The 52469-nt window shown below is 72.8% G+C and carries 55 protein-coding genes (1 of these 55 running past the window's edge); 22 read left to right on the forward strand and 33 right to left on the reverse strand.

Features of this window, described 5'->3' with window-relative positions:
* The 3 genes in view from ACWEJ6_RS25880 to ACWEJ6_RS25890 are tightly spaced (at most 52 nt apart) and all read right to left on the reverse strand, a layout consistent with a single transcriptional unit that may run on beyond the window.
* A protein-coding gene (locus tag ACWEJ6_RS25880) for an N-acetylglutaminylglutamine amidotransferase (protein ID WP_452426785.1) crosses the window boundary here: on the reverse strand, window positions 1-89 show its start. Its footprint begins 1699 nt before the window's first position; the window shows 89 of its 1788 coding nt (coding positions 1-89); the start codon lies at window positions 87-89; its stop codon lies off the left edge, out of view.
* 31 nt (window positions 90-120) lie between these two features.
* Entirely contained in the window at window positions 121-1338 is a 1218-nt protein-coding gene (locus tag ACWEJ6_RS25885; protein WP_452426787.1) for a carboxylate-amine ligase, read from the reverse strand.
* A 52-nt stretch (window positions 1339-1390) separates the two neighbouring features.
* On the reverse strand, window positions 1391-1990 hold the full coding sequence (locus ACWEJ6_RS25890; protein ID WP_452426789.1) for a helix-turn-helix domain-containing protein: 600 nt from the start codon (window positions 1988-1990) through the stop codon (window positions 1391-1393).
* 117 nt (window positions 1991-2107) lie between these two features.
* Here ACWEJ6_RS25890 and ACWEJ6_RS25895 point away from each other — a divergent pair, with 117 nt between their 5' ends.
* Window positions 2108-3142 carry an alpha/beta fold hydrolase gene (locus ACWEJ6_RS25895; RefSeq protein WP_452426791.1) on the forward strand — a complete coding sequence of 345 codons (1035 nt, stop codon included), beginning with the start codon at window positions 2108-2110 and terminating at the stop codon, window positions 3140-3142.
* On the opposite strand, the gene ACWEJ6_RS25900 is transcribed toward ACWEJ6_RS25895, so the two are convergent.
* The gene (locus tag ACWEJ6_RS25900; RefSeq protein ID WP_452426793.1) at window positions 3026-3931 is read right to left on the reverse strand and encodes a MerR family transcriptional regulator; all 906 of its coding nucleotides are present in this window, start codon (window positions 3929-3931) and stop codon (window positions 3026-3028) included. The genes ACWEJ6_RS25895 and ACWEJ6_RS25900 overlap by 117 nt on opposite strands.
* Window positions 3932-3953: 22 nt before the next feature.
* Window positions 3954-4763, reverse strand: a complete 810-nt coding sequence (locus ACWEJ6_RS25905; protein ID WP_452426795.1) for an alpha/beta fold hydrolase — start codon at window positions 4761-4763, stop codon at window positions 3954-3956.
* A gap of 172 nt (window positions 4764-4935) precedes the next feature.
* On the opposite strand from ACWEJ6_RS25905, the gene ACWEJ6_RS25910 reads away from it, so the two are divergent.
* Window positions 4936-5253, forward strand: a complete 318-nt coding sequence (locus tag ACWEJ6_RS25910) for a hypothetical protein (protein ID WP_397162916.1) — start codon at window positions 4936-4938, stop codon at window positions 5251-5253.
* A 13-nt stretch (window positions 5254-5266) separates the two neighbouring features.
* Here ACWEJ6_RS25910 and ACWEJ6_RS25915 read toward each other — a convergent pair whose 3' ends face one another.
* From ACWEJ6_RS25915 to ACWEJ6_RS25925, 3 genes are read right to left on the reverse strand one after another with little or no spacing between them, the layout of a single operon-like run.
* On the reverse strand, window positions 5267-6592 hold the full coding sequence (locus tag ACWEJ6_RS25915) for a serine/threonine-protein kinase (RefSeq protein ID WP_452426797.1): 1326 nt from the start codon (window positions 6590-6592) through the stop codon (window positions 5267-5269).
* On the reverse strand, window positions 6589-7086 hold the full coding sequence (locus ACWEJ6_RS25920) for a helix-turn-helix domain-containing protein (protein ID WP_452426799.1): 498 nt from the start codon (window positions 7084-7086) through the stop codon (window positions 6589-6591). Before ACWEJ6_RS25920 ends, ACWEJ6_RS25915 begins: the two co-directional genes overlap by 4 nt.
* Window positions 7083-8165, reverse strand: coding sequence for a DUF2867 domain-containing protein (locus tag ACWEJ6_RS25925; RefSeq protein WP_452426801.1), 1083 nt, complete (start codon window positions 8163-8165; stop codon window positions 7083-7085). The genes ACWEJ6_RS25920 and ACWEJ6_RS25925 overlap by 4 nt, the downstream gene beginning before the upstream one ends.
* 82 nt (window positions 8166-8247) lie before the next feature.
* On the opposite strand from ACWEJ6_RS25925, the gene ACWEJ6_RS25930 reads away from it, so the two are divergent.
* Window positions 8248-8886, forward strand: coding sequence for a TetR/AcrR family transcriptional regulator (locus ACWEJ6_RS25930; protein WP_452426803.1), 639 nt, complete (start codon window positions 8248-8250; stop codon window positions 8884-8886).
* Window positions 8874-9632 carry a class I SAM-dependent methyltransferase gene (locus ACWEJ6_RS25935; protein ID WP_452426805.1) on the forward strand — a complete coding sequence of 253 codons (759 nt, stop codon included), beginning with the start codon at window positions 8874-8876 and terminating at the stop codon, window positions 9630-9632. Before ACWEJ6_RS25930 ends, ACWEJ6_RS25935 begins: the two co-directional genes overlap by 13 nt.
* 31 nt (window positions 9633-9663) lie before the next feature.
* Here the strand turns inward: ACWEJ6_RS25935 and ACWEJ6_RS25940 are convergent, their stop codons facing one another.
* Window positions 9664-11343 carry a YncE family protein gene (locus ACWEJ6_RS25940; RefSeq protein ID WP_452426807.1) on the reverse strand — a complete coding sequence of 560 codons (1680 nt, stop codon included), beginning with the start codon at window positions 11341-11343 and terminating at the stop codon, window positions 9664-9666.
* Between the two features lie 253 nt (window positions 11344-11596).
* Here ACWEJ6_RS25940 and ACWEJ6_RS25945 point away from each other — a divergent pair, with 253 nt between their 5' ends.
* Window positions 11597-12823 (forward strand): cytochrome P450, encoded by a 1227-nt coding sequence (locus ACWEJ6_RS25945; protein ID WP_452426809.1) that lies wholly within the window; start codon window positions 11597-11599, stop codon window positions 12821-12823.
* Window positions 12824-12874: 51 nt separating this feature from the next.
* Here ACWEJ6_RS25945 and ACWEJ6_RS25950 read toward each other — a convergent pair whose 3' ends face one another.
* The 10 genes from ACWEJ6_RS25950 to ACWEJ6_RS25995 all read right to left on the reverse strand — a co-directional run bounded on the left by ACWEJ6_RS25950 (window position 12875) and on the right by ACWEJ6_RS25995 (window position 23815).
* Window positions 12875-14134 carry an MFS transporter gene (locus ACWEJ6_RS25950; RefSeq protein WP_452426811.1) on the reverse strand — a complete coding sequence of 420 codons (1260 nt, stop codon included), beginning with the start codon at window positions 14132-14134 and terminating at the stop codon, window positions 12875-12877.
* 46 nt (window positions 14135-14180) lie between these two features.
* Window positions 14181-15308: a hypothetical protein gene (locus ACWEJ6_RS25955; RefSeq protein WP_452426813.1), complete on the reverse strand. Its 1128-nt coding sequence runs from the start codon at window positions 15306-15308 to the stop codon at window positions 14181-14183.
* A 140-nt stretch (window positions 15309-15448) separates the two neighbouring features.
* The gene (locus ACWEJ6_RS25960) at window positions 15449-15592 is read right to left on the reverse strand and encodes a hypothetical protein (protein WP_452426815.1); all 144 of its coding nucleotides are present in this window, start codon (window positions 15590-15592) and stop codon (window positions 15449-15451) included.
* Window positions 15593-15732: 140 nt separating this feature from the next.
* Window positions 15733-15876 carry a hypothetical protein gene (locus tag ACWEJ6_RS25965; RefSeq protein ID WP_387680711.1) on the reverse strand — a complete coding sequence of 48 codons (144 nt, stop codon included), beginning with the start codon at window positions 15874-15876 and terminating at the stop codon, window positions 15733-15735.
* A 59-nt stretch (window positions 15877-15935) separates the two neighbouring features.
* Window positions 15936-16382 carry a S26 family signal peptidase gene (locus ACWEJ6_RS25970; RefSeq protein ID WP_452426817.1) on the reverse strand — a complete coding sequence of 149 codons (447 nt, stop codon included), beginning with the start codon at window positions 16380-16382 and terminating at the stop codon, window positions 15936-15938.
* A complete protein-coding gene (locus tag ACWEJ6_RS25975) occupies window positions 16379-18193 on the reverse strand; it encodes an ABC transporter ATP-binding protein (RefSeq protein WP_452426819.1) in 1815 nt (604 codons plus the stop codon). The genes ACWEJ6_RS25970 and ACWEJ6_RS25975 overlap by 4 nt, the downstream gene beginning before the upstream one ends.
* A gap of 4 nt (window positions 18194-18197) precedes the next feature.
* Window positions 18198-18692 (reverse strand): thioredoxin family protein, encoded by a 495-nt coding sequence (locus ACWEJ6_RS25980; protein WP_452426821.1) that lies wholly within the window; start codon window positions 18690-18692, stop codon window positions 18198-18200.
* Window positions 18693-19269: 577 nt separating this feature from the next.
* On the reverse strand, window positions 19270-20262 hold the full coding sequence (locus tag ACWEJ6_RS25985; protein WP_452426823.1) for a helix-turn-helix domain-containing protein: 993 nt from the start codon (window positions 20260-20262) through the stop codon (window positions 19270-19272).
* A 299-nt stretch (window positions 20263-20561) separates the two neighbouring features.
* Complete coding sequence (locus ACWEJ6_RS25990) at window positions 20562-22835, reverse strand: alpha/beta fold hydrolase (protein WP_452426825.1); 2274 nt, start codon at window positions 22833-22835, stop codon at window positions 20562-20564.
* Window positions 22832-23815, reverse strand: a complete 984-nt coding sequence (locus ACWEJ6_RS25995; protein WP_452426827.1) for an ABC transporter ATP-binding protein — start codon at window positions 23813-23815, stop codon at window positions 22832-22834. Before ACWEJ6_RS25995 ends, ACWEJ6_RS25990 begins: the two co-directional genes overlap by 4 nt.
* A 155-nt stretch (window positions 23816-23970) precedes the next feature.
* On the opposite strand from ACWEJ6_RS25995, the gene ACWEJ6_RS26000 reads away from it, so the two are divergent.
* The 3 genes from ACWEJ6_RS26000 to ACWEJ6_RS26010 are packed head-to-tail and all read left to right on the forward strand — an operon-like array spanning window position 23971 to window position 26489.
* Complete coding sequence (locus ACWEJ6_RS26000; RefSeq protein ID WP_452426829.1) at window positions 23971-25215, forward strand: sensor histidine kinase; 1245 nt, start codon at window positions 23971-23973, stop codon at window positions 25213-25215.
* Window positions 25200-25907, forward strand: a complete 708-nt coding sequence (locus ACWEJ6_RS26005; RefSeq protein ID WP_452426831.1) for a response regulator — start codon at window positions 25200-25202, stop codon at window positions 25905-25907. Before ACWEJ6_RS26000 ends, ACWEJ6_RS26005 begins: the two co-directional genes overlap by 16 nt.
* A 21-nt stretch (window positions 25908-25928) precedes the next feature.
* On the forward strand, window positions 25929-26489 hold the full coding sequence (locus tag ACWEJ6_RS26010; RefSeq protein ID WP_452426833.1) for a GNAT family N-acetyltransferase: 561 nt from the start codon (window positions 25929-25931) through the stop codon (window positions 26487-26489).
* 13 nt (window positions 26490-26502) lie between these two features.
* Here ACWEJ6_RS26010 and ACWEJ6_RS26015 read toward each other — a convergent pair whose 3' ends face one another.
* From ACWEJ6_RS26015 to ACWEJ6_RS26040, 6 genes are all read right to left on the reverse strand, one after another.
* The gene (locus tag ACWEJ6_RS26015; RefSeq protein ID WP_387680738.1) at window positions 26503-26910 is read right to left on the reverse strand and encodes a nuclear transport factor 2 family protein; all 408 of its coding nucleotides are present in this window, start codon (window positions 26908-26910) and stop codon (window positions 26503-26505) included.
* Between the two features lie 151 nt (window positions 26911-27061).
* Window positions 27062-28066, reverse strand: a complete 1005-nt coding sequence (locus tag ACWEJ6_RS26020) for a C-terminal binding protein (RefSeq protein WP_452426835.1) — start codon at window positions 28064-28066, stop codon at window positions 27062-27064.
* Entirely contained in the window at window positions 28053-29825 is a 1773-nt protein-coding gene (locus tag ACWEJ6_RS26025; protein WP_452426837.1) for an IlvD/Edd family dehydratase, read from the reverse strand. Before ACWEJ6_RS26025 ends, ACWEJ6_RS26020 begins: the two co-directional genes overlap by 14 nt.
* Window positions 29826-29928: 103 nt before the next feature.
* Entirely contained in the window at window positions 29929-30708 is a 780-nt protein-coding gene (locus ACWEJ6_RS26030) for an LLM class flavin-dependent oxidoreductase (RefSeq protein WP_452426839.1), read from the reverse strand.
* Window positions 30708-33038, reverse strand: coding sequence for an ATP-binding cassette domain-containing protein (locus tag ACWEJ6_RS26035; RefSeq protein WP_452426841.1), 2331 nt, complete (start codon window positions 33036-33038; stop codon window positions 30708-30710). The genes ACWEJ6_RS26030 and ACWEJ6_RS26035 overlap by 1 nt, the downstream gene beginning before the upstream one ends.
* A gap of 90 nt (window positions 33039-33128) precedes the next feature.
* A complete protein-coding gene (locus ACWEJ6_RS26040; RefSeq protein ID WP_452426843.1) occupies window positions 33129-33683 on the reverse strand; it encodes an NADPH-dependent FMN reductase in 555 nt (184 codons plus the stop codon).
* Window positions 33684-33799: 116 nt separating this feature from the next.
* Between ACWEJ6_RS26040 and ACWEJ6_RS26045 the strand changes: the two genes are divergently transcribed.
* On the forward strand, window positions 33800-34717 hold the full coding sequence (locus ACWEJ6_RS26045) for an AraC family transcriptional regulator (protein WP_452426845.1): 918 nt from the start codon (window positions 33800-33802) through the stop codon (window positions 34715-34717).
* Here the strand turns inward: ACWEJ6_RS26045 and ACWEJ6_RS26050 are convergent.
* Window positions 34696-35253, reverse strand: coding sequence for a hypothetical protein (locus tag ACWEJ6_RS26050; RefSeq protein WP_452426847.1), 558 nt, complete (start codon window positions 35251-35253; stop codon window positions 34696-34698). The two genes, ACWEJ6_RS26045 and ACWEJ6_RS26050, sit on opposite strands and share 22 nt — an antisense overlap.
* A gap of 199 nt (window positions 35254-35452) precedes the next feature.
* Here ACWEJ6_RS26050 and ACWEJ6_RS26055 point away from each other — a divergent pair, with 199 nt between their 5' ends.
* Both ACWEJ6_RS26055 and ACWEJ6_RS26060 read left to right on the forward strand, forming a co-directional pair.
* A complete protein-coding gene (locus ACWEJ6_RS26055; protein WP_452426849.1) occupies window positions 35453-36037 on the forward strand; it encodes a cysteine hydrolase family protein in 585 nt (194 codons plus the stop codon).
* A 13-nt stretch (window positions 36038-36050) separates the two neighbouring features.
* A complete protein-coding gene (locus ACWEJ6_RS26060; protein ID WP_452426851.1) occupies window positions 36051-36953 on the forward strand; it encodes a GlxA family transcriptional regulator in 903 nt (300 codons plus the stop codon).
* 71 nt (window positions 36954-37024) lie between these two features.
* On the opposite strand, the gene ACWEJ6_RS26065 is transcribed toward ACWEJ6_RS26060, so the two are convergent.
* Window positions 37025-37492 (reverse strand): cupin domain-containing protein, encoded by a 468-nt coding sequence (locus ACWEJ6_RS26065; protein WP_387680762.1) that lies wholly within the window; start codon window positions 37490-37492, stop codon window positions 37025-37027.
* 75 nt (window positions 37493-37567) lie between these two features.
* Here ACWEJ6_RS26065 and ACWEJ6_RS26070 point away from each other — a divergent pair, with 75 nt between their 5' ends.
* The gene (locus ACWEJ6_RS26070; protein ID WP_452426853.1) at window positions 37568-38161 is read left to right on the forward strand and encodes a pyridoxamine 5'-phosphate oxidase family protein; all 594 of its coding nucleotides are present in this window, start codon (window positions 37568-37570) and stop codon (window positions 38159-38161) included.
* A gap of 15 nt (window positions 38162-38176) precedes the next feature.
* Here ACWEJ6_RS26070 and ACWEJ6_RS26075 read toward each other — a convergent pair whose 3' ends face one another.
* Window positions 38177-39154: a phosphotransferase family protein gene (locus tag ACWEJ6_RS26075; protein WP_452426855.1), complete on the reverse strand. Its 978-nt coding sequence runs from the start codon at window positions 39152-39154 to the stop codon at window positions 38177-38179.
* Window positions 39155-39259: 105 nt separating this feature from the next.
* Between ACWEJ6_RS26075 and ACWEJ6_RS26080 the strand changes: the two genes are divergently transcribed.
* From ACWEJ6_RS26080 to ACWEJ6_RS26100, 5 genes are all read left to right on the forward strand, one after another.
* Window positions 39260-39754: a DUF6653 family protein gene (locus tag ACWEJ6_RS26080; protein ID WP_452426857.1), complete on the forward strand. Its 495-nt coding sequence runs from the start codon at window positions 39260-39262 to the stop codon at window positions 39752-39754.
* Between the two features lie 45 nt (window positions 39755-39799).
* On the forward strand, window positions 39800-40414 hold the full coding sequence (locus ACWEJ6_RS26085; RefSeq protein WP_452426859.1) for a TetR/AcrR family transcriptional regulator: 615 nt from the start codon (window positions 39800-39802) through the stop codon (window positions 40412-40414).
* 129 nt (window positions 40415-40543) lie between these two features.
* Window positions 40544-42055 (forward strand): nitrilase-related carbon-nitrogen hydrolase, encoded by a 1512-nt coding sequence (locus tag ACWEJ6_RS26090; RefSeq protein WP_452426861.1) that lies wholly within the window; start codon window positions 40544-40546, stop codon window positions 42053-42055.
* A gap of 77 nt (window positions 42056-42132) precedes the next feature.
* Window positions 42133-43350, forward strand: a complete 1218-nt coding sequence (locus tag ACWEJ6_RS26095; RefSeq protein WP_452426863.1) for a sensor histidine kinase — start codon at window positions 42133-42135, stop codon at window positions 43348-43350.
* A gap of 44 nt (window positions 43351-43394) precedes the next feature.
* On the forward strand, window positions 43395-43985 hold the full coding sequence (locus ACWEJ6_RS26100; protein ID WP_357978136.1) for a response regulator transcription factor: 591 nt from the start codon (window positions 43395-43397) through the stop codon (window positions 43983-43985).
* Here ACWEJ6_RS26100 and ACWEJ6_RS26105 read toward each other — a convergent pair.
* Complete coding sequence (locus ACWEJ6_RS26105) at window positions 43975-44619, reverse strand: TetR/AcrR family transcriptional regulator (RefSeq protein ID WP_397162964.1); 645 nt, start codon at window positions 44617-44619, stop codon at window positions 43975-43977. The genes ACWEJ6_RS26100 and ACWEJ6_RS26105 overlap by 11 nt on opposite strands.
* Window positions 44620-44717: 98 nt before the next feature.
* Here ACWEJ6_RS26105 and ACWEJ6_RS26110 point away from each other — a divergent pair, with 98 nt between their 5' ends.
* Window positions 44718-46154 (forward strand): MDR family MFS transporter, encoded by a 1437-nt coding sequence (locus ACWEJ6_RS26110; protein ID WP_452426866.1) that lies wholly within the window; start codon window positions 44718-44720, stop codon window positions 46152-46154.
* Here ACWEJ6_RS26110 and ACWEJ6_RS26115 read toward each other — a convergent pair.
* A complete protein-coding gene (locus ACWEJ6_RS26115) occupies window positions 46093-46572 on the reverse strand; it encodes a MarR family winged helix-turn-helix transcriptional regulator (RefSeq protein ID WP_452426868.1) in 480 nt (159 codons plus the stop codon). The two genes, ACWEJ6_RS26110 and ACWEJ6_RS26115, sit on opposite strands and share 62 nt — an antisense overlap.
* A gap of 95 nt (window positions 46573-46667) precedes the next feature.
* Here ACWEJ6_RS26115 and ACWEJ6_RS26120 point away from each other — a divergent pair, with 95 nt between their 5' ends.
* A complete protein-coding gene (locus ACWEJ6_RS26120) occupies window positions 46668-48074 on the forward strand; it encodes an FAD-binding oxidoreductase (RefSeq protein WP_452426870.1) in 1407 nt (468 codons plus the stop codon).
* 46 nt (window positions 48075-48120) lie between these two features.
* On the opposite strand, the gene ACWEJ6_RS26125 is transcribed toward ACWEJ6_RS26120, so the two are convergent.
* Window positions 48121-48723 (reverse strand): RICIN domain-containing protein, encoded by a 603-nt coding sequence (locus tag ACWEJ6_RS26125; protein ID WP_452426872.1) that lies wholly within the window; start codon window positions 48721-48723, stop codon window positions 48121-48123.
* A 125-nt stretch (window positions 48724-48848) separates the two neighbouring features.
* On the opposite strand from ACWEJ6_RS26125, the gene ACWEJ6_RS26130 reads away from it, so the two are divergent.
* Window positions 48849-49430, forward strand: coding sequence for a hypothetical protein (locus ACWEJ6_RS26130; RefSeq protein ID WP_452426874.1), 582 nt, complete (start codon window positions 48849-48851; stop codon window positions 49428-49430).
* On the opposite strand, the gene ACWEJ6_RS26135 is transcribed toward ACWEJ6_RS26130, so the two are convergent.
* Window positions 49399-50202, reverse strand: a complete 804-nt coding sequence (locus ACWEJ6_RS26135; RefSeq protein WP_452426876.1) for a class I SAM-dependent methyltransferase — start codon at window positions 50200-50202, stop codon at window positions 49399-49401. The two genes, ACWEJ6_RS26130 and ACWEJ6_RS26135, sit on opposite strands and share 32 nt — an antisense overlap.
* A 202-nt stretch (window positions 50203-50404) precedes the next feature.
* Here ACWEJ6_RS26135 and ACWEJ6_RS26140 point away from each other — a divergent pair, with 202 nt between their 5' ends.
* Entirely contained in the window at window positions 50405-50854 is a 450-nt protein-coding gene (locus ACWEJ6_RS26140; RefSeq protein ID WP_449921691.1) for a hemerythrin domain-containing protein, read from the forward strand.
* Window positions 50855-50931: 77 nt separating this feature from the next.
* Here ACWEJ6_RS26140 and ACWEJ6_RS26145 read toward each other — a convergent pair whose 3' ends face one another.
* Complete coding sequence (locus ACWEJ6_RS26145) at window positions 50932-52173, reverse strand: multicopper oxidase domain-containing protein (RefSeq protein ID WP_452426878.1); 1242 nt, start codon at window positions 52171-52173, stop codon at window positions 50932-50934.
* Here ACWEJ6_RS26145 and ACWEJ6_RS26150 point away from each other — a divergent pair.
* Window positions 52166-52469: hypothetical protein (locus ACWEJ6_RS26150; protein WP_452426880.1), on the forward strand; the 304-nt coding region annotated here is incomplete at its 3' end. The two genes, ACWEJ6_RS26145 and ACWEJ6_RS26150, sit on opposite strands and share 8 nt — an antisense overlap.

Consider the following 52469-nt stretch of genomic DNA (forward strand, 5'->3'; position numbering starts at 1 on the left):
CGGTCGTGCATCGCGTCGGTCATCCGGCCCACCGCGCCGATGTCGGCCTCCGCGCCGTCGAACCTGAACTCGCCGCTCAGCCCGCACATGCCGGCACCCCCGTCCCGCCGAGGCCGGCCATCAGGCCGCCGGCCGGCACGAAGGGAGGTCGTGGTCGCCCGTCGGCCGGTCCCACTCGCAGGTGCGGGTCTCGCTGAGCACCAGGTCGACCACGTCCGCCAGGCTGCCCCGCTCGGCGTACGCCGCCCGCTGGCGGGCCGCCGACGTGCCCGTCTGCAGGACCTGCCGGGTCAGTCCGGTCACCAGCTCCCAGTCCCCGGCCGCCTCCAGTTGCGGGCGCAGGCCCGTCACCAGGTCCTCGACCACCTCCTTGGCCGGGCGCGGCACGCCTTCCACCGGATCGACCAGGTCGCCCTCCAGCCCCCACCGGGCCGCCTGCCAGGTCGCCGCGCGCGCCGCCTCCACCTGCACCTCCGGTCCCGGGCCGCGGCGCGCCGCGGCCACCTCCCTGGCCACCAGCGCCCGGAACAGCCCGGCGATCAGCACGACGTCCTCCACCCGGGGACAGGCGTCACAGATGCGCAGCTCCACCGTCGGCACATGTTGCGAGGGCCGGACGTCGAAATAGAGCATCCCCGCGTCGCTGATCACCCCGGACCGGATCAGACCCCGCACCATCTCCTGGTACTCGGCCGCCGAGCCGAACTTGCCGATCGGCCCCGTCGTCGGCCACCGCTGCCACACCAGCGTGCGGTAGCTGGCGTAGCCGGTGTCGGCGCCGTCCCAGAACGGCGAGCTGGCGCTGAGTGCCAGCAACGGCGCCAGCCAGGGCGTCAGCCGGTGCGCCACCGCGACCGCCAGGTCCGGGTCGGGCACCTCCGCGTGCACGTGCGTGCCGCAGATGAGCTGCTCACGGGTCAGCACCTGGAAGTCGCTGAGCATCTTCTCGTATCGCTGGTCGGGGAAGACCTTCACCTCGTCGAGGTCGGCCAGCTGCGGCGTGCCGACCGCCGCGATCCCCAGCCCCAGCTCGTCGGCGGTGGAGATCAGCTTGCGGCGCAGGCGGCACACGTCGCGGGCCAGGTCGTCCAGGGCCAGGAACGGCGCGCTGTTGGCCTCGACCATCGACCGCTGCAGCTCGTGCGTGAAGCTCTCCTCGGGCAGCGCGCTCAGCAGCGCCCCCGCCCGCGCGGTCACCCGGCGTGTGGTCGCGTCGACGATGTGGTACTCCTCCTCCACACCGACCCGGATCGCTCCCCCGGACCCCTCCACGGTCACCACTCCCATCATCAGGCATTCGAAGCCACCCCCTTCTCCCCCGAAAACGGGCTTCAGCACCTCTTGACCTCCACAAATGAAGGTCAGGCCGCGAATACGGCCTGCCGGGTGCTCAGTGAGAGTGCCGGTGGGGGTCGGCGTGGATGTGGGTGCGCATGCCCTGCGGGTCGAACAGGATGAGCAGCTCGACCGTGCCGCCGTCGGCGCTGCCCAGCCAGTGGGGCATGGACGTGTCGAACTCGGCCGCCTCGCCGACCGGCAGCGTGAGGTCGCGGTCGTCGAGCACGAGGCGCAGGCGTCCGGTGAGGACGTAGAGCCATTCGAAGCCGTCGTGGGTCTGCGGGGCCGGTTCGAGCGGTTCCGGCCGCGCGGGGATGATCATCTTGAACGCGTGGACCCCGCCCGGCCGCCGGGACAGCGGCACGAACGTCATCCCGAACCGGGTGATCGGCTTGAGGTGGATCCGGGGGTCGCCGGTGCGCGGGGCGCCGACCAGGTCGTCGAGCGGGACGTCGTAGACGCGGGCCAGCGGCAGCAGCAGCTCCAGCGTGGCCCGGCGCTGCCCGCTCTCCAGCCGGGACAGCGTGCTCTCCGAGACGCCGGTCGTGGTGGCGAGCTCGGCCAGGGTGATGCCGCGGTGACGACGCAGGGCCCGAAGGCGCGGCCCCACCGCGCCCAGCACCTCGTCCATGTCGTCGTGCACGACGGCCATCTTGCCATAACCGCAAGTTTTCGTGCCAGATCGGCGGGCTGCTGGTCGGATCGATCCCACACTGATCGACGGCAGCACCGGCCGTCGACCCCGCCACTCTCCTCAGGACAGGACCACATGACCACCGCTCCACGGCCGTCGCCGGGCCGTCTCGCCCGATCCGCGCGCACGGCCGCGACCGTCGCGCTCGCCCTCCTGCTCCCGCTCGCCGCCACGGCCTGTTCGACGCCCGCCGCCGCTCCCCCGCCCGCCGCCTCCCACACCACCGCCACCCAGGACGACCCGCGCTTCGGCACGACGTTCCGGCACGAGTTCGCCGACGTGGACGGCGTGCGCATGCACTACGTGAAGGGCGGGACCGGCACGCCGGTGGTGCTGATCCACGGCTGGCCCCAGACCTGGTACGGCTGGTGGCCGATCATGCCGGACCTGGCCCGGCACCACACCGTCTACGCCGTGGACCTGCCGGGGCTCGGCGACAGCGAAGGCTCGCCCACCGGCTACGACAAGGCCACGCTGGCGCGGTACGTGCACCAGCTGATCGCCGGGCGGCTCGGGATCAGGGACGCCGCCGTCGTCGGCCACGACTTCGGCGCCGCGGTGGCGTTCCAGTACGCGAGCCGGTTCCCCGCCGACACCGCCCGCCTGGGTTACCTGGACCTGCCGCTGCCCGGCCCGGCCGTCGACGCGGCCACGTACCGGTCGCTGAGCTGGCACATCGCCTTCCACTCCCAGCGCCGGGTGCCCGAGGCGGTGGTGGGCGACGACGTCCGCGAGTACCTGGCGCTGTTCTACCCCCAGGTCTCCTACGGCGGAACGGCGTTCGGCGGCACCTCGCAGCGGTCCCCGTTCAGCGAGGCCGAGATCACCGAGTACGCCCGCACCTACAGCCGGCCGCAGGCCCTGTCGGGCGGCTTCGAGCTCTACCGCGCCCTGGACCAGGACGTGCGCGACACGACGGCGGCGGCGCCGGTACGCGTCCCGGCGCTGCTCATGACCGCCCAGGGGCAGCTCGACGCGATCCGGGCCACGGTGTCACCGCGCCTGACCAGGATCGTCCGCGCGGTGGACGTCCCGCGCGCCGGGCACTGGCTCGTCGAGGAGAACCCCGGTTTCGTCACCGCGGAGCTGGAGCGGTTCCTCGACGGCTGACCCGGCCGACGACCAGGACGGCGGGTCCACCCGTTCGAGCTTGCTCCAGCCGGTCCAGCCCCGCCGGCGCAGCAGCTCGATCAGCCGGCGGGCGGGCGGGACGGCGTCGAACGCCAGGGCGTCCATCAACCGGACGAACTGCGGCTCCACGTCGAGGTCGTCGACGTAGCCCTCGTCCCGCTCGCCGGTCAGCCGCGAGAGGCAGGCGGCCAGCTCGTCGGCCAGCTCCTCCAGCCGAGGGTCGTCGGCGGACCGGGTGAGGGCCTGGCCCAGGTTGCGGAAGAAGCCGACGAAGTCCGGGTCGTCGAGCTGCTCGCGTTTGCCGGCCATCCACTCCGGCACGCGTCCGGGCGAGTGCGCGGCCAGCAGGATCCAGCCGTCGCGTTCGGCCTGGACGATGTGGTCGTCCACGCCGAGTGACCGCAGCCGGTCGAGGTAGCCGACGACCTCCGGCGGCAGCGCCAGGCCGTCCCCGGCGGCCAGCCGGGCGATCCGCGCCCGGTGGCGCCGCTGCCGCCGGATCTCCGCGCGCAGCCGCCGGTCGATGTCGGCGAGCGCGGCGGCGAACTCCTCCTCGCCGGCCCGCAGCAGCTCCCGCACCCGCGCGAGCGGCACCCCGGCCTCGGCGAGGGTGCGGATCCTGATCAGCTCGACCGCGGCGGCGGCGTCGTACCTGCGGTAGCCGTGGCGGTCGCGCTCGGGCTCGGGCAGCAGTCCCTTGGCGTGGTAGTGCCGCACCGCCCGCACGGTCACCCCCGCGTACGAGGCCAGTTCGCCGATGGTCAGCATGGGACCAGCCTTCCAGAGGTCGTCAAGAAGCCGCCTGCCGGATGATCCGGGCGATCTCGGTGGCGTGCGTGAAGACCAGCCCGTGGTCGGCGTCGAGCCACGTCGTGGCGATGCGCGGCTGTCGCCGGACGAGCCGCTCGATCCCGGCCCGCCAGTTGCGGTTGAACCGCGCGGCGGGGCCGCCGCCCTCGCCGGCCATCGAGGTCGACATGATCATGCTGATCGGCCGGTCGATCAGGGGGTACCGGGACAGGATCTCGGACCGGACCACGTCGATCTCGACGTTCAGGTCGAGGATCTGGCGCGCGGTGAGCAGCACCTGGCGCGGGGTGCCGCGCCGGGCCTGCTGCCGCGCGGCCAGCTCCGCCCACATCGCCCGGAACGCCGGCAGGACATCCTCGGTGAGGAACGGCTCGGGCACCGGGTTCGCCCCGTCGATCAGGACGAGCCCGGCGACGCCCCCGGGATGCCGGGCGGCGTGGTGCACGGCCAGGTCGGCCCCCAGCGAGTACCCCACGAGCACGGGGGGCTCGCCGAGGCCGAGCCGGCCCACCCGGGCCATCACGGCGTCCAGGTCGCCGAGGAACGCCTCGAAGGAGTACCGGTCCGCGGCCGGGGTGCGGCCGTGGCCGCGCAGGTCGAAGGTCACCACGTCGTGGTCGCGCCGCAGCAGCTCGATCAGCTCGCCGAGGTCGGCCCGGGTCGCGTTCAGCCCGGGGCACAGCACCAGCGGGCGGCCCCGTCCGCCGCGGGACAGCGGGATCGTGAGGCCGTCGTGGTGGGCGGTCAGCTCGCCGGACGGCGAGCGGTTCGTACTGGTCGGAGAGGTCATGCCCCCATGCTGGGACATTGACCCTGCGTCAGGGGAAGAGCGCCGGACACGGCCCGGGAACGCGAGTTCTCCCGGTTCGCCATGATCCTGCTAGCCTGATCGCCGTTTCTGCCGGAGTGCCGGAGCCGAGCCGCTCGGCCCGCGCCGCCATGGAGTCTGGGGCCGACTGACGATGAGCGCGGAAGAGGATTTCCAGCAGGTCGGCGCCGAGCTGGCCGACCTGGGGGTGCGGGTCTCCAGGATGATGGGGAGGCCGGCGCTCAAGGATCAGGCGGGCAAGGTGTTCGCCAGCCTGCAGCGTGACGGCGCGATGGTGTTCCGGCTGGTCAGGGACACCCCTGAGCACGCGGCCGCGCTGGAGCTGGCCGGGGCGTGCCTGTTCGACCCCTCGGGCACGGGCAGGGTGGTCAAGGACTGGGTGGTCGTGCCGCACTCCTCGGCCGAGCAGTGGACGGATCTGGCCGAGGCCGCCCTCAGCCGGCCCCGCTGACCGGCGGGCGCCCCTACGACGGGTGTGCCCGGCGCCTCGACTCCCAGGCCCAACCGGCCGTGAGCACCAGGACGGACGTGATCACGATCAACGGGATCACCCAGATCCGGTCACCACGCTCGACGTCGGCAATGGCCAGGAGCACGGCGATGCCGTCGAAGGCGAGCGCCACGGCGCCGATCCCGGCGAGGAACCCGGCGGCGCCCCCGGCGATCGCGACGGTCGTCCCGGTGAGCGGCGCCAGGAGCCGGGCGACCCGGGCGCACAGCAGGCCGGCCAGGCCGGCGTCCAGGACGAGGACCGCGGCCAGGGCGGCGCCCCAACGGTGTCCCGTCACCAGCGAGCTCAGGTAACCCCAGGGGTCGCCGGCCTCGACGAGGCCGAGGGCCTTCGTGAGACCGAGCGCAGCGAGCACGCCGACGGCCGCCGTCAGCACCGTGACGGCCCTGCGCTGCCACCCCCGCGCGGGGATCCCGGCCGACGGCAGGACCTTGGTGCGGTCGCCGGCCTCGTCCCGGCCCGGCTGCTGCTCGCCGAGCAGGGCCAGCGCCTCCTCGACGGTCGGCCTGCCGCGCGGCTCCTTGTCGAGCAGCCGGGCGATGAGCGGCGCGAGCCGCCCGGCCCGGCGTGGCGGCGGGGGCTCCGCCAGCAGGACGGCGGTCAGCGTCGCCGGCTGGGTGTCGCGACGGAACGGCGAGACGCCCTCGACGGCCTGGTAGAGGGTCACGCCGAGGGAGAACAGGTCACTGGCCGGGAGCCCGTCGGTGCCGCGCAACCGTTCGGGGGCCGTGTACTCGGGTGAGCCGACGAGCATCCCGGCGGTCGTCAGGGCGGTGTCGGCGGTGTGGACGGCGATGCCGAAGTCGGTGAGCAGCACCTTGCCGTCCGCGGCGAGCATGACGTTGGCCGGCTTGACGTCGCGATGCACGATGCCGGCCCGGTGCGCCGCGCCGAGCGCCGCCAGCAGCCCGGCGGCCAGCTGTGCGGCGCGGTCCACCGGCAACGGCCCGTGCGTGTCGAGGTGCTCCTGCAGTGACCGGCCCTCGACCAGCTCCATCACGATCCAGGGCAGCCCGTCCTGGACGACGTCGTGGACGGCGACGACGTTCTCGTGCGCCCGCAGCCGGACGGCGTTGCGCGCCTCGCGCGCGGTGCGCTCCAGCCGCCTGTCCTGCTCCGCCTGCGGCAGGCCGGGCGGCAGCCGCAGTTCCTTGATCGCCACCTCGACGTCCAGGACGTGGTCGTGGGCGCGCCAGACCTGCCCGAACCCGCCCGCGCCAAGAAGGGCGACCAGCCGGTAACGCCCGCCGACCAGGTGACCAGGCTGTGCCGATGTCATGACCATCCGCCCTCTTGCCCTGCATGTCGGTGATCACAATAGCCACCGGACGGGGTGGCCGGCGGGTCACGTGACGATCGGAGTTCGCCGGGGTCGAGGCGGGCGCGCAGGGCGCTGGGCGTCTCGGCGAGGTGCTTGCGGACCGTCCGGGTCAGGTGCGCGTGGTCGGCGAAGCCGTACATGGTGGCCGGCTCGGCGAGCTGGGCGCCGCCGTCGGCCAGGTGCTCCTGCACGGCCCGCACCCTCAGTTCGTTGCGGTACTCGCTGATCGTGCGCCCGGTGACGTGCCGGAAGATCCTGCCGACGTGCTTGAGCGCTTCCTGCACGGCCAGGGCCATGCGGCGGTGGATCACCCGCGTCGGGGGCGGCGCGCCGGGGCCGGGCCGCTCGGTCCGGGGCGGGAGAGCCGCCGGCAGGCTCCGCACCCGTTCACCCACCTCCAGGGGGTCGGCGCCCTTCCTGCAGGCGGACAGCAGCTCGCGTTCGCTGGTCACGTAGCCGCCGGCCGCGTCGAGGAAGGAGTCCCGCGGGTCATCCGCGCGGCGGCGTCCCGGAGCAGCCCGGGAGCCAGCCGGCGATGGATCGCCGACAGGGGCGGCCACACGACGCGCCCGAGGCGCCGGTCATGGCGCAGGAGGGTGGTCAGCGACACCTGCCCGTCCGCCGCCCGGACGACGAGGTTGGCGGTCAGGAACCAGGACGCGGTCTCCAGCCGGATCCAGTCGTCGCCCCGCGCGGCGATCCGCCACCCGGCCACGGTGGCGGGCGAGCGGCCGCGGGCGAGCCGGAGCCCCAGGAGACCTCGCCAGATGAACCGCTCCCCCGCGCTGGGCACGTCGCCGAACATCGCCCGCGCCCACAGCTCCGCCGTCGCCCCGGCCTCGGTGTCGACGGCGTTCACGGTGAGGGCGAAGTGGTCGGCGTAGTCGACGACGGGCAAGGAGCTCAGCGCGCGGACGGACGGCGGGATGCCGCCCGTCCCGACGACGGACTCCAGGACGCCCGCGTCGCGCTCCCGCCAGGCGCGCTCCAGCCGCCGGACGAAGGCCGGCAGGACGAGGGTCCGGCGGAACGGCGTGATGGCGGCCATGTAGCAGCGTCCCAGCAGGCCGTTGGGGCGCACGAGGACGGCCATGCGCAGCTCGTGCCCGCCGGCGGCCGGCGCCCATGCCAGGTGCATCACCGCGTGCACGGTGCGGTTCGCCAGCTCCAGCGCGCATTCGTCGTCCAGGGCGTAGACCGGGGAGAAGGGCGCCAGGCCGGCGTCGGAGTCGTGCGGGGCCCGGCGCAGGTCGGCCGGCAGGCGCTCGCGCAACGACGGGACGCGCCTTCCGACGCCCGCCGACGCCCTGTCCCAGCCGAACAGGGCGCCCAGCTTCCAGCGCGCCGCGAGCAGCAGCCGCACCGGCAGGGGGCCGCCGCTGGAGTCGCGCAACGCGGCGAGCACGGCGGAGAAGTCCTCCCGTCCGGCGCCGGGGGTCCGGATCACCCAGACGTCCTCCAGCTCGAAATCTGCGGCGATGTCATGGATGCGCCAGGGCCGTCCGGTGTGGGCGGCGTTCGCCAGCCTCATGAACCCTCCTTATCTATACGCTGCCGTATATACTGAGGTTAGCCACAGTTATACGGTGGCGTATACATATGTTCCGAGTGAGGTGGCACACACTGTGGGCGCGGTCCGTACGACACGGGAAGGGTGGATCGAGGAGGGGTTGCGGGCGCTGGCCGCCGGCGGCCCCGACGCGGTGCGCGTGGAGGCGCTGGCCAAGCGGCTCGGCGTCACCAAGGGCGGGTTCTACGGGTACTTCGCCGACCGGGAGGCACTGCTTGAGGCGATGCTGGACACCTGGGAGCGGGAGAGCACCGACGAGGTGATCGAGCGCGTCGAACGCGAGGGCGGCGACCCGCGGACCAAGATCCAGCGCGCCGGCGTGCTCACCTTCTCCGACGACCGCCTGCTGCCCATCGACCTCGCCGTCCGTGACTGGGCCAGGCGCGACGAGGCGGTCGCCGAACGCCTGCGGCGGGTGGACAACCGGCGCATGGCGCTGCTGCGCGAGATGATCGGCAGCTTCTGCGCCGACCCCGAGGAGGTCGAGGCCCGCAGCCTCCTGGCCTTCTGCGTGGCGATCGGCGAACACTTCCTGGCCGCCGACCACGGCGGCCGCACCCGGGCCCAGGTGCTCACCCGGGCGGCCGCCCTGCTGCTCGACAGGACGGACGGCCAGCCGGGGCCGGCGGACGGGCCGCATCTCCGCGCCCCCGGGACATGCGGGCCAGAATGGCCCCTATGACGACCATGCCCGAGAACCGCGTCGCGGACTCGCCCGAGAGCAACGCCTACGACGCGATCGCCGAAGGTTACACGGCCGAGAACGAGACCAGCCTGGTGAACGCGTACTACGAGCGGCCCGCGATGCTGGAGCTCGCCGGGGACGTGACCGGCCGGCACATCCTCGACGCCGGGTGCGGCTCGGGCCCCCTGTTCGCCGAGCTGCGCGATCGGGGCGCCGTCGTGACCGGCGTCGACGCGAGCGCCGGGATGCTGGAGATGGCCCGGCGGAGGCTGGGCCCCGAGGCGGACCTGCGGGTCGCCGACCTGGCCGGCCCGCTGCCCTTCCCCGACGACGCCTTCGACGACGTCATCGCGTCGCTGGTGCTGCACTACCTGGAGGACTGGGGGCCGGCGCTGGCCGAGCTGCGACGCGTGCTGCGGCCCGGCGGCCGGCTCCTCGTCTCGGTCGAGCACCCCTTCGTCATCACCCTCACGCAGCACAAGGCCGGGGAGAAGCCGGTTTACTTCGGAACCCGCAACCGGGTCGAGGAGTGGACCATGGGCGGGCAGACCAGCCGGCTGAGCTTCTGGGACCGCCCGCTGCACGCGATGACCGAAGCCTTCACCGCGGCGGGTTTCCGCATCAGCGTGATCAGTGAACCGCCGTACGCGCCGGAGGCCCGCGAGCTGTTCCCCGACGAGCTCCGCGAGATCTCCGGCGCGCGGTTCCTATGCTTCCTGTTCTTCGTCCTGGAAGCCGCCTGAAGCGCCCGGCGTCAGGACGTCGCGCGGGCCGCTAGCGGACGGCGACCACGTGGGTGGTGCGCGCCGGCCCCACGTCCGAGTTGCCCGCCAGGTCGACGGTGTAGGTGTGCTCACCGGCCGCGGCCGGCGTGTCGGAGAAGCTGAACGTCCCGTCGGGGGTGGGGACCAGTTTCGCCACGCTCTTCGAGGTGACGGCGCCGTCCGGGCCGACGACCCGCAGCGAGACGGTGACGGTCGTCCGCGGGAAGGTGATGCCGTCGGCGCCGAAGGTGCCGCTGAACGTGAGGCGCGTGCCGACGCGGCCCGTCGCCGGTCCGGTCACGGTGAGCGTCGGCTCGTACGGGCCCACCGTGACGGTCACCGAGGAGCCGCTCCCCCGGAACCATGAGTTGCCCGGCCAGTACACCTGATACTTGTACGCCCCGGTGGACGGCGGCGTGTCGGTGAACCGGTAGGTCCCGTCCGCCGCCGTGGTGACCTCCTCGAACGGCCTGGAGGTGCCGTCGGGGAGCCAGCGGTACAGTTCGAGCGTCTGCACGCCGGGCGGCAGTCCGCTGCTCAGCGTGACCCGTCCGGTGAAGGCCGACTCCTGGAGCGTGGTCACCTTGGCGGGAGCCGTCAGGGTGAGCGTGGAGGAGTGGTAGGGCGAGGGCGGCAGCCGCCAGAGGTGCATGCGGCCGGTGCCGGGCTCCTTCAGGACCGCGAAGGTGACGGTGCCGTAGAACTCGACGCTGCCCGCCACCACGGTCTTCCCCTGGTGGGCGGCCGTGTAGATGACCTCCGAGGTGGTCGCGTCGTACACCACGAGCTCGGCCGCGTCGCCTGCCTGGGAGTTCCAGCCGCCCACGACGTAGGCGTCGTTCGGGCTGGCCCCGACGGCGACGGGGACGCCCTGGTCGCCGAATCCGTTGTCGGCGTAGGCGCGGCCCCGCGTCAGGGCCGCCGTGTCCCAGGCGTCGAACCGGCGGGTGTCGTTCAGCGCCGACAGCGCCGTCGCGCCGTGCTCGGCGAGCGCGAGATCGCGCAGGGCCGGCAGGCCGTTCGCGTCCCCCCGGATCTCGCCGCTCGACGTGGGCGGCGTGGTGCTGATGTCGTACACCTTGACCGTGGCGGGGCTGACCCCGGACTCCCCCGCCACCAGCGTGTTCCCGGCGACGGCGACGAGCGGGGCACCGGTCGTGGCCGGCCCGACCCGGACGAGGGTGGGGGTCGCCGCCGACGTGACGAGGCCGAGGACGCCTCCTCCGCCCGCTCCGCCGCAGCCGAACCCGATCCACAGCCGGTCGTACTCCTGCGCCAGGCTCGACGGGCACGGGTACGCGGTGAGGTCGATGCGCCTGCTGATGGCAAGGGTGGTGCTGTCGATCTCGATCACCTCGTTCGAGCCGCGCAGCGCCGCGTACACCTTCCTGCCGTCCTCCGGCGAGGCCAGGGCGACGGCGCCGGACAGGCCGGGGATCGTGCCGACGACCTTGCCGTCGGTGGAGGTGACCACGATCCGGTCGCCGGCGGCGACGAAGACCTTCCTGTTGCGCGCCACCACGTCGCCGCCCTCCCCGGCGACGCCGAGGTCGGAGACGGTCGCGGCGTCCGCGGCGGTCGCGGCGGTGGGCGTCTGGGTGACGAGCAGGGCCGCCGCCAGGAGCAGGGGCCCGGCCCACGCGACTAATCGGCGGGGCAGAGGAGCACGGGCAGAGGTCGATGTGCGCACAGGCACTCCGTTCTGGAGACGTCCCGGCATGACTGCGGGGCTCGCCTCCGTTGACGATCTTCAATAATCGAACACATATTCGCATAGTGGCGGGTTATCGTCCAGAGCACTTCGATCACGGAGCTCCTCGAAGCAGGCGCTTGACTTACCAGGGCGCGCGTCGGTTACTGGACATGACAACGGCGAGCGCGGGTGCGTCAGGCGGGAAGTCGATGAGCGCCGTCCGGGCCAGGCAAGGGGAAGGAACACCGTCATGACGGCCGCCCCAGATCAGGACATGTCCGGCTCGTTGCCCGAGTTCCCCGGTGTCAGGGCGGCGACGTGCCCGTTCGACCCGCCGCCGGCCCTGCAGGCGCTCCGGCAGGACGCGCCGCTGACCCGGGCACGGCTGCGCGACGGCGGCACCGTGTGGCTGGTCACCGGCTACGCCGAGCAGAAGGCGGTGCTGAGCCATCCGCAGGTCAGCTCCGACGTCACCCGGCCCGGCTACCCGCTGCCGGTCCTGGCGCCCAACCGGCCCGACAGCGCGATCAGCTTCGTCTTCATGGACGACCCCGAGCACCACCGGCTGCGCCGCATGGTGCAAGGGGCGTTCACCGTCAAGCGGGTCGAGACCATGCGCCCGGCCGTCCAGCGCATCGTCGACCGTCTCATCGACGACCTGCTGGCGGGGCCGAGGCCGGTGGACTTGGTGGAGGCGTTCGCGCTGCCGGTGCCGTCGCTGGTGATCTGCGAGCTGCTCGGCGTCCCGTACGCCGACCACGGCTTCTTCCAGGACAACAGCCAGATCATCGTCAAGCGGGACGTGTCGGTCGAGGACCGGACGGCCGCGGGCGGGCGGCTGCGGCAGTACCTGGACGGGCTCGTCGGCGACAAGCTCGTCCGCCCCGGCGACGACCTGCTGTCCCAGGTGGCCGCCCGGGTCACGGCGGGTGAGCTGACCAGGCAGGAGGCGGCCCAGATGGGCGTGCTGCTGCTCGTGGCCGGCCACGAGACCACCGCCAACATGATCGCCCTCGGCACCCTCGCGCTGCTCCGGCATCCCGGCCAGCTCGCCCTGCTGCGCGGGAGCGACGACGCCGAGCTGATCGCGGGCGCGGTGGAGGAGCTGCTGCGCTACCTGAACATCACCCACGGCGGACGCCGCCGGGTGGCCAAGGAGGACATCGAGATCGGCGGCCAGGTCATCCGCGCGGGCGAGGGCATCATCGTGGCCAACGACATCGGCAACCGCGACCCCGAGATCTTCCCCGCCCCCGACGAGCTGGACGTGCGCCGCGACGCCCGCCGGCACGTGGCCTTCGGCTTCGGCGTCCACCAGTGCCTGGGCCAGCCCCTGGCCCGGCTGGAGCTGCAGGTCGCCTACGGCACGCTCTACAGGCGCATCCCCACCCTGGCCCTGGCCACCGACTTCGAGAAGATCCCCTTCAAGCACGACGGCCAGGTGTACGGGGTGTACGAGCTCCCCGTGACCTGGTGACCGCACCAGCTCCGCGCCCCCCGCCGGGGAAGGGCGTCAGCCCTTGCGTCCTCAGGAACGAGACCTCACGGCCGACAGGCCGCCTCGCAGGGCGACGGCCAGGAGCACGGTGGCGGCGACGTACAGGCAGAGCTCCACGGTCGAACGAAGGCCGGCAGCCGTTCCCATGACTCCACCGGCCGCCGCTCCGATCGCCGTGCCGAGCTCAAGAACGAGGGCGCCGACGGCCATCGATCTCGCGACCGCGTCCGACGGGACGGATACGGGTATCGCCGACATCATGAGGACGACGAAGACGCTGCCGCCGACGCTGCCGACCAGTTCGTAGGCACCGCAGCCCAGCGCCCCGGACAAGCCCTTGTCCGCGAACACGAGGAATCCCGTCGCCCCCGTGGCCAGAGCGCCCGCCACGAACGCCGCCCGGTTCCTGCCGAGCCTGGTCTCCCAGAAGGAGGCGGTGGCGGATCCGATGAGGCCGCCCGCCGCTCCGGTGGCCAGGATGACCGCGTACGCGTCGGCCGACAGGCCGAGATCACGCGTCGCGTACAAGGGGAGCAGGGCGATGACAGCACCGTTGATCAGGCAGATGAGCGCGGCGCCCGCCAAATAGACCCGGATGTCCCCACGGAACACGTGCCGGAAGCCTTGAAGGCCCCGGTCCGGCACTCTCGCCTGGGTGCGCGGCAGGGCCCGCCGACGGAGCGGCAGGGTCAGAAGGGCCGACACGAAATAGCTGAGCGCGTCCACGACCAGCACCAAGGGCATCGCCAGGAACTGGAGGAGAAGACCGAAGATCCCGGGTCCGGCGATGGTGGAGAGGTGCGCGACCCCGGCCATCGCCCCGTTGGCCTTGGTCAGCCGGCCAGGATCGACGAGATCCAGGACAACAGGCGCGGAGAAGGACCCGAACGCCCCGGACAACCCGGCGATGATCGAGACCAGGGCGATGAGCCCCGGGATCGACAGGTCGTGGGAGACGGCCAGGAGAGTGACGGCGACGACGCACAGACCGGACGTCACCTCGATGGCCGCCAGGGCAGTGACACGCGAGCGTGAGCGCTCAACCAGGACGGCGGCCAGGAGCCGTCCGGCGACCCGTGAGACGAACGGGACGGCGACCAGCAGCCCCATCTGTGTGGCGCTCGCCCCCATCCACGTCGCGGCGATGAGCGGGGTGGCCGTCGCCGTGATGGACGAACCGATCTGCGATTGCGCCCGGGCGGCGAGATAACCGAGGAATGGCAGGTTCCTGGTAAGAGGTGCGGAGCCTTGGGACCTTTCGCCTTGAGCTGGGACATCGGGGAGGGTCATGCCGGCTTCGATTCTCTTTCACGACTCCTGGTCACGGCCAGGCGGATCACCGGCTCCGGACCGGCAGGCTGAGCACTCTGCACTGATCGAAGCTCAGCACGCAGCAGTCACCGTCGATGTCCTCGTCGTTGACACCGTCGGGATGCGGTGTCCCGTCATCCGCCGGTCTCGACAGATCGATCTCACTTCCGTCGTCCAGAGTGACGATGCCGCCCGTCGCGATGAGATCGAAATGAACGTCGCAGCGGTAGTCGACGATCTGGAACGGCTGATTGTGTTCTCCGAAGCCGACATGAACGCCAGGAAAACGTTCGTTGATGTGGGAGTTGAGCGGAACGAGCCGGTCGATGCCGGCGTTGGTGCCGAAGCCCAGCTCCCCCACGCGGCGCGCGTGCGGAACGGCCCAGCACATCTCGATCAGTTCGGCGACCTGGGCATCGTCGCAGGAAAAGTCCACAGCCTGCCCTTCCACGATGTCGACGGTCACGGGACGGGCGCCGAGGCGCGCATCCAGCGTCGTGTAAATGTTGGCGTTGAAGGCGGCGTCGGCGACCAGGCGTCCATTGATGCGGGCCGGATAGGTCGCGAGCTCGCCGGCGGGCAGCACCAGAAAGGCGCCCTTCCTGAGGGTGCCCCGGTTACTGGTCCAGGTGAAACGTGCCTGATCGAGTTCGATTTCCAGGTGCGTGCCATGCGAGGTCCTGATGGTGACCTTCCGCGCCTTCCGCAGACGCCCGTACAGCGAGGCGTTGTACGCGCTCAGTTCCGCGGGCGTGGTGTTGAAGGCATGGGAGAAGAGCTCGGGACCGGCGTTGGTGACGCGTACGACATCGCAACGGTCATCGCCGAGCAGGTCCTGGGCTTCCCGCAGAACGGCGAAGTGGGACACGCTGTTCTTCTCCAGCGTGAGAATCACCACCCTGTTGGACCGGCGCGTCGAGGGGAGCAGCGCCTCGCGCAGGCGGGGGACCAGAGAGGGGTCCTCCATGGGTCGCATGGCGAGCGCGACAGGCGACAGCCCGCGTTCCTCCGCCGCGACCAGGATCCAGGCCGCGGGCGGGCGGCATTCGGCCGTGTAGAGAATCACCAGCTGATCGGCAGCCGAGATTCGCAGATAGGAGTCCAGAAGCGCCGACACGCCGGCCCATGCCTCCGCAGTGACTACCGCAGCCACCGAGGCCACCTCCGTAGTGAGTGAACTGCACTTGTTGACGGTCGGCCGAGCAGGCAGGGCACCTCTCGGGCCGGTCGGCGGACCGGCCCGAGAGAGCTACGCGCGCAGGCTCGGCGAGAAAGCGAGAACGCCTGCCCGGCTCACCGGCTACGCGGCGGAATGGCGATGTTGTAGGTGGCGAGCGGGAAACCGGCGCTCCCCGAGAAAACGGCGTGCTCGGAGCTCTCCGGCTCTTCGAGCCGCAGCAGAGCATCCTGGATCTGGACTGTACGGTTGCTCGTCATGTGAAGCCTTTCTCGTCCATGGAGAGGAATCCGGCAGCGCCGGCACGCCGGCCCGCGCCTCCGCAGTGACTACCGCAGCCACCGAGGCCACCTCCGTAGTGAATGAACTGCACTTGTTGACGTGAACGCGCCTGCCCGGCTCACCGGCTACGCGGCGGAATGGCGATGTTGTAGGTGGCGAGCGGGAAACCGGCGCTCCCCGAGAAAACGGCGTGCTCCGAGCTCTCCGGCTCTTCGAGCCGCAGCAGAGCATCCTGGATCTGGACTGTACGGTTGCTCATCATGTGAAACCTCTCTCTTCAATCGGTTGCGGGTTGTTCGGTCATCAGGCAAAGGGACGCTGTCAGCGGTTCAACCGCCTGATCACCGTCGCCCTTATGCTTTCCAGCGGTATGAAGCCGAGCTGCCGCGAATCCATGCTGTGCGCGGGATTGTCGCCCAATATGAGCGTGTGCCCTTCAGGCACGATCTCGCCCGGCAGAATGACCTGGTTTTTCGGTATGACGTCACAGCGGATCCCGTCGGGGACGACGTCACCCGCCACGGCGACGACGCGCTTGACCAGCCAGCCCGTGTCCACCTCCGGACGCGGATGCCGCAGGACGACGACCTGGCCCGCCTGAAGTGCGTCCTGCGGACGCCGGCGACGTGCGAGCAGCCGGTCTCCCGGCCGGTAGCTCGGCAACATGCTGACCCCGGACACGACCGCGATCATTCGATGCCGCCGTAACAGCACGTAGCCGAGAACGAGGGCCGGCCCTGCCAGGACCGCCACAGCAAGGACGATCATCCGGGTACCGTCTCGTGGTAACCCGCGGCCTGCAGGTTGAACAGACGGGCGTAGATGCCGTCCAGGCTGATCAGCTCGTTGTGCGTCCCGCACTCGGCGATGCCGCCATCGGCCAGCACCGCGAGCATGTCCGCGTCGCGAACCGCGCTCAGGCGATGCGAGATCAGGATGCTGGTGGATCCCTTGCGGTACTCCCGGAGGCCGGCGTGGATGTCGTGTTCCGCCGCCGCGTCGAGGCCCGAGCTCGGTTCGTCGAGAATGAGCAGGTCCCGGCCTTCTCGCACCAGCGACCGGGCGACCGCGACTCGTTGCGCCTGGCCACCGGAGAGACGTACGCCCTCCGAGTCGTCGGAGGCGAGGAAGAATCGGGTGAGCAGGTTGTCGTAACCCTTCGGCAGGGCGGCCAGCGTCTGGTGAACGCCCGCTCGCCTGGCCGACTCCTCGATCAGCGCACGGTCATCGATCTTCTCGATGTCCCCGACGCCTATGTTCTCGGCAGCCGAGAGGTCATATTCCATGAAGTCCTGGAAGACGGCCGAGATTCTGGAACGCAGGATCTTCACGTCGATCTCGCGGGTGTCGACGCCGTTCCACAGGATCGTGCCTTCGGTGGGCTCGTAGAACCTGCACAGCAGCTTGACCAGGGTGCTCTTCCCGGAGCCGTTCTCGCCAACCAGCCCGAGGCTGCTGCCGAAGGGAATGGTCAGGTTGATGCCGCGAAGCACCCACGGATGGTCAGGGCCGTACCGGAACCACACGTCTTTGAATTCGATGTGATCAAGGGCGGCCGGCAAGTTCCTGATCTCGGCCTGAGATTCCGCCGGAAGGGAGACGATCTCCCGGTAGTGCCCGAAGAGGGTCAACTGCTGGTACGCGGAGGCGATCAGCGACACCAGGGCGGAAAGGCCTGCCTGCACGCCGGCGATGGAGGCGACGTACATGGTGATGTCGCCGAGGGTGAGCCGTCCGTTCAGTGCTTGCGCGGCCGTCCACACCAGCCCCGCTCCGGCGGTCAATGCCCCCAGGACTCCGAGCCCGAACTGAACCCGAAGGGTCGCCCTGTCCATGCGCCTTTTCTCTTCGTCGATCGCCCGCCGCTCGTTGAGCATCCTCATGTGGAAGAAGTCGCCCAGGCCGAACAGGCGGACCTCCTTCGCCGCCGCGGTGGTGGAGATCAGCTGGCTGTAGGCGATCTCCCGCCTCTCGGTGGGGCTCATCCGCCAGATCCGGACGGCATGCCGCTTGGCCAGCGAGATCTCCGCCAGCAACATGGGCACGGCTCCGACGATCGTCGCCGCGGCCATCATCGGGCTGATCAGCAGCAGGGACACGGCGAACCCGCCGATGGTGAGCGATCCGGCGAACAGTCCGAGCGCCGCCTGGAACACCTGGCTCGGCGTGTTCCCGCCGGCCTGCGCCGCGAGCCGGAGCTGATCGAGGAACTTGGGGTCCTCGAACTTGGAGAGCCCGGAGATGTTGTTCACCGCACGATGGATGGTGTCCTGTGCGTACAGGTTGACCCTTCTGTCGTGCTCAGCGTCGCAGTACCGGCGCAGCGCCGCGGATCCGGACATCAGCAGACCGAGGAACGCGAGGAACCCGGCCAGCAGGAGCACCGTCGACACCTGAGCCCCGTGGGTCAGCCGGTCGAGCAGCAGCTTGGTCAGCCAGGCCATCGAGATGGGGATGAGGGCTGAGAGTAGGGCGAGAACGGTGATCGAGGTCGCCCAGGGCGCTCCCGCCCGCCAGGCGAGGGAGATGGCCGGCAGGGCGTTCCTCACGGGCGTTGCGCTGCTCATCTTCTTCCACATGTGCCTAGCCCAGAGCGCCTTCCGCGACTTGGGGAAGGCCGAAGTCGGCGATCTTCCCGCTGACCACAGTGATGAAAGTGGGCGTGCTGGTGACCCCGAAAGCGGTGGAGATCGCCCCTCGAACGGGCTCGACGGCCACGTCGCCGACGGACTCGAGCCGGCCCAGGTCTTCGACGGCGTCGGCGTCCGTCGTCAGCATGACGGTCAGCGTCGGGGTCTCCGAGGAGCTCGCGAACTCCATATAGGTCGGCAGAATCTCCTTACAAGGTCCGCAGGTCGGCGACATGAAGGCGACCACCGTGCCGTCCTGCAGGGAGCCGGCGGTCACCACCTTGTTCCGGGTGGTCACCGCGGAGAAGTCGTCGATCGTGTCGCCCACCGCGAGACGCGCCGGCTGTTGCGCGGACTCGGAAAGCTGCCGCAGGCGCCGAATCACCCCGAAGAGAAGAAGGAGGTTGAAGAGAGAAAGAGCACTCAGGAGGCCAATGGCCACATTCATATAAAGCAAGTTCCAGCTCTCCTGTGAAGTGCGGCCGCCGGGGCGGCCTGTGCGATCCGGGCCCGAGGTCGGATCCGCCGGGAAAGGCGGCTCCGTTGGCCCTGACGGATGTTCCGTCAGAGCCGACGGAGCTCACCGATCGTGCCGGCGGCTATCGGATCCTCAGCAGTCCCAGCCGCACTGGCGACCGCCCACGCTGATCATGCAGCAGGTCCGGTACCCGCAGTTGTTGCCTTCGCCGCAGATGGGGACCTGCTCGCAGATCCGGGGACATCCCGCGTGGACAGTGGTCCGAGGAACGAACAGCACAAGGAGCTTGTCGCTCAGCTTCTGTATGACTTTGGTCATGACATTCCTCCAGATTGAGATGCGACTCATGCGCCAGACTTTTTCTGGCGCACATGACCCGGCCGGCGATCGTCATGAGTCCGAGCGGATATGCGCTGCGGAAGCGGCCCGATGGAGTGGCTTGACGTTCATCACCATGCCGCACGCACGAAGTGCGGGTCATTGGCCGGGCCTGCGGACATCCTTGGCAAATTGTGCAGCAGCCTCGGCTTTCCGAGGTCGGGCGAGATCAGTTCTCCCGGTGTGACAGCCGGCGATAGTGGCCAGGCGGCACGCCGTAGGCGGCGCGGAAGGCGCGGCTGAAGGTGGTCGGATCGGTAAAGCCCCAGCGTGCGGCGATGGTATGGACGGGATAGCCGCGCAGCCTCGGGTCGGCCAGGTCCCGGCGGCAGCGTTCCAGGCGAAGGTGCCGGATCCAGGCCGCCGGGGTCCGGTCGTACTCGGCGAACAGCTCGTACAACTGCCGTACCGAGATCTGTGCGGCGGCGGCGACGGCCTCGGCGCCGAGCGCCGGATCGGCGAGATTTCGCTGGATGAAGTCGTCGATCTGGAACCTGAGCCGGCGTCGGCGGGCCTCGGAGCTGTCATGCAGAGCGCTGTTCAGGTGCGGGGCCAGTGCGGCGGCCAGCAATGTGATGGTGACCGAGGTCAAGGTGGAAACGTCGTCGTGGGTGAAGTAGCCGGGATCCCGTACGAGTCCGGTCACCCAGCGGGCGAAGACCGCGCCCATGCCGTGCCGCGTGTCGAAGGGGACCGCGGTCAGCCGGTCGGCCACGTTCGACGGGAGGGGCATCATCAGGCGGGGGATCTGGAACGTGAGTGTCGAGTGCGGTGCGCTCGCCCGATCGCACCTGCGCCAGCCCTCGTAGGGGCGTGAGGTGTCGAGCATCACGAATTGCCCGGCGGTCATGGCGGCCTGCCGTCCCGCCTGGGACAACCCCCCGTCACCGGCGAGGAAGAGATTGATGTTGTACGCCTCCGGATCGAACTGCCTGATCAGCGACGTCGGCCGGCGTACCTGGATGGGGCCGTGGTTCAGCATGGCCACCTGCACGCCCTGCAGCTCCAGCACCCGTCCGGGAAGAACGGGTTCACCGGGTTCGTCGCTGTGAATGAGTGAAGGCGCGAGGTCCAGAACCCCTTGCTGCTGCCAGCGCGCCTGCGCGGCATTCGCGGAGCGGCTTTCCGCGGACCTGTCCGCGCCGAAATCATCAATGTGCACGCCGTTCCCTTCCGGTTAATCGGTCATGACATTCACGGAATCGCACACGTAGAAGCTGCTGGGCCCAGCGGGCGTCAGTCAAACAAATATGTGCGCGAAAAGGCGTGGCGCCGCGTAATCGGCCACCTCTGTTCGCCGTCCTGAGCACGACGCCCCCGCCGGCTGCGACCAGCCAGTCGAGATTCTGCTCAAAAACAAGCGGACACGCGCAAGGAGCCGGGCGCGACGGCCCGCGCTGCGTCCCTCCGGCGTGCCCGCGTGAGCCGTGCCGGCTCCGGCGCGGGCCCCGGTGCCCGTGGTCATCCGGTGGCCGGGCAGGTGGTGCCGGGCGGCGGGAGTCTCAGGCTCGTCAGGTAGCGGTTGACGTGGGCGGTGACGCAGCCGGTGTCGCCGTAGAGGTAGAGCATGTGGCCGTGCCCCTCGTACCGGACGCTGGACGAGCCCGGCACCGGGCGGACGATCTCCGCGACCTCGTCGTGGTCCGTCCAGCTGCCGACCCCCAGGAACGGCGTCAGGCCGCGGGCGGGCAGCGGCGCCGGCGGGTTGGTGACGGGCGCGGGCCAGCCGACGCAGGCCAGCGGCCACCAGGCCCGTTGCCCGGCGAAGTCCGGCGACAGCTCCGCCGCCCTCCGGAGCGCCTCGCGGTAGGCGGCGTAGCTGCCGTATCCCGCGCCGTCCAGGCAGTGCGTCATGTTCTGCCCGGCGAGCGAGGGCACCTTGGGGCTGCCCGACGACTGCCGCACGTAGTCGGCGAACCCCGAGGCGTCGCCGCCGGCGGCCTTGTCGATCGCGGCGGCGAGCTGGACCCAGCGCGGCACGTCGGGTTCCCGGCCCGGCGAGGTGAAGCTGGGGGCGGCGGCGACCTTCAGGTCGAACCCGGTGTAGGCGGCCCCGGACGGATCGTTCTTCACCGGCACCGGTGAGCGGTCCGCGGCGGTCACCAGCCCGCGCCACACCTCGCCGACGTCCCGGCCGTGCAGGGCACAGGACGTGGCCGTGCGGCACCAGGCGGCGAACCGCCGCAGCTGCCGCTCGGCCCGCGCGTACATGCGGGGCTCGCCGGCCGCGGTGTCCTCGGCGTGGCCGGCGGCGCCGTCCATGACCATGGCGCGGACGCGGGAGGGGAACAGGCGGGCGTAGGCCGTCGCGGGGCGGCCGCCGTAGGAGTTGGCGAGGAAGCTCAGCCGGTCCTCGCCCAGCGCGACGCGGACGGCCTCGATGTCGCGGGCGACGGAGGCCGAGTCCATGTGGTCGAAGAGCTCCAGATCGGCGGCGCGGCACCGCTGGGCGTGCTCGCGGTTCGTCCGGGCGAGGGCGGCGTACTCGGAGCGGTCGCGCGGCAGGGTGATCCACGGACCGGTGGTCAGGCATGCGTACGGCAGCACGCCGCCGGGTTCGACCGTGTTGCGCGGGGCGAGGCTGACGACGTCGAAGCGGTCACGCAACGGCGTGAACTTCCCGTGGAACTGCTTCAGGTCGTCGATGCCCGACGCTCCGGGGCCGCCGGGGACGGAGAAGAGCGTGCCGATCCGGCGTGCGCCGCCGGAGGCGGGCAGGAGGCCGAGCGGGACGGCGATCTTCCGTCCGGCCGGTTTGCTCCAGTCCACGGGCACCTGGACGGAGGCGCACCGCATGTCCCGGGGGGCGTCCTTGTCCGCGCACGGCCGCCAGACCAGGGAGGAAGGTCCGGCGTCCGTCGCGTCGCCGACGGCGGGCACCGCCACCAGGCCCGCCAGGAGCGCCGCGGCGGCGCCGACGGCCAGGACCCTGCGCGTGCCGCCCTTCGACGCGGTGACCGCGGCGCCCGCCGTCAGCGCGGCGGCGAGGTAGGCGAGCAGCAGCGCGGCCGCCGCCGGCGGAGACAGCAGGCCGCCGCCCACCCCGGCGATCTGGCCCGGCAGGTTCTCGATCATGTACGACCCGGCCCGCGCCCGCAGCGGCGACGGCAGGGTCTGGGCGGCGACCGGGAGCACCAGGAAGATCATGACGAGCGCGACCAGGCTCCCGGGGGTGGACCGCAGCGCCGCGCCCACCCCCAGCCCGATCAGCGCCACGGCCGCCATGGACAGCCCGGCGGCCACCACCGAGGTGAGCACCCCGGGGTCGGAGAGCGGTGTGCCCAGGGTCCGCCCGTCGAGCAGCACCTGACCGGCGCGCTCGCCGAGCACGGCCTGGGCGGCCAGGTGCATGGCGAAGGCCAGCAGCTGACCGGCGACCAGGGTGACGGCAGCCAGTCCGGGAACCTTGGCGAACAGGAACAGCTGCCGCCGGGGCACCGCCACCAGGCTCGTCCTGATCATGCCGGTGGCGTACTCGGAGGTGATGGTGAGGGCGCCCAGCGTGCCGAACACGAAGTAGGCGACCGGCAGGCCGGTGCCCAGGCCGTTGCCGATGCCGGTGAAGCGCAGCCGCTCCTCGGCCGTCTGGTGGTCGAACCCCCGTCCCATCAGGTACGCCACCCCGGCGCAGGCCAGCACGGCGAGCAGGGAGACGGCCAGCAGGTACGCGTTCGAGCGCAGTGAGCGCAGCTTGAGCCATTCGGCGGCGACGGCGTCCGTCGTCGGGGCCGTCATCGGGCCGCCTCCGCGGTGACGGGGCGGGCGCCGTACTCGACGCTGTCCTCGGTGAGCTCCAGGAACGCCTCCTCCAGCGACGCGCCGCGCGGGGTCAGCTCACGCAGCGCGATCCCGGCCCGCAGCGCCAGGTCGCCGATCACACCGGCCTCCAGCCCCCGGACGGACAGGCCCTGGACGGGCAGGCCGCCGGTCCCGGCCGGGTCGTGCGCGGGCGGGTCGTGCGCGGGCGGGTCCGCGGGCTCGGCGGTGACGGTCGCGCCGTGCCCGCGCAGGATCTCCGCCAGCCGTTCCGGGTCGGTGGCGCGCACCAGGACGTCGCGCTGGAACCGGGCGGCGAGCGCGTCCGTCGTGGTGTCGGCGATCAGCCGGCCGCGTCCGACGACGACGACGTGGTCGGCGGTGAGCGCCAGCTCGTTCATCAGATGGCTGGACAGCAGGACGGCACGGCCCTGGGCGGCGAGCGAGCGGAGCAGGTCGCGGATCCAGCGGATGCCCTCCGGGTCCAGCCCGTTCAGCGGCTCGTCGAACATCAGCGCCTTGGGATCGCCCAGCAGCGCCGCCGCGATGCCCAGCCGCTGCTTCATGCCGAGGGAGAACCCGCCGATCCGCCGGTCCGCGACGTCCTCCAGCCCGACCTGGCCGAGGACGGCGGCCACCCGCCGCGGGCCGAGGCCGTTGCTGCGGGCCAGGCAGCCGAGATGGGCGCGGGCCGTGCGGCCGCCGTGCACCGCCCCGGCGTCGAGCAGCGCCCCCAGCGTGTGCATGGGCCGGCGCAGCGACGCGTAGGGGCGGCCGTCCACCAGCGCCGCGCCGGCGGCGGGCGTCTCCAGCCCGAGCACCGCGCGCATGGTCGTGGACTTCCCGGCGCCGTTCGGGCCCAGGAATCCGGTCACCAGGCCCGGTCTCACGGTGAAGGTCAGGTCGTCCACGGCGAGTGTGCGGCCGTAGCGCATGGTCAGTCCTCTTACCTCGATCACGTCTCCCCCTCGTCGGCTGGTCTCGTCGAGCCTGGCGAGCCGCGGCTGCCGCCTCCATGGGTGCGCGCCCACCTGCCGGGGTGGGAAATCGCCACCCGGGGGGTGGGGCCGGCCCCACCGCCTTCTGCTCGCCGATTGGGCAGACTGCATCTGTGATGGCAAGACGACCCTCGCCCGGCGGGCCGGCGTGGCGGGTGGTGACCGGACTGGCGGCGTACGCGCTGAACGCGGTGACCGGCCTGGCGCTGAACGCCGTCACCGGCGTGGCCGCGCTGGCGCTGCTCGTCCTGGTGCCGGTGAGCGCCGTCCTGGTGCCGGTGGCCGGTCTCGGGCGGGGGCCGCTCGGCCGGCTGCTCGCGGCCGCCCGCCGCCTGGCCGGGTTCCAGCGCCGCTGGGCAGGCCGGACGCTCGGCCTGGACGGCGACGGCGACGGCGACGGCGACGGCGACGGCGACGGCGACGGCGACGGCGACGGGACCAGCACAGGGACCAGCGACGGGGACGGCGGCGGCAGGTGGCGGGAGCTGGCCTGGCTGGCCGTGCACGGCGTCACCGGACCTGCCCCGTTGGTGGCGGTGTGGGCGATGTTGTCCGCCCTGGACTACGTCTTCCTCCGGCTGCGGCCGGCCGAGACGAGCCTGCTCAACACGTTCGCCCTGAGCATGTCCACCGTGGCCATCGCCGTGGTGGTGCTCCTGGCCGTCCCGCTGTTCCGTACCGGGCAGGCGCGGCTGGCGCGGCGGCTGCTGGACGCGCGGCCCACGCCGGACACGCGGATCCGGGAGCTGACCGCGTCCCGGGCCGCGCTGGTCGACGCGCGCGCGGCCGAGCTGCGCCGCATCGAACGCGACCTGCACGACGGCGCGCAGGCCAAGCTGATCGCCATCCGCATGCACCTGGGGCTGGCCCGCGGCTCCGGCGACCCGGACGAGACCCTGCGGATGATCGACGAGGCCCGCGAGATCGCCGGCCAGGCGCTGAGCGACCTGCGCGACCTGGTGCGCGGCATCCATCCTCCCGTGCTGACCGACCGCGGCCTGGCCGGCGCCATCGAGGCGTCCGCGCTGCTGTGCCCGATGCCGGTCGAGATCGACATCGACCTGCCCGGCCGCCCGCAGCCGCCGGTGGAGTCCGCCGTGTACTTCGCCGCGGCCGAGGCGCTGACCAACGTGACCAAGCACAGCGGCGCCTCCCGCGCCTGGGTGCGGCTGCGGCACACCGCCGGCGTGCTCCGGCTGACCGTGGGCGACGACGGCGGGGGCCCGGTCCGCCGCGACCGGGGCACCGGCGTGCGCGGCATCGAGGACCGCCTGTCCGCCTTCGACGGCTCGCTCACCGTCAGCAGCCTTCCCGGCGGCCCGACCGAACTGACCATGGAGGTCCCGTGCGCGTTGTCATAGCCGAAGATCTCGCGCTGCTGCGGGACGGCCTGGTCCGCCTGCTGTCGGCGCACGGCTGCACCGTCGTGGAGGCGGTGGACAACGGGCCCATGCTGCTGGCGGCGCTGGTCCGGCACCGTCCCGACGTGTCGGTGATCGACGTGCGGCTGCCGCCCGGCTTCACCGACGAGGGCCTGCGCGCCGCGCTGGAGGCGCGCGCCCGGGTGCCGGGGCTGCCGGTGCTGATCCTGTCGCAGTACGTGGAGCAGCTGTACGCCAGGGAGTTGTTGTCCGACCGCTCCGGCGGGGTCGGCTACCTGCTGAAGGACCGGGTGGGCGACGTCGACCGGTTCGTCGAGGCGGTGCGCCAGGTGGCCGCCGGCGGCACCGCGATGGACCCGGAGGTCGTCTCCCAGTTGCTGACCCGCCGCGACAGGGACGAGCCGCTGGCCGCGCTGACGCCCCGCGAGCGTGAGGTGCTGACGCTCATGGCGGAGGGCCTGTCCAACCTGGCCATCGCCGCCCATTTCCAGGTCACCGACAAGGCGGTCGGCAAGCACACGAACAACATCTTCGCCAAGCTCGGCCTGCCTCCCTCCGACGACCACAACCGGCGCGTCATGGCGGTGCTGACCTACCTGCAGGCCGTGCCCGCCGCGCCGAGATCAACGGGCCCGGCCGCGCATGAGAGGATTTCCCCGCAAGACGGGTGAATCCTGGACGGAAAGGCAGCAATGTTCGCGATCTCCCTGGGCGACGACGGCGCGGAGCTGCGTCCGCTGGAGCCCTGGCGGGCCGAGGAGTTCCTGAGCCACATGGACCGCGGACGCGAGTTCATCGGACGGTTCATCTCCCTGCCCGACCTCGTCACCGACCTGGAGTCCGCCAGGTCGGTGCTGCAGGCGTACGCGGACAAGGCCGCGGCCGACACCGGGCGGATCTACGGCATCTGGACCGGCGGCAGGCTGGTCGGCGGCGTGCTCTTCCGGACGATGGACGTCCGGCTCGGCACCGCCGAGGCGGGCTGCTGGCTGGAGCCGTCGGCGGCGGGCAAGGGCCTGGTGACCAGGGCCATCCGCGTGATCATCGACTGGGCCGTCGAGGAACGCGGCATCCACCGCGTGGAATGGCAGGCCGCGGCCGGCAACACCGCCAGCATCGCCGTGGCCCGGCGGCTCGGGATGAGCAGGGACGGCGTCCTGCGCGAGAGCTACCCCCACCGGGGCGTCCGGCACGACGTCGAGGTCTGGTCCGTGCTGGCCCCGGAGTGGCGGGCCGGCCGCCGGACGGGCTGAACCGCTCGCGCGGCTACCCGGCTTCGTCCAGTTGCCTGGTGGTCTGGTCGATCCGGCGGATGCGGCCGTCCGGGGCCAGGCGGCCGAACATGAAGACCTCCGCCGTGAAGGTCCTGCCCTTGCGCAGCCTCGTGCGCAAGGTCCACCGGGCGGCGATCCGGTCGCCGGAGACCAGCGTCTCGTGGATCTCGACCCCGGTCCCGTCGCCGGCGGCCATCGCCTCCTGGTCGACCTGCCGCCGGACAGGGCGGACGTGGTCGATCATGCGCTGCCGGTCGATCACGAGCCCGTCGTTGCAGTACTCGAAGTCCGGGACGAAGTAGCGGTCGATGATCGTGGCGGGCTCCTCGGGGGAGACGGCCATGTCCCGGGTGTAGGCGGTCAGGAAGTCGGCGAGGTCGCGCTCGCAGGTGATGCCCATGAAGCGTCCTTGAGGGAGTGGGGGTGGCTGCCGTCCCCGATCCTCGCCGCCCGTGCCCGCTGCCGTCGTCGTACGGCCGGAGACGGTCGACGCTACTCCCGCCGTCGTACGCTCCCCCGCGACTACGGCGCCGGGACCACCCGGCCGCCCGTCAGGGCCGGGCCGTCACCTCGTTCACGGGGCTGCGCGGCGCCTGCCCGGTCAGGACCCGGACGGCCTCCTCCGCGGCGAACCGCCGCACCGTCTCCACCGCCTGCTCGGAGTAGTAGGCGGCGTGCGGGGTGACGATCACGCCGGGCAGCGTGAACAGCGGGTTGTCCGGACGCCAGTCGCGCTGCTTGGCCGGCTCCTCCTCCAGGTCGTCCAGGGCCGCGCCGGCGATCCACCCCTCGGTGAGCGCCTGGTAGAGCGCCTCGTCCTGCACGATCGGGCCGCGCGCGGTGTTGACGACGATCGCGTCCGGCTTCATCCTGCGCAGCGTCGCGCGGTCGAAGGCGTGGTGCGTCCCCGAGGTGAGCGGCGCCTGGATCACCAAATAGTCGGCGCCCGCCACGAGCTCGTCGAACGACACCGGCCGCACGTGGTGCGCCAGGATCTCGGCGTCGTCCAGGAAGGGGTCGTGCGCCCAGACCTCGACGCCGAAGGGCCGCGCGCGGGCGGCGATGAGCTGGGCGATGGCGCCGAAGGACAGCAGCCCGAAGACCCTCCCCCGCAGCCGCAGGATCGGCTCGCCGGTCTGCCATCGCCACACGCCCCGCCGGGTGGCGCGGTCGTACTCGCAGATCTTGCGGGCGGCGGCCAGCCAGAGCGCGACGGCGTGGTCGGCGACCTCCTCGGCGCACCACTCGTTCGGCGCGTTGGTGACCTGGATGCCGTGCCTGGTCGCGGCCTCGACGTCGACGATGTCCACGCCCGTGCCGTAGCGGGCGATCACCCGGCAGCGGGTGAACGCCTCGACGGCGCGGGAGCCGATCCGGGCGTACTGGGTCAGGACGCCGTCGGCGTCCCGGCCCTTCTCGATCACCTCGTCCTCGCTCTTGCACTGCTCGGCGCGGAGCTCGAACCCGGCGGCCTCGACGATCGCGCGTTCGATGTCCACGTCGCCGAAGTCGGAGTCGGCGATCATGACGGTGCCTCTGGCGTCAGTGCGAGTCACGGGGAATCCCCTTGGTGTGTACGAGGTCCTGGTACGACAGGGCCAGCTCCAGGCATCCCCCGCCGTCGAGCTGCCCGACCGTGGCGCGGTAGATCTCCTGCCACGGCGTCTGGTTCTCCAGCGCCGGCGGCGTGTGACGGGCCCACCGTGCGGCGATCTCCTCCTCCGTCAGCAGCACGTCGACGCGCGCGTTGTCCACGTCGACGCGGACGAGGTCGCCGGTGCGCAGGATGGCGAGGTTGCCGCCGGCGGCGGCCTCGGGGCTGGCGTTGAGGATGGAGGGCGCGTCGGAGGTGCCGCTCTGGCGGCCGTCGCCGAGCGTGGGCAGCGTGGTGACGCCCAGCCGCAGCAGCGCGGACGGCGCCTCCATGTTCACCACCTCGGCCGACCCTGGATAGCCGATCGGCCCGGTGTAGCGGATGACGAGGATGCAGCCCTCGTCCACGCCGAGCTCCGGATCCTGGATGCGGGCGTGGTAGTCCTCGGGCCCCTCGAAGACGATCGCGCGGTAGTCGCGGACCGCGCGGAACTCCTCGCTGAGGACGGAGGTCTTCATGACGGCCGAGTCGAACAGGTTGCCCGTCATGATGAGCAGCCCGCCGCGCGCGGCGACCGGGTCGTCGTAGGGGCGGATGACCTCCGGGTCGCCGGGCGGGGCGTCGGCCAGGTTCTCGGCCACGGTACGGCCGGAGACGGTCATGGCCTCGCCGTGCAGCCGCCCGGCCGCCAGCAGCGTCCGCATGACGGCGGGCACGCCGCCCGCGCGGTAGAAGTCCTCGCCCAGGAACTCCCCGGCGGGGGCCACGTCGGCCAGCACCGGGACGTCGGCTCCGACGCGCTGCCAGTCGTGGATCGTCAGCGGCACCCCGGCGTGCCGGGCGATGGCGTTGACGTGGATGGGCACGTTGGTGGAGGCGCCGATGGCCGAGGCGACCACGATCGCGTTCTCGAAGGCCCGCATGGTCATGATCTTGCGCGGGGTGAGGTCCTCGCGTACCAGCTGCACCGCCCGCAGGCCGGTGTCGTAGGCCATCTGCGCCCGGCGGCGGTAGGGCGCGGGGATCGCCGCGCAGCACGGCAGCGACATGCCGAGCGCCTCGGCCAGGCTGTTCATCGACAGGGCGGTGCCCATGGTGTTGCAGTGGCCGATGCTGGGCGCGGAGGCGGCCACGCGCGCCATGAACTCGTCGTAGTCGATCTCGCCGGTGGCCAGCAGCCGCTTCGACTGCCAGATCACCAGCCCCGACCCCGACGCGGCCATGCGCCTGCCCTGGTGGTAGCCGTTGAGCATCGGCCCGCCGGACAGGACGATCGCCGGGATGTTGACCGTCGCCGCCGCGGCCAGGCACGCGGGCGTGGTCTTGTCGCAGCCCGTCGTCAGGACGACGCCGTCGAGCGGATATCCGTAGAGCACCTCGACCAGCCCGAGGTAGGCGAGGTTGCGGTCGAGGGCGGCGGTCGGTCGTTTGCCGGTCTCCTGCAGCGGGTGGACGGGGAACTCCAGCGGGATGCCGCCGCCGTCGCGAACGCCGTCCCTGACCCGGTCGGCCAGGGCGAGGTGGTGGCGGTTGCAGGGCACGAGGTCGCTGCCCGTCTGGGCGATGCCGATGATCGGCCGGCCGGACTGGAGCTCCTTCGGGGTCAGCCCGAAGTTGAGGAAACGTTCGAGGTAGAGAGCCGTCATCTCCGGATTGCCGGCGTTGTCCCACCAGGCCTGGCTGCGCAGGCCGCCGCTCTCGGGATGCCCGGTCGGGCGCATCAGCTCGCTCCTCACTCGCGCGGGCCGCCGGCCGGGCGGTGTCATGGCGCACCCCGGACGGGCGATGACTGGCCTACCCCGCCACCGTCACCGCGCAAACGCCTCAGATCATCGCCGCCATCACCTGCTCGACGCTGCTGACCTCGGGAAACTCGATGAGGCACCACGTCGCGCCCGCGTCCTCGTACGGGCCGGGATGCACCCCCGGCGGGACGCCGACCGCGACCTCGAAGCCTTCGAGCCCGCCCCGGTGCTCGGCGACGACGGCCAGCATCTCCCGCAGCCCCACCGGGGTGGTCTCCGGACAGAGACCGTCGAAGCGGGCGGCGCGGCGGAGCGGGGCCTGCCGGACCGACTGGGCGGCGACCCAGATCGGGATCCGCGGCCGCTGCACGGGCTGCGGCTGGAACGCCAGGTCGTCGACACGGTAGTGGCGGCCCCGGTGGCGGACGGGCAGGCCGGTCCAGAGCCGGCAGATGACGTCGAGGCCCTCGTCCAGCATCTCCGCCCGGACGCGCGGGTCGCCGGTCTCGCCGAGCCTGCTCAGCTCCCCGCCATCGTCCGCGCCCAGCCCGACGCCGAGCACCATCCGCCCGCCGCTGAGCTGGTCGAGGGCGGCGGCCTGCCTGGCCACCTCGTACGGCCTGCGCCGCGACAGCGGCGTGACCCTGGTGCCGATGCGGACGCGCTCGGTGGCGGCGGCGATCGCGGCCAGGGCGATCCAGGCGTCGCAGACGGCCAGCCCCGGGCTCAGCGGGCGCACGACGTGGTCCCACAGGAAGACGCCGTCGAACCCGGCGTCCTCGGCGCGGGCGGCCAGGTCGGCGAGCACCCGCGGATCGGCCAGCTCCCCGAACGGCGGCAGGTACAGCGCGCGGCGCATCACAGCAGGCCCTTCAGGTGCGGCGCGGTACGGCTGCGCGGGCTGGCGGCCACCTGCGCCGGCGTGCCCGCGGCCACCACCGTGCCGCCGGCCGAGCCGCCTCCCGGCCCGAGGTCGATGACGTGGTCGGCGGTCGCCACCACCCGCATGTCGTGCTCGGCGACCACGACCGTGCCGCCGCCGCCGACCAGCTCGTGCAGCCGGTCCATGAGCACGTCGGTGTCGTGCGGGTGCAGGCCGGTGGACGGCTCGTCGAGCAGGTAGATCGTGGACTCGGCGCGGCGGCCCTGCAGCTCGGCGGCGAGCTTGATGCGCTGGGCCTCGCCGCCCGACAGCTCGGTGGCGGGCTGCCCGAGCCGCAGGTACCCGAGCCCGACCTCGTGCAACGTCTCCAGCGGGCGGCGTACCGCGGGGACGTCGCCGAAGAAGCCGGTGGCCTCGTCGACCGTCATCTCCAGGATCTGGGCGATCGTGCGGTCGCGGTAGGTCACCCGCAGCGTGTCGGGGTTGTAGCGGGCACCCCCGCAGTCGGGGCAGGGCGCGTACGTCGTGGGCAGGAACAGCAGCTCGACCGCGACGTAGCCCTCGCCCTGGCAGGTCTCGCAGCGTCCGCCGGGCACGTTGAAGGAGAACCGGGCCGGGCCGTAGCCGTGGGCACGCGCGCCGTCGGTGGCGGCGAACAGCTTGCGCACCGTGTCGAACAGGCCGGTGTAGGTGGCCAGGTTGGAGCGCGGGGTGCGGCCGATGGGCTGCTGGTTCACCCAGACCACCCGCCGCTCCCCGGCGGCCTCGGCGACGGCCGCCAGCAGGCTGCTCTTGCCCGCCCCCGACACGCCGGTGACGGCGGTGAACACGCCCAGCGGCACGTCGACGTCCACGCCCTGAAGGTTGTTGCGGGTGAGCCCGCGCAGCTCCAGCCGGCCCGCCTGCCGGTGCGCCGGCCGTTCCGGCACGACGGTGTGGAACAGGTAGCGGCGGGTCACCGACCCGGCGACCTCGCGCAGCCCGGCGACCGGCCCGCTGTACAGGACGCGCCCGCCGTCGCCGCCCGCGCCGGGGCCGACGTCCACCACCCAGTCGGCCTGGCGCACGACGTCCATGTCGTGCTCGACCAGGCAGACGGTGTTGCCGGTGTCGCGCAGGCGGCGCAGCAGGTCCGACAGCGCGGCGGAGTCGGCGGGGTGCAGGCCGGCCGAGGGCTCGTCCAGCACGTACACGACGCCGAACAGCCCGGCGCGCAGCTGGGTGGCCAGCCGGATCCGCTGCAGCTCGCCGCTGGACAGGGTCGGCGCGGGCCGGGCCACGCTCAGGTAGCCCAGCCCCAGCTCGTCCAGCACCTCGATGCGGTCGAGGATGTCGCGGGTGAGCGCCCCAGCCGGTCCTGGTTCGTCCCGGTGCGGGCGGAGCACGCCGGCCAGTTCGCCCATCGGCATCGCGGCCAGCTCGACGACGGTGCGGCCCGCGTACGTGACCGCCAGCGCCTCGGGACGCAGCCGCCGCCCGCCGCAGAGCGGGCAGGTGCGGGCGGTCATGAACCGTTCGGCGCGCAGGCGGCTCTTCTCGCTGGCCGAGGACGCGTACGCCTTGAGCACCAGCCGCCGGGCGCTGGCGTACTTGCCCTGGTAGGGGCGGTGGATCCGGCCCGCCTCGCGTACGGGATGGACGGTGACCACCGGCTCCTCGTCGGTGAACAGGATCCAGTCCCGCTGCTCCCGCGGCAGGCTGCGCCAGGGCGCGTGGATGTCGTAGCCGAGCGTCGCCAGGATGTCGCGCTGGTTCTTGCCCTGCCAGGCGCCCGGCCACGACGCGATCGCGCCCTCCGCGATGCTCAGCGACGGGTCGGGCACCAGCGACTCCTCGGTGACCTCGTGCAACACCCCCTGCCCCTGGCACTGCGGGCACGCGCCGGCGACGGTGTTGGGCGAGAACGCGTCCGAGTCCAGGCGCGGCGCGCCCGCCGGGTAGGCGCCGGCGCGGGACATCAGCATGCGCAGCGAGTTGGAGACCCGGCTCAGCGTGCCGACCGTGGACCGCGCGGACGGCGTGGACCGCCGCTGGCCGAGCGCGACCGCGGGCGGCAGGCCGGTGATGTCGTCGACGTCGGGCATCGGCAGCTGCTGCAGCAGCCGCCGCGCGTAGGGCGCGACCGACTCCAGGTAGCGGTGCTGCGACTCGGCGAAGATCGTGCCGAACGCCAGCGACGACTTGCCCGACCCGGAGACCCCCGTGAACGCCACCAGCGCGTCGCGCGGGATCGCCACGTCGACGTCCCGCAGGTTGTGCACCCGCGCGCCGCGCACCCGGATGCCGCTGACCACCTCGTCTTCCACTCTGCGCAATCTACCCATCGCCCGCCGTGCGACCGCCGTGCGGCTACCGGGCGGCTCCCGTGCGGCTACCGTGCGGCTACCGGGGCGGGATCAGGCCGCCCGCAGCGGGCGCAGCGCCGAGCCCCAGGCGAGGACCTGGTCGAGGACGGCGTTCAGCCGGTCCTCGTGGGCGGCGGCGGGCTTGAAGCCGTCGGCGAAGTCGGTGTGGATCGACAGCCCGACCTGGTTGGACACGGTGGCCACGCCGAGCAGGCCCAGCACGTGCCGCAGGTGGGCGATGGCCCGGGGCGCGCCGTCCACGCCGTAGCCGACGAATCCGGCCGCCTTGTTGGTCCACTCGGCGTACAGGAAGTCGAGGGCGTTCTTGAGCGCGCCCGGGTAGGAGTTGTTGTACTCCGGGGTCACGATCACGAACGCGTCCAGCTCGGAGACCGTGGCCGACCAGCGCCTGGTGTGCTCGTGCCGGTAGTTGCCCATGGCGGGGTGCTCGGGTTCGTCCAGGTTGCCCAGGTTGTAGTCCTTCAGGTCGATGAGCCGGTAGTCGGCGTCGCCCCGCTTGGCCGCCAGATCGCGCACCCAGTGGGCCACCGCCTCGCCGTTGCGGCCAGGACGGGTGCTGCCGAGGATGATGCCTACCTTGAGCATGTCACTCTCCCTCAGTTCGGTTACGGAAACCAACCGTAGGGAGAGCGACTGAGATACTGAATGCGCTGCAATCCACCATTTATACGCGAGCGTCTCAGCCCTTAGACTCCATCCTCATGGACGTGCTGAGCGACGTGATGGCCTTCATGCGGTGCGGGCGCCCCACCTCCTCCCGCATCTCCTGGCGGGCGCCGTGGGGGGTGGCGTTCCGCTCGGTGCCGGGGTCGGCGGGGTTCCACGTGGTGCTGCGCGGGTCGTGCTGGCTGATCCCGCCGGACGGCGAGCCCGTCCCGCTCAGCGTGGGCGACGTGGTGTTCCTGCCGCACGGCGACGACTTCGGGCTGGCCGACGATCCCGCCCGCCCGCTGGCCGAGGCCGACTGCGAGCCGCACTCGGAGTTGTTCGCGTCGGCCGGGTTCGGCGGCACGGGGGCCGAGACGGTGGTCCTGTCCTGCGGCTACCGGCTCGACCTCGACCGGACCCACCCCATCCTGGGCTCGCTGCCCGGCGTGATCCACCTGCCCGCGACGCTCGGCAGCCGTCCGGAGCTGCGGGCCGCCGTCGAGCTGCTGGCCGCCGAGATCGACGGCCCGCGGCCCGGCACCGACACCGTCGTGTCGTCCCTGCTCGACATGTTGCAGCTGTACGTCCTGCGCGCCTACTTCGAGACCCAGGACGAGCCCTGCACGGTCTCCGGCTGGGCCGCCGCGCTGGCCGACCCCGTCGTCGGCCGGGCGCTCGACGCCATCCACCGCGACCCGGCCCGCCGCTGGACCGTCGAGTCGCTCGGCGCGCACGCGGGCATGTCCAGGGCCGGCTTCGCCCGCCGCTTCACCGGGCTGGTGGGGCAGCCGCCGCTGGCGTACCTGACGTGGTGGCGGCTGATGAGCGCGGCCCGCCTGCTCCGCGAGTCCGACGCGCCGGTGGCGCGGGTGGCCGAGCAGGTGGGGTACGGGTCGGAGTTCGCCTTCGGCAACGCCTTCAAGCGCGAGTTCGGCGTCGCCCCCGGCCGCTACCGCCGGTCGGCGGCCTGATCCCACGGGCCGGCCGGGTCAGGGCCCCATCGTTCCTGGGCGTACTGGCGGCGGACGCCGGCGGACTCGCCGATCCGGGTCCAGGAGCGGCCGTCCTTGCGGGCCGCGCGCACGGCGGCGTCCAGGTGGCCCTGGGCCCGGCGCACGGCCTCGGCGGCCTGGCGGACGGCGACCAGGCTCGGCGGGTCGAGGTGCGTCTCCCACTCCGCGCGGATCGCGACGGCCACGTCGTCGGGGGCGGCGCCGGACAGCAGGCATTCGCTCAGCGCGTAGATGCGCCGGGCCGCGAAGTCGTGGCGCGTCTGGGCCACGCGTTCCCACAGCGGCCCCTGCCATCCGCAGGCGCAGTGGCCGCGCCAGCCGATCGCGGTGCGGCCGTCCACGACGTCGCCGCGGCCGTAGCCGATGCGGCCGTCGGAGCCGATCAGGTGCACCCTCGCCCCGCCGTCGGCCGGGCCGGTGGAGACCCGCCCGTCCGGGAAGACGGCGGCATCCCAGCCTTCGTGGCGTCCGTCGTCGCCCTCCCACCACTTCATGACACGCCCCCTCCAGAGATCGTCCGGATCAGCTGGCGCCTCCATGGTGGCAGGCGGCACCGGCCCTTGCGAGGGCCCGCGGATTACGGTGTCACGCTGGGGGGATATCGGCCCGGCGGCGGGGCCCGACTGGATCGGTCCACACGCTGACCAGGTCGTGCCTTCCGCCCGGGCGCCTCGTCCGGCCAGCCTGGGTGGCATGATCAGCGCCCTCGTCGTCATCGACGTCCAGAACTCCTTCCTGCAGCTGCCCGACTGGCGGCACACGTCCAGGCCGGACATCGTCCCGCAGGTCAACCGCCTGGCCGCGGCCGCCAGGCAGGCCGGGGACGCGGTCGTGTGGGTGCTCGGGTCGCGGCCCGGCTCGGGCACGGTCTTCGATCCGGCCCGCGGGTACGTCCAGCTGATGGACGGCCTGGAGCCCCTTCCGGACGAGCCCGTCCTCACCAAGTCGGCGCACAACGCCTTCACCACCACCAATCTCCACCAGTTCCTCACCCGGCGCGGCGTGAGGCGGCTGACCGTCTGCGGCATCCGGACCGAGCAGTGCTGCGAGACCACCGCGCGCCTCGCCTCCGACCTGGGCTTCGAGGTCGACTTCGCCATCGACGCCACCGCCACCACGCCGCTCCCCCACCGCGACGCGCCCGGCGACGTCCCCTTCGACGAGCTCGTGCGGGATCCGCGCACGCTCGGCGTGGACGAGATCCTCGCCCGTACCGAATACGCTCTGTCGGGTCGTTTCGCCACGATCAGGACCGTGGACGAGCTCACCGGGAACTGAGGAGGCGCCGGTCATGTCCCGAGTCGTCTTCCTGCTCATCCCGCGGGTGCACCTGCTCGACGTGGCCGGGCCCGCCCAGGTGTTCTCCACCGCCGCCGACCTCGGCCGGCCGTACACCATCGACTACGTCGCCGAGGAGCGCGAGGTGGCCAGCGTGCAGGGGCTGACGCTGCACGCGCGGACCTCGTGGCCGTCACTGACACCCGACGACCTGATCGTCGTGCCGGGCTGGCGGGGGCCGGCCCGGCCGGCGAGCGGCGAGACGTTGCGCCGGCTGCGCGAACACCACGCGTCGGGCGGCACGGTGGCCGGCGTGTGCGCCGGGGCCGACGCGCTGGGCCGGGCCGGGCTGCTCGACGGCCGCCGGTGCACGACCCACCACACCGTCCAGGACGAGCTGGCCCGCCTCTATCCGCGGGCGAGCGTCGCCCGGGACGCGCTGTACGTCGCGGACGACCGGATCGTCACCTCGGCGGGCGTGGCCGGCGGGATCGACGTGGCGCTGCACCTGGTGACCACCCGGCACGGGCCGTACGCGTCGGGGCAGGTGGCCCGCGCGATGCTCGTGCACGCCCACCGCGACGGCACGGCGGAGCAGGTCAGCCCGCTGCTGCGACGGCGTTCGCACGTGGACGAGACGGTCCACCGCATCCAGGACCTGATCGAGACCCGGTTCACCGAGCGGCTGCCGCTGAGCCTGCTGGCCGGGGCCGCGGGATGCAGCGAGCGCACGGTGACCCGGCTGTTCCGGCGCGCGACCGGGCTCACCCCGCTGGCCTACCAGACCGCGCTGCGGCTGGAGCGGGCCGAACACCTGCTCGGCCGCGGCGCGACCGCCGAGGTCGCCGCGCGCGAGGTGGGCTTCGCCGACGCCCGGATGCTCCGCCGGCTGCGCACCCGCGCGACGGCCTCCTGACCTCCGGCGCGGGGGCCTGTGGGCCGGTGCGGCTGCCTCCTGACCGTCGCCGCGGCAGGCCAGGCGGTGGGTCAGAGCGAGGTGGTGCGGTAGCGGGAGCGGAACTCCGCGAGCAGCTCGTCGGTGATCTGCGCGCCCGCGGCGACGGCCGCGTGCACCTCGCGGAAGTATCCCTCGTAGCCGGCGGGCGTGTAGAGGCACAGCGCGCGCACGGTGCCGTCGCCGGCGTTCCGGAAGCCGTGCGGCGTGCCGCGCGTCGCCGCCAGCAGGTGGCCGGGGCCGACCGTCACCTCGCCGGCGCCGTCGTGCAGGGTCAGCTCGCCGTCCAGGACGTAGAAGTACTCGTCGTGGCCGTGGTGGACGTGCGGGCGCGCCCCGACGACGCCCGGGTCCAGCGTGAACTCCTCGAACGCGAACCGGTCCCCGGTGTGCTCCCCGGTCAGCCGGAAGAAGTGCCGGACCCCGGCGACGTCGATGAGCTCGCCCTCGGCGGGACGCCGGAGCAGGGGACGCGGTTGCGGGCCCTCGTTCGCGATCATGCCGGGCATTCTGCCACCCGCGGGACCGACGCCCCTCACCCCCACACGAAACCGCGAAAGGGGATAATCCGGATCATGGGAAAGACCTACGACCGGATCGACGGCCGGTTGCGCGCGTTCATCGAGTCCCAACCCATCTTCTTCACGGCGACCGCTCCCCTGGCCGGCGACGGCACGGTCAACCTCTCGCCCAAGGGCCTGAAGGGCTCGTTCGCCGTCCTGGACGACAACACCGTGGCCTACCTCGACTTCGCCGGCAGCAACGCCGAGACCATCGCCCACCTGCGCGAGAACGGCCGCGTCACGCTGATGTGGTGCGCCTTCGACGGCCCGCCGAACATCGTGCGCGTGCACGGCCACGGCGAGCCGGTCTTCCGCGACGACCCCCGCTGGGCCGGGCTGCTGCGGCACTTCCCGGACATCGACCCCGTCCCGCACGGCCTGCGCGCGATCATCGTCGTGACCGCCCGGCTGATCCGCGACACCTGCGGGTACGCCGTCCCGTTCATGACCTACGACGCCGACCGCCCGCTGCACGGCTCGCGCTTCGCCCGCGAGGACGACGAGTCGCTCGACGCGTACTTCCACAAGAAGGAGCACGTGGCGACCAGCATCGACGGCCTTCCGGGGCTGCCGCTCCCGCTGCCCCCGCTCCCCCGCGAAGCCTGACCGGACGGGCCGGCGTCACAGGACGGCGAGGGCCTTGGCGATGTTCCATTCGGCCAGGTCCAGCATCCAGCGCCGGTTGGGGAAGTCGGTGTCGGCGATGCGCAGCGGGCCCTCGATCAGCGAGAGCACCTGCGCGTACCGGTAGAGCTCCAGCCGGTCGGGGTCGAGGGCGGGCGGGCGCAGCGCCGGGTAGGCGTCCTCGAAGCGCATGCGCAGCCAGGCGTGCTCCCACTCGGCGTCGAAGTAGGTCAGGCCCTCGAAGTCGATCATGACGGGTTCGCCCGCGGGCGTGACGAGCACGTGGTCCGGCCCGAGTTCGCCGTGCACGAGCCCGTACCGTTCGCGGGGGGCGACCGCGTCGCGCAGGCGGCGCACGTGGGCGGCGATCCGCTCGTGCGCCCGGCCCATCCGGGCGTCGCGGTCGGCGACGGCGGCGAGATGGGCGAGCGCGCGGTCCAGGACGACGTCCTCGGCGGGCCGGGACGCCCGGGTCCGGCCGTCGGCCAGGTGGGCGAGCTTGCCGTAGGACGGGCCGAGGGTGGTGTGCATGCGGCGCAGGGCGTCGCCGAGCGCGGCCAGCGGCCGGGCGGCGGCGGCCGGGTCGCGTTCCATCAGGGTCTCCAGCGTCGTGGCGCCCGCGTCCTCGGCCAGGGCGAGGGCGGCGCCGAGGTGACGGCCGCCGGGGTCGAGCGCCAGCAGCCGGGGCACCCGCACGTCCGCCGCGGTCAGGGCCGCGTGGCCGGCGGCGAACAGGTCCGCTCCCGACGCGTCGGTGAAGGGGTCGTCCTCGACCGCCGGGGACGGCGGCCAGTAGTTCTCGCCCTCCGCCCAGACGTAGAGGATCACGCTGGTCGCGTCGTCCAGCCGGAGCCGGTAGACGCCCTTCTTGCTGCCGCCGGTCAGCCGGTCGAGCGCGGCCGGCCGCCGGTCGGCGCCGAACTGCTCGGCGACCAGGTCGCGCACGTCGTCGGGCCGCAGGAATGTTCGGGTCATGATCGTTTTCTATCACCTCGGGCCGGTTGAAAACAAAACTCTAAACTGATTTTATGGATGCAGAGCGCCGGGGAGGTCCCGGCGGTTCCCCCGCAAGGAGCGACGATGAAGCTCACCCAGGCCGCGGCCGCCACGTTCGGACTCGACGACGAGGCATGGAAGCGGCACGCCAACCCGTGGAGCGTTTGGACCCGGATGGCCGGGCTGGCGCCCATCCTGCTGCCGATCTACTTCCGCGAGGCGCTCGGCTGGTGGTCCCTGGCCCCGATCGCGGCGGGCGTGATCTGGATGTGGCTCAACCCCCACGCGTTCCGGCCGGTGCACGAGCCGCGCAGCTGGGCGTCGAAGGGCATCTACGGCGAGAAGCTGTACGCCGCCGACCACTCGCCGGCCGCCGCGGCGCACCGCCAGATGATCCGCCGGCTGCTCGCCATGGCCGCCGTCGGCCTGGGCGTCATGGCGTACGGGCTCGTCCGCGTGGAGCCGTGGCCGTCCCTGTTCGGCCTGACGCTCATCATCGTCTCCCAGCTGTGGCAGATCGACCGTTTCGTGGCCATCTACGAGGAGGGCCTGCGCCGCGCCGCCACCGCGGGTTCGTGAAACCATCTGATCGGCATAACTGGTCGTGCAGGAAGGTTGTCCCCGATGCCGCCCGCGTTCACCGCAGAGGAGAAGGCCCGCATCACCGCCCTGTTGCTGGCGAACGGCGAGAAGCTGTTCACCGGCCAGGGGCTGCGCAAGACCTCCCTGGAGGAGCTGATGGCCCCCACGGGGGTGGCCAAGAGCAGCTTCTACGTCTTCTTCGACTCCAAGGAGGCGCTGTACCTGGAGCTGATGCTGCGCCAGACCGGCGAGGTGCGGCGGCGGGTCATCGACGGCGCGCTGATGAGCGCCGACGACCCGCGCGAGGCGCTGCGCCGGTTCCTGCACGCCACCGTCGAGGAGCTGTCGGTCAACCCCCTGTGGCGTCGCCTGATGACCCATCCGGAGGAGATGCAGGCGGTGGCCCGCAAGCTCGACCCCGAACGGGTCGCCGCGATGTCCGGCAGCCCGGCCGCCGCCCTCACCGAGTACGTCACCGCCCGCCGGGCCGCGGGCGAGCTGGTCGACGCCGAACCCGCGGTCATCATCGGCGTGCTGCAGTGCGTGCTGCTGGTGCCGATGTTCGCCGAGCGGCTCGGCGATCCGGACCTGCACCCCAGGATCATCGACCTGCTCATCGACCTCGTCGCCGCGGGGCTGGCCCGTCCCGGCGGCTGACCTCCCCGCAGACGGCCTCCCCGCAGATGACCTCCCCGCAGAGGGCCTCCCGGGGGTGGAGATAACTACAGGGGGAGTCGAGAGTCAGCCGCAATGGCGGCCGCCGTGCGATCGGCGAGGCTCCTGTGCATGGCAAACACCGCAACCACGACCATCCCCCACCTGGCCGGCGGCCGGCGAAAATACGCCTGGCTGGCGGCGGGGATCGTGCTCGGGCTGTTCGGCACGAACAGCGAATGGTCGGTCCCGCTGGCCGGATGGCTGTTCTCCATCGGCCTCATGCGCTTCACCCGCAGCTCGGGCGTCCCGGCCGGCCTCGCGGCCGTCGGCCTGTCGGCCGCCGCGACGACGGTGGTCTTCGTCGCGGCGGCGGGCGGGCTCACCGTCCCGCCGATCCTGCTCGGCTGCCTGCTGCTCAGCCTGGTCCTGAGCCTGCCGCTGCTGGCCGACCGGCTGCTCGTCCGGCGACTCGGCCCGGTCACCGGCACGCTGGTCTTCCCGGCCGCCCGGGTGACGGCCGAGTTCCTGATCGCCACGGTCAGCCCGCTGGGCACGATCTTCGGGCCGCTGGCCGCGACGCAGTCGGCGAACCTGCCGCTGCTCCAGACGGCGTCCGTCACCGGCGTCTACGGGATCAGCTTCCTGATGGCGTGGGCCGCGCCGGTCGTCAACCTCTTGCTGGAACGCCGGGTGGCCTGGCCGTCGGTCCGGGGCGTCACGCTGACGTACGTCTCGGTGCTCGTCCCGGTGCTGCTGGGCGGCGGCCTGCGGCTGGCGGCCGCGCCGGCCGCGCCGGAGCTGGTGCGCGTCGCCGGGATCAGCGCCTCGCCGGCCGCCGAGAAGCGCATGCGGGAGATCGACAACTTCCACACCCCGCGGGTCCTGCCCGAGCAGAAGCCGACGCTGCGCAAGGCGTTCGCGGTGATCGACGACGACCTGTTCGCCCGCACCCGGACCGAGGCCGACGGCGGCGCCCGGATCGTGGCCTGGGCCGAGACCGCCGCGGTCGTGCTCGGCGAGGACTACCCCGGCTTCCTGCGCAAGGCCCAGGACCTGGCCAGGGAGAAGGGCGTCTATCTCGACATGGGGGTGGCCGTCGTCCTCGACGGGGAGCCGCGCTCCCGCGACCTGGCCGTGCTGGTGACGCCCGAGGGGCGGGTGGCGTCGGTCTTCGACAAGGCGCATCCGGTGCCCGGCATGGAGAGCCTGCGGCCGGGCGACGGGGTCGTGCCGGTGACCGGCACGCCGTACGGGAGGCTGGCCCACGTCATCTGCTTCGACGCCGACTTCCCCGCCACGCTGCGCACCCGCGCCGACGTCATGTTCGTGCCGGCCAACGACTGGAAGAGCATCGAGCGCATGCACGCGGCGAACGCGGTGTTCCGGGCCGTGGAGAACGGCTACAGCCTCGTCCGGACGGCCAGCAACGGCCTGGCGATCACCGTCGACCCCTACGGCACCCCGCTGGCCAGGGCGAACTACTTCGGCACGGCGCGGCAGAGCATGGTCGTCTCCGTCCCGACCCACGGCGCCTGGACGCTGTACGGCCTGGTCGGCGACCTGTTCGCCGGGCTGTGCGCGGCCGCTCTGGCCGGGCTGACCGGGCTCGCCGTGCTCCGGCGGGCCGCGTACCGGGGCTGACCATGGGATTTCCGGAGGAAGGTGCGATGATGCCACGGGCGCGGAACGCGAAGACGCGGACGACGGGGAGACGAGGGGTGAAGGCGAGACTCACGACGCCGGTGCGGGCGCTGGCCATGATCGGGCTGTCGGTGGCCGGCGTGCTCGCGGCCGTCCTGGTCGTGCTCGGCGCGGTGCCGGCGGTGGCCGGCGTGGGCCGGGGAGCGTTCCGGCAGGCGGTGTCGCTGCAGCGCGCGGTCGCCGACGCGGCCCGGCGGCTGGCCGGCCGGCTCGGCGTGCGCGTCGAGCGCCCCTACGGTCCGGGGACGGACGCGTCCGCGCTGCTGAGGGACCCGGCGACCTGGCGGGACGTGCTCTGGGGCGTCCTCGACCCGCTCATGGGCACGTGGGCGTCCGCGCTGGCGCTGGGCATGCCGCTGTACGGCCTGTACGGCGTGGCCGTGCAGCCGTTCGTGTGGCGGGCCAACCTGCGGGCCGGCGGCGCGAACGCCTACGGCGTCATCCACGTCACCTCGACGGCCGCCGCGCTGGCGGCGATCCCGGTCGGGCTGGCGCTGATCGCGCTCGGCCTCTACATCGGCCCCCCGCTGCTGCGCCTGCGCGCCCGCTGGGCCGGCGCGCTGCTCGGGCCGTCGCGCAGGGCCGCGCTGGAGCAGCGGGTCGAGACGCTGGTGGAGACGCGCGCCGACAGCGTCGACGCCCAGGCCGCCGAGCTGCGCAGGATCGAGCGCGACCTGCACGACGGCGCGCAGGCCCGGCTGGTCGCCCTGGGCATGGGGCTGGGCCACGCCGAGCGGCTGTTCGACGAGGACCCTGAGGCGGCCCGCGCCCTGCTGGCCACGGCCCGCGAGTCCTCCTCCAAGGCCCTGGACGAGCTGCGCGACCTGGTACGCGGCGTGCATCCGCCGGTCCTGGCCGACCGCGGCCTGGCCGACGCGATCCGGGCCCTGGCGCTGGACTGCCTGCTCGACGTCGAGGTCACCACCGACCTGGCCGGACGGCCCGCGCCGCCGGTGGAGTCGGCCGTCTACTTCGCGGTCAACGAGCTGCTCGCCAACACCAGCAAGCACGCCGGGGCGGCGACGGTCCAGATCACGCTCGCCTACCGGCACGGGCTGCTGAGCTGCGACGTCGTGGACGACGGCGGCGGCGGCGTCGATCCGGCCGACGGCACCGGGCTGCGCGGCATCCAGAGCCGGCTGGCCGTCTTCGACGGGACGATCGCCGTCGACAGCCCGCCCGGCGGGCCCACCCGGGTGCATCTGGAGGTGCCGTGCGCGATCAGGTCCGAGTAGTCGTCGCCGAGGACCTGTTCCTCATCCGGGACGCGCTGGTCCGCATGCTGACCGAGCACGGCTTCACGGTCGTGGCCGCCGTCGACAACGGGCCGTCGCTGCGCAAGGCGCTGGCCGAGGAGCGGCCGGACGTGGCGGTCGTCGACGTGCGGCTGCCGCCGTCGTTCACCGACGAGGGGCTGCAGGCCGCGATCCAGGCGCGCCGCGACCGGCCCGGCTTCCCGGTGCTGGTGCTGTCGCAGTACGTGGAGCAGCTCTACGCCCGCGAGCTGCTGGCCGACGGCGCGGGGGCGGTCGGCTACCTGCTGAAGGACCGGGTGGCCAACACCGGGCAGTTCATCGACGCGGTCACCTCGGTGAGCCGGGGCGGCACGGCGATGGACGCGCAGGTCATCGCCAAGCTGCTGACCCGCGGCGACGCGCGTGGCCGCACCGGCGAGCTGAGTCCGCGCGAGCGGGAGGTGCTGAGCCTGATCGCCGCCGGGCGGTCCAACACGGCCATCGCGCACCAGCTCGTGATCTCCGCCAGCGCGGTCAACAAGCACATCTCCAGCATCTTCGGCAAGCTCCAGCTGCCCGAGTCCGAGGACGACAACCGCCGGGTCCTGGCCGTCCTGGCCTATCTCAACCGCTGACCGGGGCGCGGCGGGCGTAGTCGCCGATGGCGGGCCGCAGCAGGTCGTAGGCTTGCCGCGCGGTGCGGGCGAGGGCCGCGAAGATCTCCTCGGACTCCTCCCCCGCCAGGACCCGGCGCTGGGCCTCGTCGAACAGCAGCCGCTCCACCCCGGCGAGCGCGGCGGCCACCAGGCGGGGCGTGACGCCGCCGTCGCCGGTCTCCTCGGCCAGGACGGCGGCCAGTTTGGCCTCGGCCTGGTCGTGCAGCTGGCGCAGACGGGCCCGCAGCACGGGCGTGTCGCGTACCAACCGCTGCCAGTCGGCGCCGGCGTCGGGGATCGCGCCGTCGCGGCGGCGCAGCCGTTCGTCGTAGTCGCGGTGGGCGGCCTCCAGGGCCGACTCGCCGGGCTCGCGCCGCGACACGGCCCTGGCCAGGCCGTCGACCACCTCCTCGTGCCGGTCGAGGATGAGGTCCTCCTTCAGCGGGAAGTGGTTGGTGACGGTCATCTTGGCCACGCCGGCGGCGGCCGCGACGTCGGCGATGGTGACGTCGTCGTAGCCGCGCTCCAGGAACAGGCCGGTCGCGACGTCGGAGATGAGCTGCCGGGTCTGGTGTTTCTGGCGCTCCCGCAAACCCTTGGATCGTTCGGTCACGAGCTGTGCCCTTCCGCGCGTTCATTAGGTTTGACCTAGCGATTAGGTCGGACCTAGTGTTTGGAGTCGTCCTAGTCAATCGATCCTAAGGGTGCTCGATGACCGCCACCTCTGCCGCCGGGGCCGCGCGCGACCGGCTCGACCCGCACCTGCTGCGCATGGGGATCGTGCTGATCGCGGCCCCCATCCTGGCCACGATCGACGCCACCGCCGTGGGCATCGCGGCCGACGCGATGGCGGCGCACTTCCGCACGTCGCTGACCGACGTGCAGTGGGTGGCGGCCGGCTACCTGCTCGCGATCGCGGTGGTCATGCCCCTGTCGGGCTGGCTGAGCCGGCGGTTCGGGGCCAAGCGCACGTGGATGGCCGCCGTGGCGGTCTTCACCGCCGGCTCGGCCCTGTGCGGCCTGGCCTGGTCGCTGCCGGCCCTCATCGCGTTCCGGCTCGTGCAGGCGGTCGGCGGCGGGCTGATGAACCCCGTGGGCCAGACGATCCTGGCCCAGGCGGCCGGGCCGTCCCGGATCGGCCGGGCCATGAGCGTGCTGACGATCCCCGTCATGTTCGCCCCGGTGCTCGGGCCGATCGTGGGCGGCCTGGTCGTCCAGCAGCTCGACTGGCGCTGGATCTTCTACCTCAACCTGCCCGTCTGCCTGCTCGTCCTGCCGGTGGCCGCCCGCGTCCTGGCCCGGAACGAGGACGAGGACGGGGACGGGGACGGGCCCGGCGGCGCGCCCAGGCTCGACCTCCTCGGCCTGGCGCTGCTCTCCCCCGGCCTGGCGGCGGTGGTCTACGGGCTCACCATGGCGGGCGGGCGCGAGGGGGCATGGACGCCCGCCGTGCTGGTCGGCGCGGGGCTGGCGCTGGTCGGGGGCTACCTCGTGCACGCGCTGCGCACCCGCCGGCAGCCGCTGATCGACGTACGCCTGTTCGCCAAGGGCGGGTTCACCGCGGCCTGCGTGGCGCTGTTCCTGCTCGGGGCCTCGCTCTACAGCTCCATGATCCTGCTGCCGCTGTTCTTCCAGCACGACCGGCACGCCGACACGCTCTCGACGGGCCTCCTGCTCACCCCGCAGGCACTCGGGGCCGCCGCCGGCTCGTTCGCCGCCGGGCGGCTGGCCGACCGCCACGGCCCGCGCGCCGTCGTGACCGGCGGGCTCGTGCTCTCACTGGCCGGGCTGCTCGCCTTCACCCAGGCCCCCGCCCGTCCGGACACCTGGCTGCTGACCCTCTGCCTGGTCCTGTACGGCCTGGGCATCGGCGGCGTCTCCGCGCCCACCATGGCCGCGGCGTACGCCTCGGTCGACCGGCAGCAGACGCCGGGCGCCGCCGGCGCGCTGAACGTCGTCAACCGGCTCGGCGGCTCGCTGGGCACCGCCATCCTCACCACCGTCCTGGACAGAGGGCTACGCCAGGGCGACGGCCCGGCGCACGCCTACGGCACCGCCTTCTGGTGGGCCTTCGGACTGTGCCTGGTCACCCTGGTTCCGGTGGCCTTCTTCCGCTCGGCGCGGCGTGATGGTCGGCCAGGCGGGTGAGCAGGTCGACCAGGCGCTCGCGGTCGGCGGGGGGCAGCGGGGCGAGGAACTCGTCCTGGGCGCGGGCCAGCAGGCGGTCGAGCTCGGCCAGCCGGCGGCGGCCCTCCGCCGTGATGGTGACGATGTTGCGGCGGCGGTCCTCCGGGTCGGGCGCGCGTTCGACGAGCGCGCGCCCGGCCAGGTCGTTGACGGTCGCCACCATGTCGCTGCGGTCGATGCCGGTACGCCGGCCGAGCGCCGCCTGGCTCGCCGGGCCGTACTCCTCCAGCGCGGCGAGCAGCGCGTAGTGGTAGCGCCGGACCTGGGCCTGGGCGAACGCCTGGTCCACGATCCGGTTGGCGGCCAGCGCCGCGTGGTTGGTCAGCCTGCTCGGCAGCGCGCGCAGCCGCTCGGGCGGCCTCCCCTCCGGGATGTTCACAGAGGCAATCTAACAAGTCGTTGGCACCACCCACGAATGTCTGTATTGTTGGCTGAACCAACGTTGGTCCAACCAACTATTGAGTGAGGTGCATCATGTCCGACGTCCGGACCGGCCCGACGCACGACGTGGCGGCCCTGGCCGCGCTTATCCGGGGCCGCACGCTCCTGCCGGATGACGAGGGCTTCGCGGACGCCTGCTCCGGCTGGCTGCTGACGGTCCAGCACCGGCCCGCGGTGGTCGTGGTCGCCGCCGACGCCGGCGACGTGGCCACCGCCGTCACGTACGCGGCCCGGACGGGACGCGCGGTCGCGGTGCAGTCCACCGGGCACGGCAAGTCGCTGCCCGCCGACGGAGCCGTCCTCATCGCCACCGGCGAGCTGCGCGAGCTGTCGGTGGACCCGGACGCCCGCACCGCGCGGATCGGCGCGGGCCTGCGCTGGGGCGAGGTGGTCGCCGCGGCGGCCCCCCACGGGCTCGCGCCGCTGTGCGGGTCGTCGGCCGAGGTCGGGGTGATGGGGTTCCTGACCGGCGGCGGGCTCCCGCTGGCCGCCCGCACGTACGGGTTCGCCGCCGACCGCGTCCGCTCGCTGGACGTCGTCACCGCCGACGGCCGGCTGCGGACCGTCTCGCCCGGCGCGGAGCCCGACCTGTTCTGGGCGGTACGCGGCGGCAAGGGCAACTTCGGCGTCGTCGTCTCGGCCGAGATCGAGCTGCTGCCGCTGCGCACGGTCCACGGCGGCGAGCTGTACTACCCGGGCGAGGACCCCGGGCACACCGCCCACGTCCTGCGCTCCTACCTGGCCTGGGCGAAGGAGCAGCCGGAGGAGATGTCGTCCTCCGTGACGCTGGTGCGTTTCCCCGACGCGCCGCAGTTGCCCCGGGAGTTCCGCGGCCGCTCGATGGTGCAGGTCCGGACGGTGTACGCCGGGGACGAGGAGCAGGGCGCCCGGCTGGTGCGGCCGTTGCGCGCGCTCGGCCCGGAGAAGGACACCTGCGCGACCATCCCCTACAGCCGGATCACCGAGATCTACCAGGACCCCCGTCACCCGGTCTCGGCGCACCTGCGCAGCGCGCTGCTGCGCGAGCTGGACGACGACGCCGCCGCGGAGCTGGCCTCGTTCATCGACCCGGCCCGGACGCAGGGCCCGTTCCCCGGCATCCAGCTGCGCCACCTCGGCGGGGCGCTGGACCGGCCGCCCGCCCGCCCGCACGCGGCCGGCACCCGGGGCGCGGCCTTCCTGCTGTGGATGCGGCTGCCGGCCCCGCCCGGACGCGCCGAGGCGGCGCGCGCGGTCGCCGACGAGGTGCTGGACCGGCTGCGGCGCTGGGACACCGGCGCCCTGCTGCCGGGCTTCCTGTTCGACCACGACGCCACCCCGGACGCGGTCAGGCGGGCCTACTCCGAGGCGGACCACCGGCGGCTGTCCGCGCTCAAGGCCCGGTACGACCCGGACCGGCTGTTCCGCGTCAACCACAACATCGCCCCGGCCGCGTCGTGAGGCGGCGCCGGCCCGGAGGGAGCCGGGCCGGCGCCGTCCGGCCGGGTCACACCGGCCGGAAGTACCACAACTGCTGGCCCGCGTACTCGTCGCAGGTCCACTGCTGGATGTTGGCGCCGTTGTGCGTCCAGCCGTGGTCGACGTCGAGGCACTTGCCGCTCTTCTGGTTCTCCAGGAAGTAGAAGGTGTTCCACCACGCGTCGGTGTAGGCGTACTTCCAGCGCCACATCTGCTGCGGGACGTTCACGCACTGCCACTGCTTCACGTTCGCGCCGTCGAAGGTGTAGCCGTTGTCGACGTCCAGGCACTTGCCGCTGTGCTGGGCGCGCAGGAAGAACCACTCGCTCCCGGGGGCCACCCGCTGGTACTGCCAGTGCTGCTGCGGGACGTTGACGCACTCCCACTGCTTCACGTTGGCGCCGTCGAAGGTGTAGCCGTTGTCGACGTCCACGCATTTCTCCGGCGCGGGGAAGCGCCGGCGGATCTCGAACAGGTAGGACCAGGGCTCGGCGAGCGTGCGCCCGCGGGCCGCCACGGCCCCGGAGGCCGGGGCCGCCGCCGACCACAGGGGCACGGCGACCGACACGACCATGATCACGGTCAGCAGCCCCCGGCGGCCGATCTGTCGAAGATGTACGCCCTTGCGCACCGCATGCTCCTTTCCGGTGTTCCGTCACTTGCAGGGTGCGCCGGCGGCGGCGGGAGGGCATGAGTACCGCCCTACTCAGGTGGGCGGGCTGGCCATCGAGGGGCAGGAGCGTCCATGATCGGCTCATGCTCAGCACCAGTGAGGGCGCGCCGACGAGCGCCTACGTGACCCGCCGGCCGCTGCTCGCCGGCGCCAACCCGTACGTCACCCTCTACGACGGCGACGTCCCCACCGGGTACGCCTCCCTGTGGCAGGTCGACTGGTCCACGCACGGCGCCGGCGCGGTGATGGTGGTGTGGACGCCCGCCGGGCTGCGCGTCGTCAGCGACGACCCGGAGCTCGGGACGTGGATCGAGGAGCACTTCGTCCGGCACTTCGACGAGGCCACGGCGCTGCCGTCCTGGCCCGCCGCGCGGGTGCAGCGGGCCGCCGTGGACCTGCGCGTGGACCCCGCCACGGGCACGCACGCGACGGCGGCCGGCCTGGCGGTCACCATCACCGGGCCGCTGGACGCCAGGCCGTTCTCGATGGCCGACTTCCCGCTCCTGGGCGTCAGCCACGGGCTGTCGATGCAGATCATCCCGTGCGAGCACGCCTCGATCACCGTGGACGGCGTCCCCGTGCCGGGCCGGCCGGCCGTCACGTGGCCCGGCGGCCGGCCCGTCTCCTCGGCCATCACCACCGTCCACGAGGCGTGGAGCAGGTGAGACCGGACGCCCGCCGCGCCCCCGCTCCGGGTGAACGGCGGGCCAGCAGGGCGAAGCGGTGGGCGTGGGCGGTCAGCGGCCGGCCGCCCGCCATCCGGTCGTGCAGGGCGCGCAGGCGGTGGCCGTACCGGACGGCGTCGAAATCGGGGACCTGCCACGGCACCATCCGCAGGAACAGCACGAGCGCCCCGACGTCGTGGAACGTCGTCCGCACCCGCGCCCGCGCGGTCCACGTCACGGTGAGCCCGGCCTCGGCCAGCCCGGCGGCGGCACGGGCGAGGTCCCAGCCGCGGTACGCGAGCGGCGGCGCGCCCAGGGCCCTGTTGACCTCTTCGAGGTCGCGGCCGCCCACCTGCTGGGTGACGAAGACCCCGTCGTCGGCCAGCACGCGGCGGACCTCGCGCGGGTCGTAGGACTCGTGCCGGTTCGCCACCACGGCGAACGCGTCGGCGCGGAACGGCAGCACGTCGTCCTCCCGGATCGCGGCCACCTCGACCCCGAGCGGCTCCAGGCGGCGGCGGGCGATCGGCAGGTTGGGCGGGTGGCCCTCCGTGGCGGCGGTGCGCGGCGGCAGCGGCGTCAGCCCGGCCAGGAACTCGCCGCCGCCGGTCCCCATGTCCAGCAGCGAGGCCGCGCCGGTCAGCCGGTCGCGCAGGAGGCGCTCGTAGCTCCAGGGCAGCGGCTCCTCGACGACCCGGCCGCGCAGGGCGGTGAAGTCCCAGCCCTCGATCGCCGCCGCCGACGCCCGCGCGACCAGTTCGCCGTACTCCATGGCGGTGATCGTCCCCGACGCCGCGGGCGCCCGTCACGTGGTTTTCCGACGGAGGTCGGGGGCGATCCGGGACTTTCGGCCCTGACCGGCGCGTCGTCCCGCCGGGAAGGGTGGAGGCGAGGGGCGGCCCGGGGAGCGGTACGCGTATGCGCGCGCCCCGGCTGCCGCCGTCGAGAAGCGACCCTCCTGCAAGGACGTGACCATGTGCAATTACTGCGGCTGCCGGGAGTTCCCACTGATCGGCCGCCTGTCCCAGGAGCATTGGGACATCCAGGAGTGCGCGGGGGCGCTGCGCCGCGCGATCGGGGAGCTGCGCCACGGTGACGCCGTGGCGCTGCTGGCGGACCTGATGGCCCGGCTCGTCCCGCACACCGACACCGAGGAGCGCGGGCTGTTCGCCGAGCTGCGCGCCGAGGGGTCGCTGGCCGAGGAGGTGGAGCGGCTGTGCGCCGAGCACGCCGACATCCACGGCATCCTCGGCGCGATCGACCCGGCCGCGCCCGACTGGCCCGCCGTGCTGGACGCCCTCGACCGCCTCCACTGGCACATCGACCACGAGGAGCACGGCCTGTTCCCGGCGGCCGTCATCATGCTGCCACTGGCCGCCTGGGACCGCATCACGCCCGACCAGTCCCCGGCGCCGGCCGGCTGACCGGCCCGGCTCACCGGCCGAGCGTACGCGTCCTCGCGGCGGCGGGCCGGTCCTCCGGCGGGTCGGTCCTGCGGGGGTCAGTTCTGCGGTGGGGCGCCGACCTTGAACAGGCCGTGCGCGCCCGCCTCCGCCTGCCGCATCGTGTGGTCCACGATCGGGTACGTGCCCGCCTCCGGGAAGACCAGTTCGGCGAAGCCGCCCTGCGCCGGGGCCAGGTCGAGGGCCTGCGCGCCGCCCGCGTCCTCGGTGCGCAGCCGGTAGGCGCCCTCCTTGTAGACCGTGTCGAACGGCGCGCCCACCACGTGCAGCGACGTGCCCGAGCTGGGGCCGGCGGCCACCGCCCAGATGCGGACCCGCTCCCCCGCCGTGGCCGCCAGCGGGGCGTGGTCGTAGCCGGCGGCGGTGCCGTTGAACATCCAGCCGTCCGGGGCGCCCTGCCGGATCTTGGCGACCTGCGCCGGGCCGCCCGGCTCGCCGAGATACAGCTCGCCCTGGACCAGCAGGTACTCGCGGTCGACCGCGGGCAGGTCCGGCGGGTCAATGACGACGGCGCCGTACATGCCGTTGGCGATGTGCTGGGTCATCGGCATGGTCGAGCAGTGGTAGAGCCATGCCCCGGCGTGGTCGGCGCGGAAGCGGTAGGTCAGCCGCTCGCCCGGCTGGATCGTGCGCATCGGCCCGTCGGGTGCGGTGGCGCCGGCGTGGAAGTCGATGCCGTGGCCCATGGTGGCGGCGTTGACGAACGTCACGACGAACACGTCCCCGACCTTGCCGCGCAGCACCGGGCCGGGCATGGCGCCGTTGAACGTCCAGACGCGCTGCCGCACCCCGGGCGCGACCTCCTGGACGAGCCGGTCGTCGGCGCGGATCTCGACGTGGTGCTCGGTGCCGCCGGGCGCGGGCCTGAGCGTCGCGTCGTGAGGTCGCCAGCCGGACGACATGGGCGCCGCCAGGTCGAGCGGGCCGGGCACGGCGGGCATGGCGGGCATGGTGGGCATTGCGGGCATGGTGGGGGCGGCTTCGGTCGTCGTGTGACCGGTGTGGCCGGTGGCCTCCTGGGGGCGGGACGCCGCCGAGGCGCCGGTCGGGGCCAGGCGCATGGTCATGCCCGCGGCGCGGTGCCCGGCGACCGTGCACCAGCCGTCCACCGGACCGCCCAGCGGCGCCAGGCGCAGCGTCGCGTTCTGGCCGGGGGCCAGCATCGGGGTGCGTTCGCCGGTGGCCAGGCGCAGGTCGTGCCGCTGGGCGTCGGCGTTGGTGACGCGCAACGTCAGCACGGTCCCCACGGGGGCCTCGATCACGGCGGGACGGATGCGCATCCCGGACAGCGTCACCTCGACCGTGCGGGAGCCGGTCGCGGTCACCGTCGCCGGTCCTGACCCGCCGGACGTGGCGACGACCACCGCGGCGGCCGTCAGCAGGCACCCGGCGGCCACCCCGGCGACGGCGGGCAACGCCCGCCGCCACCCCGGCCCGCCCTCGCCCCCGCCGCCCGGGGAGGCGACGCGCGGGGAGGCGACGCGCGGGCTGCGGGTCAGGACCTACGGCGAGCAGGGCGAGGACTACCGGGTGACCGGCGTGCGTCCCGACGGCTTCGGCACGGTGTTCTCCATCG

It is taken from the genome of Nonomuraea sp. NPDC004702 (assembly GCF_053601695.1).

Bases quoted from the DNA above. Each gene is read 5' to 3' on its own strand.
- ACWEJ6_RS26110 (WP_452426866.1), top strand. From the start codon at position 44,718: ATGACCGCCACCTCTGCCGCCGGGGCCGCGCGCGACCGGCTCGACCCG.
- ACWEJ6_RS26080 (WP_452426857.1), top strand. From the start codon at position 39,260: ATGAAGCTCACCCAGGCCGCGGCCGCCACGTTCGGACTCGACGACGAG.
- ACWEJ6_RS26065 (WP_387680762.1), bottom strand. From the start codon at position 37,492: ATGATCGCGAACGAGGGCCCGCAACCGCGTCCCCTGCTCCGGCGTCCC.
- ACWEJ6_RS26060 (WP_452426851.1), top strand. From the start codon at position 36,051: ATGTCCCGAGTCGTCTTCCTGCTCATCCCGCGGGTGCACCTGCTCGAC.
- ACWEJ6_RS26130 (WP_452426874.1), top strand. From the start codon at position 48,849: ATGCTCAGCACCAGTGAGGGCGCGCCGACGAGCGCCTACGTGACCCGC.
- ACWEJ6_RS26145 (WP_452426878.1), bottom strand. From the start codon at position 52,173: ATGCGCATCCGTCCCGCCGTGATCGAGGCCCCCGTGGGGACCGTGCTG.
- ACWEJ6_RS25910 (WP_397162916.1), top strand. From the start codon at position 4,936: ATGAGCGCGGAAGAGGATTTCCAGCAGGTCGGCGCCGAGCTGGCCGAC.
- ACWEJ6_RS25925 (WP_452426801.1), bottom strand. From the start codon at position 8,165: ATGAGGCTGGCGAACGCCGCCCACACCGGACGGCCCTGGCGCATCCAT.
- ACWEJ6_RS26100 (WP_357978136.1), top strand. From the start codon at position 43,395: ATGCTGACCGAGCACGGCTTCACGGTCGTGGCCGCCGTCGACAACGGG.
- ACWEJ6_RS25975 (WP_452426819.1), bottom strand. From the start codon at position 18,193: ATGTGGAAGAAGATGAGCAGCGCAACGCCCGTGAGGAACGCCCTGCCG.
- ACWEJ6_RS26085 (WP_452426859.1), top strand. From the start codon at position 39,800: ATGCCGCCCGCGTTCACCGCAGAGGAGAAGGCCCGCATCACCGCCCTG.
- ACWEJ6_RS25890 (WP_452426789.1), bottom strand. From the start codon at position 1,990: ATGGCCGTCGTGCACGACGACATGGACGAGGTGCTGGGCGCGGTGGGG.
- ACWEJ6_RS25970 (WP_452426817.1), bottom strand. From the start codon at position 16,382: ATGATCGTCCTTGCTGTGGCGGTCCTGGCAGGGCCGGCCCTCGTTCTC.
- ACWEJ6_RS25945 (WP_452426809.1), top strand. From the start codon at position 11,597: ATGACGGCCGCCCCAGATCAGGACATGTCCGGCTCGTTGCCCGAGTTC.
- ACWEJ6_RS25915 (WP_452426797.1), bottom strand. From the start codon at position 6,592: ATGACATCGGCACAGCCTGGTCACCTGGTCGGCGGGCGTTACCGGCTG.
- ACWEJ6_RS25980 (WP_452426821.1), bottom strand. From the start codon at position 18,692: ATGAATGTGGCCATTGGCCTCCTGAGTGCTCTTTCTCTCTTCAACCTC.
- ACWEJ6_RS26045 (WP_452426845.1), top strand. From the start codon at position 33,800: ATGGACGTGCTGAGCGACGTGATGGCCTTCATGCGGTGCGGGCGCCCC.
- ACWEJ6_RS26055 (WP_452426849.1), top strand. From the start codon at position 35,453: ATGATCAGCGCCCTCGTCGTCATCGACGTCCAGAACTCCTTCCTGCAG.
- ACWEJ6_RS26135 (WP_452426876.1), bottom strand. From the start codon at position 50,202: ATGGAGTACGGCGAACTGGTCGCGCGGGCGTCGGCGGCGGCGATCGAG.
- ACWEJ6_RS26075 (WP_452426855.1), bottom strand. From the start codon at position 39,154: ATGACCCGAACATTCCTGCGGCCCGACGACGTGCGCGACCTGGTCGCC.
- ACWEJ6_RS26090 (WP_452426861.1), top strand. From the start codon at position 40,544: ATGGCAAACACCGCAACCACGACCATCCCCCACCTGGCCGGCGGCCGG.
- ACWEJ6_RS25960 (WP_452426815.1), bottom strand. From the start codon at position 15,592: ATGACGAGCAACCGTACAGTCCAGATCCAGGATGCTCTGCTGCGGCTC.
- ACWEJ6_RS26070 (WP_452426853.1), top strand. From the start codon at position 37,568: ATGGGAAAGACCTACGACCGGATCGACGGCCGGTTGCGCGCGTTCATC.
- ACWEJ6_RS26025 (WP_452426837.1), bottom strand. From the start codon at position 29,825: ATGCGCCCGACCGGGCATCCCGAGAGCGGCGGCCTGCGCAGCCAGGCC.
- ACWEJ6_RS26030 (WP_452426839.1), bottom strand. From the start codon at position 30,708: ATGCGCCGCGCGCTGTACCTGCCGCCGTTCGGGGAGCTGGCCGATCCG.
- ACWEJ6_RS25935 (WP_452426805.1), top strand. From the start codon at position 8,874: ATGGCCCCTATGACGACCATGCCCGAGAACCGCGTCGCGGACTCGCCC.
- ACWEJ6_RS25895 (WP_452426791.1), top strand. From the start codon at position 2,108: ATGACCACCGCTCCACGGCCGTCGCCGGGCCGTCTCGCCCGATCCGCG.
- ACWEJ6_RS26015 (WP_387680738.1), bottom strand. From the start codon at position 26,910: ATGGGCATCACCTGCGAGCGCGACCTCGCCGACTTCCTGACCGCCTAC.
- ACWEJ6_RS26010 (WP_452426833.1), top strand. From the start codon at position 25,929: ATGTTCGCGATCTCCCTGGGCGACGACGGCGCGGAGCTGCGTCCGCTG.
- ACWEJ6_RS25990 (WP_452426825.1), bottom strand. From the start codon at position 22,835: ATGACGGCCCCGACGACGGACGCCGTCGCCGCCGAATGGCTCAAGCTG.
- ACWEJ6_RS26050 (WP_452426847.1), bottom strand. From the start codon at position 35,253: ATGAAGTGGTGGGAGGGCGACGACGGACGCCACGAAGGCTGGGATGCC.
- ACWEJ6_RS25900 (WP_452426793.1), bottom strand. From the start codon at position 3,931: ATGCTGACCATCGGCGAACTGGCCTCGTACGCGGGGGTGACCGTGCGG.
- ACWEJ6_RS26140 (WP_449921691.1), top strand. From the start codon at position 50,405: ATGTGCAATTACTGCGGCTGCCGGGAGTTCCCACTGATCGGCCGCCTG.
- ACWEJ6_RS26000 (WP_452426829.1), top strand. From the start codon at position 23,971: ATGGCAAGACGACCCTCGCCCGGCGGGCCGGCGTGGCGGGTGGTGACC.
- ACWEJ6_RS25950 (WP_452426811.1), bottom strand. From the start codon at position 14,134: ATGACCCTCCCCGATGTCCCAGCTCAAGGCGAAAGGTCCCAAGGCTCC.
- ACWEJ6_RS26040 (WP_452426843.1), bottom strand. From the start codon at position 33,683: ATGCTCAAGGTAGGCATCATCCTCGGCAGCACCCGTCCTGGCCGCAAC.
- ACWEJ6_RS25905 (WP_452426795.1), bottom strand. From the start codon at position 4,763: ATGACCTCTCCGACCAGTACGAACCGCTCGCCGTCCGGCGAGCTGACC.
- ACWEJ6_RS25965 (WP_387680711.1), bottom strand. From the start codon at position 15,876: ATGATGAGCAACCGTACAGTCCAGATCCAGGATGCTCTGCTGCGGCTC.
- ACWEJ6_RS26120 (WP_452426870.1), top strand. From the start codon at position 46,668: ATGTCCGACGTCCGGACCGGCCCGACGCACGACGTGGCGGCCCTGGCC.